Annotated in this window: 54 protein-coding genes and 2 pseudogenes (1 of these 56 running past the window's edge); 12 read left to right on the forward strand and 44 right to left on the reverse strand. The window is 35.0% G+C overall.

Annotated elements, in window-relative coordinates; all coding sequences use genetic code 11:
* Positions 1-139 precede the first annotated feature (139 nt).
* Entirely contained in the window at positions 140-394 is a 255-nt protein-coding gene (locus RGF10_RS23030) for a YciI family protein (RefSeq protein WP_318506059.1), read from the forward strand.
* Between the two features lie 83 nt (positions 395-477).
* On the opposite strand, the gene RGF10_RS23035 is transcribed toward RGF10_RS23030, so the two are convergent.
* The 6 genes and pseudogenes from RGF10_RS23035 to RGF10_RS23065 all read right to left on the reverse strand — a co-directional run bounded on the left by RGF10_RS23035 (position 478) and on the right by RGF10_RS23065 (position 5,369).
* Entirely contained in the window at positions 478-1,308 is an 831-nt protein-coding gene (locus RGF10_RS23035) for a C39 family peptidase (protein WP_318506061.1), read from the reverse strand.
* A 149-nt stretch (positions 1,309-1,457) separates the two neighbouring features.
* Positions 1,458-2,861 carry a sensor histidine kinase gene (locus tag RGF10_RS23040; protein ID WP_318506063.1) on the reverse strand — a complete coding sequence of 468 codons (1,404 nt, stop codon included), beginning with the start codon at positions 2,859-2,861 and terminating at the stop codon, positions 1,458-1,460.
* Positions 2,851-3,525, reverse strand: coding sequence for a response regulator transcription factor (locus RGF10_RS23045; protein ID WP_318506065.1), 675 nt, complete (start codon positions 3,523-3,525; stop codon positions 2,851-2,853). Before RGF10_RS23045 ends, RGF10_RS23040 begins: the two co-directional genes overlap by 11 nt.
* Positions 3,526-3,617: 92 nt before the next feature.
* A complete protein-coding gene (locus RGF10_RS23050) occupies positions 3,618-4,334 on the reverse strand; it encodes a M50 family metallopeptidase (RefSeq protein ID WP_318506067.1) in 717 nt (238 codons plus the stop codon).
* Positions 4,335-4,424: 90 nt separating this feature from the next.
* Positions 4,425-5,104, reverse strand: a pseudogene (locus RGF10_RS24005) (PspA/IM30 family protein).
* A complete protein-coding gene (locus RGF10_RS23065; RefSeq protein WP_318506071.1) occupies positions 5,097-5,369 on the reverse strand; it encodes a hypothetical protein in 273 nt (90 codons plus the stop codon). The pseudogene RGF10_RS24005 and the gene RGF10_RS23065 overlap by 8 nt, the downstream one beginning before the upstream one ends.
* A 325-nt stretch (positions 5,370-5,694) precedes the next feature.
* Here RGF10_RS23065 and RGF10_RS23070 point away from each other — a divergent pair, with 325 nt between their 5' ends.
* Positions 5,695-6,666, forward strand: coding sequence for an L-lactate dehydrogenase (locus tag RGF10_RS23070; protein ID WP_318506073.1), 972 nt, complete (start codon positions 5,695-5,697; stop codon positions 6,664-6,666).
* A 171-nt stretch (positions 6,667-6,837) separates the two neighbouring features.
* Here RGF10_RS23070 and RGF10_RS23075 read toward each other — a convergent pair whose 3' ends face one another.
* From RGF10_RS23075 to RGF10_RS23155, 18 genes are all read right to left on the reverse strand, one after another.
* Positions 6,838-7,548, reverse strand: a complete 711-nt coding sequence (locus RGF10_RS23075; protein WP_318506075.1) for a LutC/YkgG family protein — start codon at positions 7,546-7,548, stop codon at positions 6,838-6,840.
* Positions 7,548-8,975 carry a LutB/LldF family L-lactate oxidation iron-sulfur protein gene (locus RGF10_RS23080; RefSeq protein WP_318506076.1) on the reverse strand — a complete coding sequence of 476 codons (1,428 nt, stop codon included), beginning with the start codon at positions 8,973-8,975 and terminating at the stop codon, positions 7,548-7,550. The genes RGF10_RS23075 and RGF10_RS23080 overlap by 1 nt, the downstream gene beginning before the upstream one ends.
* A gap of 15 nt (positions 8,976-8,990) precedes the next feature.
* The gene (locus RGF10_RS23085) at positions 8,991-9,707 is read right to left on the reverse strand and encodes a (Fe-S)-binding protein (RefSeq protein WP_318506078.1); all 717 of its coding nucleotides are present in this window, start codon (positions 9,705-9,707) and stop codon (positions 8,991-8,993) included.
* 638 nt (positions 9,708-10,345) lie between these two features.
* Complete coding sequence (locus tag RGF10_RS23090; protein ID WP_318506080.1) at positions 10,346-11,407, reverse strand: GTP pyrophosphokinase; 1,062 nt, start codon at positions 11,405-11,407, stop codon at positions 10,346-10,348.
* Positions 11,379-11,462, reverse strand: coding sequence for a hypothetical protein (locus tag RGF10_RS24010; protein ID WP_412176763.1), 84 nt, complete (start codon positions 11,460-11,462; stop codon positions 11,379-11,381). Before RGF10_RS24010 ends, RGF10_RS23090 begins: the two co-directional genes overlap by 29 nt.
* Before the next feature lie 792 nt (positions 11,463-12,254).
* Positions 12,255-13,292, reverse strand: coding sequence for a PIN domain-containing protein (locus RGF10_RS23095; protein WP_318506082.1), 1,038 nt, complete (start codon positions 13,290-13,292; stop codon positions 12,255-12,257).
* A gap of 151 nt (positions 13,293-13,443) precedes the next feature.
* Positions 13,444-15,510: a UvrD-helicase domain-containing protein gene (locus RGF10_RS23100; RefSeq protein ID WP_318506084.1), complete on the reverse strand. Its 2,067-nt coding sequence runs from the start codon at positions 15,508-15,510 to the stop codon at positions 13,444-13,446.
* A gap of 2 nt (positions 15,511-15,512) precedes the next feature.
* Positions 15,513-17,573: an ATP-dependent nuclease gene (locus RGF10_RS23105; protein WP_318506086.1), complete on the reverse strand. Its 2,061-nt coding sequence runs from the start codon at positions 17,571-17,573 to the stop codon at positions 15,513-15,515.
* Between the two features lie 202 nt (positions 17,574-17,775).
* Positions 17,776-18,537, reverse strand: a complete 762-nt coding sequence (locus tag RGF10_RS23110; protein ID WP_318506088.1) for a Cthe_2314 family HEPN domain-containing protein — start codon at positions 18,535-18,537, stop codon at positions 17,776-17,778.
* A 170-nt stretch (positions 18,538-18,707) separates the two neighbouring features.
* Positions 18,708-22,046 carry a DEAD/DEAH box helicase family protein gene (locus tag RGF10_RS23115; RefSeq protein WP_318506090.1) on the reverse strand — a complete coding sequence of 1,113 codons (3,339 nt, stop codon included), beginning with the start codon at positions 22,044-22,046 and terminating at the stop codon, positions 18,708-18,710.
* Positions 22,047-22,063: 17 nt separating this feature from the next.
* On the reverse strand, positions 22,064-23,293 hold the full coding sequence (locus tag RGF10_RS23120; protein WP_318506092.1) for a restriction endonuclease subunit S: 1,230 nt from the start codon (positions 23,291-23,293) through the stop codon (positions 22,064-22,066).
* Entirely contained in the window at positions 23,290-24,747 is a 1,458-nt protein-coding gene (locus tag RGF10_RS23125) for a type I restriction-modification system subunit M (protein ID WP_318506093.1), read from the reverse strand. The genes RGF10_RS23120 and RGF10_RS23125 overlap by 4 nt, the downstream gene beginning before the upstream one ends.
* Before the next feature lie 346 nt (positions 24,748-25,093).
* On the reverse strand, positions 25,094-26,248 hold the full coding sequence (locus tag RGF10_RS23130) for a tyrosine-type recombinase/integrase (protein WP_318506095.1): 1,155 nt from the start codon (positions 26,246-26,248) through the stop codon (positions 25,094-25,096).
* Positions 26,249-26,631: 383 nt separating this feature from the next.
* Complete coding sequence (locus RGF10_RS23135) at positions 26,632-27,402, reverse strand: tyrosine-type recombinase/integrase (protein WP_318506096.1); 771 nt, start codon at positions 27,400-27,402, stop codon at positions 26,632-26,634.
* Positions 27,403-27,548: 146 nt separating this feature from the next.
* Positions 27,549-28,730 carry a tyrosine-type recombinase/integrase gene (locus tag RGF10_RS23140; protein ID WP_318506099.1) on the reverse strand — a complete coding sequence of 394 codons (1,182 nt, stop codon included), beginning with the start codon at positions 28,728-28,730 and terminating at the stop codon, positions 27,549-27,551.
* A 1-nt stretch (position 28,731) separates the two neighbouring features.
* Positions 28,732-29,388 carry a tyrosine-type recombinase/integrase gene (locus RGF10_RS23145; protein WP_318506100.1) on the reverse strand — a complete coding sequence of 219 codons (657 nt, stop codon included), beginning with the start codon at positions 29,386-29,388 and terminating at the stop codon, positions 28,732-28,734.
* A 211-nt stretch (positions 29,389-29,599) separates the two neighbouring features.
* Positions 29,600-30,073: a hypothetical protein gene (locus RGF10_RS23150; RefSeq protein ID WP_318506102.1), complete on the reverse strand. Its 474-nt coding sequence runs from the start codon at positions 30,071-30,073 to the stop codon at positions 29,600-29,602.
* A 31-nt stretch (positions 30,074-30,104) separates the two neighbouring features.
* Positions 30,105-30,416 carry a hypothetical protein gene (locus RGF10_RS23155; protein WP_318506104.1) on the reverse strand — a complete coding sequence of 104 codons (312 nt, stop codon included), beginning with the start codon at positions 30,414-30,416 and terminating at the stop codon, positions 30,105-30,107.
* Positions 30,417-30,999: 583 nt separating this feature from the next.
* Between RGF10_RS23155 and RGF10_RS23160 the strand changes: the two genes are divergently transcribed.
* Both RGF10_RS23160 and RGF10_RS23165 read left to right on the forward strand, forming a co-directional pair.
* On the forward strand, positions 31,000-31,236 hold the full coding sequence (locus RGF10_RS23160) for a helix-turn-helix domain-containing protein (RefSeq protein ID WP_318506106.1): 237 nt from the start codon (positions 31,000-31,002) through the stop codon (positions 31,234-31,236).
* A gap of 55 nt (positions 31,237-31,291) precedes the next feature.
* Positions 31,292-32,539: a site-specific integrase gene (locus RGF10_RS23165; protein WP_318506108.1), complete on the forward strand. Its 1,248-nt coding sequence runs from the start codon at positions 31,292-31,294 to the stop codon at positions 32,537-32,539.
* A gap of 59 nt (positions 32,540-32,598) precedes the next feature.
* Here the strand turns inward: RGF10_RS23165 and RGF10_RS24015 are convergent.
* A pseudogene (locus tag RGF10_RS24015) lies at positions 32,599-33,344 on the reverse strand (restriction endonuclease).
* 141 nt (positions 33,345-33,485) lie between these two features.
* Here RGF10_RS24015 and RGF10_RS23180 point away from each other — a divergent pair.
* The gene (locus RGF10_RS23180) at positions 33,486-34,526 is read left to right on the forward strand and encodes a site-2 protease family protein (protein ID WP_318506112.1); all 1,041 of its coding nucleotides are present in this window, start codon (positions 33,486-33,488) and stop codon (positions 34,524-34,526) included.
* 230 nt (positions 34,527-34,756) lie between these two features.
* On the opposite strand, the gene RGF10_RS23185 is transcribed toward RGF10_RS23180, so the two are convergent.
* On the reverse strand, positions 34,757-35,509 hold the full coding sequence (locus RGF10_RS23185) for a hypothetical protein (RefSeq protein ID WP_318506115.1): 753 nt from the start codon (positions 35,507-35,509) through the stop codon (positions 34,757-34,759).
* Positions 35,510-36,005: 496 nt separating this feature from the next.
* Between RGF10_RS23185 and RGF10_RS23190 the strand changes: the two genes are divergently transcribed.
* Together RGF10_RS23190 and RGF10_RS23195 are read left to right on the forward strand one after the other, a co-directional pair.
* Positions 36,006-36,563, forward strand: coding sequence for a hypothetical protein (locus RGF10_RS23190; RefSeq protein ID WP_318506116.1), 558 nt, complete (start codon positions 36,006-36,008; stop codon positions 36,561-36,563).
* A gap of 15 nt (positions 36,564-36,578) precedes the next feature.
* Entirely contained in the window at positions 36,579-37,922 is a 1,344-nt protein-coding gene (locus tag RGF10_RS23195) for a hypothetical protein (protein ID WP_318506118.1), read from the forward strand.
* Positions 37,923-38,459: 537 nt separating this feature from the next.
* On the opposite strand, the gene RGF10_RS23200 is transcribed toward RGF10_RS23195, so the two are convergent.
* From RGF10_RS23200 to RGF10_RS23230, 7 genes are all read right to left on the reverse strand, one after another.
* Entirely contained in the window at positions 38,460-38,894 is a 435-nt protein-coding gene (locus RGF10_RS23200; RefSeq protein ID WP_318506120.1) for a hypothetical protein, read from the reverse strand.
* A complete protein-coding gene (locus tag RGF10_RS23205; RefSeq protein ID WP_318506122.1) occupies positions 38,894-39,097 on the reverse strand; it encodes a helix-turn-helix transcriptional regulator in 204 nt (67 codons plus the stop codon). Before RGF10_RS23205 ends, RGF10_RS23200 begins: the two co-directional genes overlap by 1 nt.
* Positions 39,098-39,435: 338 nt before the next feature.
* On the reverse strand, positions 39,436-40,179 hold the full coding sequence (locus RGF10_RS23210; RefSeq protein ID WP_318506124.1) for an HIRAN domain-containing protein: 744 nt from the start codon (positions 40,177-40,179) through the stop codon (positions 39,436-39,438).
* A 4-nt stretch (positions 40,180-40,183) separates the two neighbouring features.
* A complete protein-coding gene (locus RGF10_RS23215) occupies positions 40,184-41,056 on the reverse strand; it encodes a HipA domain-containing protein (RefSeq protein ID WP_318506126.1) in 873 nt (290 codons plus the stop codon).
* A gap of 292 nt (positions 41,057-41,348) precedes the next feature.
* Positions 41,349-41,843, reverse strand: a complete 495-nt coding sequence (locus RGF10_RS23220; RefSeq protein ID WP_318506128.1) for a GNAT family N-acetyltransferase — start codon at positions 41,841-41,843, stop codon at positions 41,349-41,351.
* Between the two features lie 73 nt (positions 41,844-41,916).
* Positions 41,917-42,501, reverse strand: coding sequence for a flavodoxin family protein (locus tag RGF10_RS23225; RefSeq protein ID WP_318506130.1), 585 nt, complete (start codon positions 42,499-42,501; stop codon positions 41,917-41,919).
* 78 nt (positions 42,502-42,579) lie between these two features.
* The gene (locus tag RGF10_RS23230; RefSeq protein WP_318506132.1) at positions 42,580-43,389 is read right to left on the reverse strand and encodes a GNAT family N-acetyltransferase; all 810 of its coding nucleotides are present in this window, start codon (positions 43,387-43,389) and stop codon (positions 42,580-42,582) included.
* A 282-nt stretch (positions 43,390-43,671) separates the two neighbouring features.
* Between RGF10_RS23230 and RGF10_RS23235 the strand changes: the two genes are divergently transcribed.
* Positions 43,672-44,427, forward strand: a complete 756-nt coding sequence (locus RGF10_RS23235; RefSeq protein WP_318506134.1) for a class I SAM-dependent methyltransferase — start codon at positions 43,672-43,674, stop codon at positions 44,425-44,427.
* A 371-nt stretch (positions 44,428-44,798) separates the two neighbouring features.
* Here RGF10_RS23235 and RGF10_RS23240 read toward each other — a convergent pair whose 3' ends face one another.
* The 5 genes from RGF10_RS23240 to RGF10_RS23260 form a co-directional block, all read right to left on the reverse strand.
* The gene (locus RGF10_RS23240) at positions 44,799-45,221 is read right to left on the reverse strand and encodes a hypothetical protein (protein ID WP_318506136.1); all 423 of its coding nucleotides are present in this window, start codon (positions 45,219-45,221) and stop codon (positions 44,799-44,801) included.
* Positions 45,222-45,359: 138 nt separating this feature from the next.
* Positions 45,360-45,731: a DUF3888 domain-containing protein gene (locus RGF10_RS23245; RefSeq protein ID WP_412176660.1), complete on the reverse strand. Its 372-nt coding sequence runs from the start codon at positions 45,729-45,731 to the stop codon at positions 45,360-45,362.
* 160 nt (positions 45,732-45,891) lie between these two features.
* Entirely contained in the window at positions 45,892-46,362 is a 471-nt protein-coding gene (locus RGF10_RS23250) for an ASCH domain-containing protein (protein ID WP_318506140.1), read from the reverse strand.
* 185 nt (positions 46,363-46,547) lie between these two features.
* Positions 46,548-46,859, reverse strand: a complete 312-nt coding sequence (locus RGF10_RS23255) for a nucleotidyltransferase family protein (protein ID WP_318506142.1) — start codon at positions 46,857-46,859, stop codon at positions 46,548-46,550.
* 8 nt (positions 46,860-46,867) lie between these two features.
* The gene (locus RGF10_RS23260; RefSeq protein WP_318506144.1) at positions 46,868-47,011 is read right to left on the reverse strand and encodes a hypothetical protein; all 144 of its coding nucleotides are present in this window, start codon (positions 47,009-47,011) and stop codon (positions 46,868-46,870) included.
* 238 nt (positions 47,012-47,249) lie between these two features.
* Here RGF10_RS23260 and RGF10_RS23265 point away from each other — a divergent pair, with 238 nt between their 5' ends.
* Positions 47,250-48,461 carry a site-specific integrase gene (locus RGF10_RS23265; RefSeq protein WP_318506146.1) on the forward strand — a complete coding sequence of 404 codons (1,212 nt, stop codon included), beginning with the start codon at positions 47,250-47,252 and terminating at the stop codon, positions 48,459-48,461.
* An 82-nt stretch (positions 48,462-48,543) separates the two neighbouring features.
* On the opposite strand, the gene groL is transcribed toward RGF10_RS23265, so the two are convergent.
* Together groL and groES are read right to left on the reverse strand one after the other, a co-directional pair.
* Positions 48,544-50,172, reverse strand: coding sequence for a chaperonin GroEL (groL, locus tag RGF10_RS23270; protein WP_318506148.1), 1,629 nt, complete (start codon positions 50,170-50,172; stop codon positions 48,544-48,546).
* A gap of 72 nt (positions 50,173-50,244) precedes the next feature.
* Positions 50,245-50,532, reverse strand: coding sequence for a co-chaperone GroES (gene groES, locus RGF10_RS23275; RefSeq protein WP_318509677.1), 288 nt, complete (start codon positions 50,530-50,532; stop codon positions 50,245-50,247).
* Between the two features lie 323 nt (positions 50,533-50,855).
* On the opposite strand from groES, the gene RGF10_RS23280 reads away from it, so the two are divergent.
* Positions 50,856-51,587, forward strand: coding sequence for a CPBP family intramembrane glutamic endopeptidase (locus RGF10_RS23280; protein WP_318506150.1), 732 nt, complete (start codon positions 50,856-50,858; stop codon positions 51,585-51,587).
* Positions 51,584-51,793, forward strand: a complete 210-nt coding sequence (locus RGF10_RS23285) for a YdiK family protein (RefSeq protein WP_318506152.1) — start codon at positions 51,584-51,586, stop codon at positions 51,791-51,793. Before RGF10_RS23280 ends, RGF10_RS23285 begins: the two co-directional genes overlap by 4 nt.
* 19 nt (positions 51,794-51,812) lie before the next feature.
* On the opposite strand, the gene RGF10_RS23290 is transcribed toward RGF10_RS23285, so the two are convergent.
* Together RGF10_RS23290 and moaC are read right to left on the reverse strand one after the other, a co-directional pair.
* The gene (locus tag RGF10_RS23290; protein ID WP_318506154.1) at positions 51,813-52,481 is read right to left on the reverse strand and encodes a redox-sensing transcriptional repressor Rex; all 669 of its coding nucleotides are present in this window, start codon (positions 52,479-52,481) and stop codon (positions 51,813-51,815) included.
* A gap of 24 nt (positions 52,482-52,505) precedes the next feature.
* The gene (gene moaC, locus RGF10_RS23295; RefSeq protein WP_318506155.1) at positions 52,506-53,006 is read right to left on the reverse strand and encodes a cyclic pyranopterin monophosphate synthase MoaC; all 501 of its coding nucleotides are present in this window, start codon (positions 53,004-53,006) and stop codon (positions 52,506-52,508) included.
* A gap of 146 nt (positions 53,007-53,152) precedes the next feature.
* Between moaC and RGF10_RS23300 the strand changes: the two genes are divergently transcribed.
* Positions 53,153-55,084, forward strand: a complete 1,932-nt coding sequence (locus RGF10_RS23300; protein ID WP_318506157.1) for an ABC-F family ATP-binding cassette domain-containing protein — start codon at positions 53,153-53,155, stop codon at positions 55,082-55,084.
* 276 nt (positions 55,085-55,360) lie between these two features.
* On the opposite strand, the gene tsaD is transcribed toward RGF10_RS23300, so the two are convergent.
* Both tsaD and rimI read right to left on the reverse strand, forming a co-directional pair.
* Positions 55,361-56,416, reverse strand: coding sequence for a tRNA (adenosine(37)-N6)-threonylcarbamoyltransferase complex transferase subunit TsaD (gene tsaD / locus RGF10_RS23305; protein WP_318506158.1), 1,056 nt, complete (start codon positions 56,414-56,416; stop codon positions 55,361-55,363).
* A protein-coding gene (gene rimI / locus RGF10_RS23310; RefSeq protein WP_318506160.1) for a ribosomal protein S18-alanine N-acetyltransferase crosses the window boundary here: on the reverse strand, positions 56,413-56,625 show its 3' portion. The gene runs 237 nt beyond the window's last position; only the last 213 of its 450 coding nucleotides appear in the window; the start codon falls outside the window, past its right edge; its stop codon occupies positions 56,413-56,415. Before rimI ends, tsaD begins: the two co-directional genes overlap by 4 nt.

Raw genomic sequence — 56,625 nt, forward strand, 5'->3', positions numbered from 1 at the left:
TCAGTCTTCATTTTTACAGAAATAGTTTCCCTGATTATACCAATTCGAGTTCTCTCTATACTGTAATTTTCTCTAACACAAAATTCGAAATAATGGTAATATTATGTTATCCGATTATTTAATTTTGGAGGGGTAGGCTTTGAATAAGTACCTATTTATCACGACTAGAACAGAAAATTTTGATCCAGAGCAGATTCCTGCCCATTATGAGTATCTTAGCCGCTTAAAAAAAGAAAACAAATTAGAAATGTATGGACCATTTAGCGATGCTACTGGTGGGGCCTATATTATCCGGGCAGGATCTTATTCCGAAGCAAAGCGGATTGGCGAATTGGATCCTTTAATCAAAGCAGGTTGTTCCACGATTGTCGTTAAAGAATGGATGACGAAATAAAAAAGATGCTTCCCAAAACGGGAACATCTTTTTTATTTGATATTGCATAGACTATTTAACTTATCAAATTTACACCGAATTATTTATTTTTGATAGCTTACAGCTTGGCTTCCCATTTGAACCCAAGATGCTTCAAAACTATCTCTAGGAACGGAAGTATAGGATTGATCCGCTAGTGGATCGTTCAGATAAACATTCTGATCGTCATAGCCTACCACTAAAACACTGTGCTCTCGATACGTAATTTGAACCTCTCCAGATTGTGTATTCCATGTTGCAAACTCACTCTCAGGGAGTTGAGCAAATCTTGAATTCGTTATAACCCATACTGGTGAGCCTTCCTCTAACATATTGTATACAGATTCAATGCTTCCTCCAGATAAATCTACTATTCTACCAGGTAAATAGGTCTCTGCTAAATCTGCAATTGGACCATGGTAAACTCCATATCCCGAATTTTCAAAGGTGTAAATATCTCCGACGAAGCCTTCATTTGGATTTCCTCTTAAACCATTTTGATCACGGAAAGGAATAGTCTTAATTTCATTTGCAAGCGTCATTTTATCAACTGAGACACCCGCATACTGGAGCAGCATAGCCAGACTTGTCACTTCACATCCTCGTGCTAATTCAGGCAACTGCTGGATATGCGACACTCCATTTATCACGATTTTTCCATTCTGAACTTGGATTTCTGTCTCGGTTTGATTTGAATTCTGTATTTCATTTTCTTGAGATCCAGTTGAATTAGAATCAACCGTATCAGAAAGCTTTTGTTCTCCTTCAGTTACTTCTGTTATTTCATTACTATTTTCATTTGCATCTATAGTAGAGTCGGTTTTTTGGGCTTTTACATAACTAACGCTTATGAGAATTCCAACGACAAAGATTACGGAAAGAACTCTTAGTTTCAATTGTTTTACCCCTCTCTATTATTCTTCCATCTGTATATTTGGTAGCCTAATTATGACTGGGGTACCTTAAATGTTCCTTAAAAATGAGTCCATTACACATAAAAAGGCCACATCCATTTGGAATGTGGCCCTTCATTTCATCTATTCAGCTATTGTGCTGCGTTTGGCACCCTAACGTAAAAAGTGCTACCCTTTTCTAGCTCACTCGTTACTTTAATCGTTCCATTATGAGTTTCTACAATCCATTTCGCAATCGAAAGTCCTAACCCATGACCCCCGATTTGCCGGGTCTGGGCTTTATCCAATCGGTAAAATCGCTCAAAAATTCGATGGAAATCCTCTTTTTTGATGCCTATCCCCGTATCCTGAACTGCTATGCAAAGATCATGCCCCTCTTTTGTAAGGAAAAGCTTCACTTCGCCGCCGTTTGGCGTGTATTTAATGGCATTATCTAAAAAAATGTATAATAACTGCGATAATCTTTCTGGGTCACCAACGGTTTTTAGGAAGTTCGGTGCATATAAGCTGGTCGATATTTGCTTTTCTTTCGCAAGTGGGCTGACAGACTCCAATGCTTTTTCAGCAAGTGGTCTAAAATCAAAGGTTTCCTTTCTAAGCTCAATTGTATTTGAATCAGAACGGGCCAGTGTTAATAAATCACTGACTAAATTCGTCATCCGCTTTACTTCCTGCCTCATATTTGAAAGGAGTCTTCCTGTAAAATCTTCCTTCTTTGGTTCTATTGTCATTTCCATTGCATCAATGGAAGATAACATCACGGTTAGCGGTGTCCGTAATTCATGAGAAGCATCTGCGACAAATTCCCGTTGTCTTGTGAATGCACGGGTAATTGGCACCATTGCTTTTTTGGACATTTTCTGACTAATAAAAATGGCGAGCCCGAAAAACACAATTCCTAACACAACAAGGATCAGTAGAACCCAGTTAAAAAGTTGATAAGCAAAGGAAATATCCTTGCCGATATAAAGTTGACCAATAAATTTCCCATTAGAATAAATCGACTGACTGGCAATCAAGAGACGTATATCCTGCGCTGACTCAGGATGACGGAATTCCCCAGGTCTTCCTCTTCCCTTCGTATTCCCCTCAATGTGAAGTGTCTCATTAATCAATTCATTTCCGTTTACGATCCTTCTGTTAAGCAGGTTTAATAATGCTGGCCGTAAACGGCTGTCATCCTCATTACCCATGATGATTTCTCCGTCTGAATTCATCACGTAATAAAAAGCCTGATTCACACCTGCAAACACAATTTCTTGATTTTCTACACCTTTTAGATCTTTTTTTTCATTTTCCAATAAATAATTTTCAATAAAACTCGCTTCTTGTCCTACGAGGGATTGAAGCTCCCGTTCCGAGCTTTTCAAAATGGTAAGATAGAGTACTCCATAAACAATCACAATAAAAAGGATGAGGAAAAGAATTAGCAGACCGCTGTAAATTCGCGTTAAACGTCCTTGAGTGGTGCTAAACATATCTTTCCCTCGGGGTGTAATATAGCTTTGGATGAATGATAAAAAGCTAGTGTTCAAACTTATATCCCACCCCTCTAATGCTGTGAAGTAAATCTTGCTTTCCAACGCCTTTCAGCTTTTTCCTGATTAACTTTACAGTAGCATCTATGGCTTTAGGAGCAACATCTGAATCATAGCCCCAAATTCGGTCCAGTATGACCTCTCGCGGCATAACTTGTCCTTTATTTTGCACCAATAAATCCAACAACTGAAATTCCCTTGGACTAAGCTGAATTTCTTCACTTCCCAGACGAACAATATGGCTCATCCGGTTCAATATTAAATCTTGTATGTGAATTTCCTCCTCCAAAATGGGGGCATAGTTGCGGCGGGATAAGGCTCTTAATCGGGCCAGTAGCTCATCGATTTCAAATGGTTTGACTAAATAATCATCTGCTCCTGAATCCAGCCCTTCAATCCGGTCCTGCACGCTATCTTTGGCCGTTAGCATAAGAATTGCACCTGAATACCCTTGTTTACGCAAGCGACGGCAGACCTCTACGCCGGCTCCATTCGGCATCATCCAGTCAAGAATGAGTACATCATAATGAGAGTTAACACTGTAGTAAAAAGCATCTTCCCCGTCCTGTACCCACTCCACCTTGAATCCAGCCTTCTTTTTCAGCATATAGACAATTAGTTCCCCAAGATTGAGATCATCTTCGGCTAATAAGATATTCATGGTCATGAGCCCCTTTTACTTCAAGTGTTTTATATGTGCAGATGATATCCATTTACAAACACCTCCACCACTTGAATCGTACCAAATCAACCTTAATGTATCCTTAAAAAATTTATGACAATATAATATCCAGTATATAAAGACTGACCTAGAAGAACAATCCCAAGCATCATTGCCGGGATGAATTTAACTCTAGCAAAAAGACCGGATTCAGACCGATTTTTTCGTTCCAAAAAACTTTGTCTGCACACTCGAATTCCGTTCACGATGGATTGCAGAAGTAGGATAGCGGCCAGAAAAATACTGATATGCATAATTGCGATTGAATAGCCGAAATAAATCGGTAAAGCAAGCAACACAACAAAGGACAACGCCCACATGATACTCCAAAAATGGCGGACCCATAGGATTGCAGCTCCGGCGATTAGACCGATAAACAAATACACAATCATTTGATAGCTTTGATTCGATACTAAATAAAATAGCACAATTGCCGCAACCGACTCTCCCGTATATCCTACATAGGTAATAAGGGTATTTTTAAATCGGGAATTTTCTGCGATCGTCATGTTTCTTGAGCCTGTATGCTGCAGATTGATTCGGTTTGCCACGACCCCTTCCAAAATAACCCGGATTACTTCGCGTAGTAGAGTATTAAGATTAGAGAAATAAACTCTTACATAAGGGATTTTCGTTACAATCAATGCAATGAATAGATAAACTAGTATAGGCAATGCACGGTTTAGAATGTTCAAATTGTCCATAACACTTGCTATATTCACGTTGTCCATTATGCTTGTCATATTCATAATCAATCTCCTTTCTTTCTTATACAGAAAAAGAAGCACCTAATCTAAGCTGCCGGTGCTTCCTTTCCAGTATTCTTTCATTAACCTGCTTTATACTAGACTCTCTTTTTCACTCTTTAGCTTTTCAAGCTCCTTATTGACTTCCTCTTCATTCACATAGTTCCGGAAGGCAGTATCATGATTTGCTAATGGATTAGCAAATTGGTTACCAGCTTGTACCTCCGCTTCCATTAATAAAATTCGTTCTTCTGCCCGAGCAACCCCTCTTGTAATATTATCTGTTTGGAAGGAAACCGTAGCTGACTGAATCTGTTTAATTGACTGAGCAACATTGGCTCGCGATGCTAATAGAATTTTTTTGTGCTGTAATTCGTTATACGTTTCTTGCAGTTCAACTAATTTCTCTTTAAGGATTTGGGTTTGTCCTTGAATGGCATCAAATTGTTGCTGATAGAGGCTAAGCTGATTTTCATGAATTAACTTTTCTTGCACAGCCAATTTAGCAATTGTTTCTTCCCCTGGTCAAGAGCAAGCTTCGCTTGACGGGTTCTTTTATCGACTAAATTTTTTGTTTCCTGAATTAGCGCTGCTTGTTTATTTTCTACAAAAATCTGACGAGCAAGTGCTTTCTGACCTTTGGCCATTTCTTGCTCCATTTCTCTACTATATTCATTCAGCATTGCAATTGGATCTTCCACTCCATCTAGAAGTCCATTAATATCAGCCTTTGCGATTGTTTTTATTCTTTTAAAAATACCCATTTTATTCATTCTCCTTTTTAGTTGTTATATTTTTTTCCCATTGATCCAATAGGCTTGCATTTTGGTTCATGATTGGTCTAGTTGTACTCAAAATGGATGTATCGATAAACTGCTGCATAGATGAAGCCTTTGCTTTTCTTCTTAGCCATTTTACTAAGAGAACCAAAACAGCCATCCCGATCATGAGGAATAATAGGGATCCGATCCAGGAAAATCCGCCATGATGAGGTCCTGACATAACTTGGTGGGCTTCAAAGCCTCCTCGTCCTCCCATTTCTCCTCGACCCCCATGTCCATGTGGTCCGGCTGCTAGGGTAGTAACTCCCCAAACAGAAAGTAGATTCCCAAAACCATTGGCGTGATGATCGCACCCCAGAAAATCGTTTTCTTAGATTTAGAATTCATTCTTTTTTCCTCCTTTCGTTCTCGATGAATATAGATTAATAGAGGTTGGTGAAAACTTGGTGAAAGGAAGAAGCTTTTTGAAAAAATTAATAGAAACAATTAATAATATTTACTGCTCTAGGGATAAAGCGAAAATAACTAGTAATTCCTAATTATGTTAAAATAAAGATAACAATTGATTAGGGAGGTCAGTCATGAAAAGAAATAAGTTAGTTGTTGTAGGTGTAGGCCATGTTGGCTCTTATGTTCTTGCAGATGCCATGAAATTAGGGCTTTTCGCGGAAATTGTAGTCATTGATACCGATAAGGATGTTGCCTATGGCGAAGCTCTTGACCAAGAACATGCAACTGCTCTTACATATATGTCTAATACAACGGTTCGTGCGGGGGATTATTCCGAATGTGCGAATGCAGATGTAATTATCTGTGCGGCTGGTCCTAGCGTAATAAAAAGTGATGAAGATACGATGCCGGACAGGGTCCAATTAGCTGTTGTTAATTCAAAGGTCATTCGTGAAGTGATGACTGGAATTACGAAATATACGAAAGACGCCATCATTATTTTCATAACAAATCCGTTAGATACGATGGTGTACATAGCAGAAAATGAATTTGGTTATCCGAAGGGACGCATATTCGGAACCGGAACAATGCTTGATTCTGCACGTCTGCGAAAAATCATTGCTACTAATTATGACATCGACCCAAAAAGTGTAACAGGCTATATGATGGGCGAACACGGACATACCGCTTTCCCCGTATTAAGCCGCTTAAATGTACAAGGGTTTGGTGAGAAAGAATTAGACCAAGTTCTTCAAGGTAAAGAACCATTAAGTCGGGATGGTATTAAAAAACAAGTTGTACAAGCAGCATTTGATGTGTTGAATGGGAAAGGTTGGACAAATGCAGGTGTTGCCCAAGCTGCTGTTACACTAGCAAAGGCTGTTATGCTGGATGAGCGCAGTGTTTATCCAGTGTCGACAACATTACACGGACAATATGGATACGATGGGGATGTTGCTTTAAGTATTCCATGTGTCATCGGGAGAAATGGTGTAGAAAAACAATTAGAAATTGCTCTCGATGCCCAAGAACTTGAATGGCTTCATCAATCCGCGGAATATATTAAAGAAACGATGAAAGTGGCTAAGACAAGTAGCATTTGATCATCTACCACTCTAGTTTGATGGTTACAACTTTTATTTCTTTGTAGGCGAACAGGTTTTGTCCTGTTCGTCTGTTTTAATTAATTCTTCAAGCATAACGTGTATCACCATGTAACGAAAAAAGAGTTCCAAACCCCTTAATAAGGAAGCTGGAACTCATAATTTTATAATTTATAAATCAGAAACAATGAGATAAGTTAAACGAATAGGTCCATGTACACCCCATACTTTGTTTAACTCAATGTCAGAGGAACTACTTGAGCCACAAATAAAGTTAATGGCTGCAGGGTTTATTCCTTGTTTTGATAGTTCATGTAGTTTTTGCATTCCTTGTGTTAAACGAGGAACAATGGTACTTTGCGGCACAATACAAACATAATTTAAAGGCAGGAAGTTTGATGATCTTCCTCTTCCTAACTTATCAATGACCGTGTAAGAAGCTGTTTCAGCAATTGAAAGATCACTAATACACACGCCATAAGACGCATTCAAAGCCTTATCGATATTTTCACGGCCCTTTTCATCCGTCCAAACATAGGCGTCTTTTAGCGCATCTTCAAGACCCCATTGGGCAAAACGCTCATCGTTCCAAGCGATAATTGGTCCTGTTCCATGTTCAACTAGTTTCTCAGCAATCGTTTTTGCAAGATCTTTTTTCTCGATAATTAAGGAATCTATCTTACCGCCCGATCCAGCTTTGTTAACTTGAGCATTCTTATGGAATTCTTCCGCTAATTGAGCTTGAGTAAAGCCTTTATAAATTTCAAGTTGAGGTTTGCTTGATAATTCAGGATGGACAACTTCTTTCGGCATTGGGCGACCAAGTATGTTTGAAAGGTTAGAAATAAATGATTCTCTATTTAAAATTTGTCCTTGTACCATTATTTATCTCCTCCTTTACTTCTAGCTTCATACCAATCTCTGAAACGTGTTTTTTCCAATGCAGGCAAGTCACGTTTGTCTGTCCAACCTTTAAGAATACTAACACCCTTTTTAATTTTTCCATCTTCCATCAATGGTTTTGTCATGAATGGCGCAACACTTGTTCCTAGCTTGTACATCCAAGGACGGCTTAGAACCATACCTGCTCCAGACATACTCGCACCCCAGAACGCTGAAACCTTCTTTTCTTCAGCTAATACACGTTTGTGCTCATGAATTAATGAGTGCAACGGGATATTAGATGGACAAACTTCTGTACATTCCCCACAAAGTGAGCACATATATGGAAGTTCTTTGAAATCACCATAACCGGCAAGTAGTGGCGTTAACACAACACCAAGTGGTCCAGAATAGATTGCATTATAAGAGTGGCCACCAACTTGACGATATACAGGACAAGCATTTAAACAGGCAGCGCAGCGCATACATTGTAATACTTCTTTGAATTGAGACTGCAATACTTTCGAACGTCCATTATCAACGATTACCACATGAAATTCTTTTGCACCGTCCGCAGCGCCTTCTTCAGTAATCCCGTTTACAAATGTCGTATAACTTGTATTTTTTGCCCCTACTGCACTTCTAGCCAATAAGCTAATACAGATATCTGCATCTTCATAAGTGGCACAAATACGTTCCATCCCCATAACAGCTACCTGTAATTCAGGTGCAGATGTACAAAGGTCGATATTTCCTTCATTACTGATTAATGAAATCGCTCCAGATTCAGCAATAGCAAAGTTACATCCGTAAATTCCCATATCAGCCGTTACATACTCATTACGTAGTGAAGCACGAGCAAATGCCGCTAGGTCTTCCGGAATATCGTTGCCACTATATCCATTCTTGGCAAAAACATCACGAATTTGGGTTTTGTTTAAATGTAAAGATGGCACGACCATATGTGAAGGTGGATTCCAGTCATCTAATTGCAAAATGTATTCAGCTAAGTCCGTTTCTTTTACATCTACACCAGCATCCATCATTGCATGGTTCAGTCCAATTTCCTCTGTCACCATCGATTTAGCTTTTACAACTTTTTTAACACCTCTTTCAATTGCTAGATTCGTAACATACTGAGAGGCTTCCTTCGCATCCTTGGCAAAAAATACGTTACCTCCATTTTTGATAACGTTTTCAGAAAACTGATTTAAATAGAAATCTAAGTTTTCAAGAACGTGGGCACGAACTTCTCCTGATAGTTTTTGCCACTCAGCGAAATTACCATCTCCCAATTGTGATAGCACGTTCGTTCTATTTTTACTAATTAAATCTTGAGCTTTTACCATTGCCGCACGCATGAAATCATCGTTTAGATTCTTTTCAAGATTTTTCTCAAAAGTTTGCTCATTAATCTTAATTCCCATTTTGGCTCCCCCTCACTATTTAGAATTTAGCACTTCAGCAATATGCATTACTTTGATATTGGATCCAAGTCTACTTAAACGTCCACCAATATTCATTAGACAAGCGAAATCTGCGCCTATCAAATAATCAGGGTTCGCTTCCATGATATACCTTGCTTTTTCATCAGCAACTTCAGCTGAAATGTCCCCCATTTTAACAGAGAAGGTACCACCAAACCCGCAACATTTGTGCGAATTGTGGAAATCTACTAATTCTAGGCCTTCTACTTTCGAAAGAAGTTTTATAGGTTGTTCTTTTACTTTTAAAAATCTGGATGTATGGCAGTTGTGATGGTAAACAGCCTTTCCTGGAAGTTTCGCAGAAAAATCGTCTACATTAATCACTTCAATTAGGAATTGTGATAATTCGTATGTTTTTGCGGCAACTTTTTCCGCTCTTGCTTTCCATTCTTTATCATCAGCTAGAATATGTGGATATTCTTTTACAAAATAAACACAAGAACCTGATGGTGAAACAATCGCATCAGCATGTTCAAATGTTTCGATAAAGTGCTTGATTGTGTTTTTCGTTTTCTCTACGTATCCAGTGTTGTACGTAGGTTGACCGCAACATGTTTGTTGCTTAGGATAATCGATTTCATGCCCCAGACCCTCAAGTAATTCAACTGTTGCTTTACCGACATTCATTGCCATAAAATCGACAATACAGGTTGTAAATAATGTTACTTTCATTTAAAAATCTCCCCCTGATTTAGTAACTATCTCCGCTATTATACAAAAATAATAAATTTCCTGTATCAGAATTCTACAAAGTTCATAATATCTACCTTTCTATGCGATATATTTAAAAAATGATGCGATTAAGAATTAGAAAAACTAATGAAAGATCACTTTGTGCACTGATTTTTTAATAGTCAATATCGTTATTAAATAGAACAAAGAAGTCCTGAAACTATTTCAATAGTTTCAGGACTTCTTTGTATATGTAGTTGGTGGATGACACTTCTTGATTCTATTATCAAAACATAATGGGAGTATACTATTTTCCACCACAGGACGAGTACCGCAAGAAATGAAAAAAGAGGCTTCTCAAAAGTTCGCTGAACTCATGAGAAGCCTCCGTTAATTTCATCTATGTTAGCAAAATGTAAGTATTTCACTCTTACCTTACTCAAAAACAAAGGCTTTGAGGGGCTACATCATGCCGTCCTGAGTTTAGAGTGTGTAATATCGTTAACGAGAGGTGCAAAAATTGCGGTAAATCAATGTCTTGGATATTACTGGTTGTAACATCTTTAACGTCGATTTACTGTTTTATCGAATTGCGTTAGCAAAATGTTAGCGTGTTAGTTTGTTTATACAATTAAAGTTCATACAATTTTATTATAAAGATCAAATAACACTTTGGGTAATTTTGGGTTTTTTGAAAGTTTTCCAAAACTGAAATATTCTTGGACATACTGTAAATCTTCTTTTTCACAAGCTAATGCAAAACATAAATAAAAAATTGAAATTCCACTCGTGACCGATTCCCATCGTTTCTCATGCATTGACAACCACTTTTCTCCAAGAGTTTTAATAATTTCTTTTCTTGATTCTAAGGATTCCTTCAATTTTTCGATCGTATCAATTCCAAAGAAACTTAGTTGATTAATTCTTTTTGCAATATATCTCTCATCATATTCAACGGTAATTGCCTTAGTTATAATCATAAAATGTTGCTCGATTTCATAAACTATTTTATCTTCCTGCAGAAATTCCTTTAATGATATATTATCTATAAATAAATTTAAATTTTGGGATTTAATTTGTTCTTTAACTTCAATTGTATACTTTTTTATTTCTTCTTTTATTCTTATGAATTCGATATCTGCTAATTCCAATAAACCTGCTATCCTAGAGAACTTTCTTCTCATATCAACAGGAATTTCTATAGCACTCTTATATCCAATATCATGTTCAATTTCTGCCCACGCATGTTGCAAAATAGATCTTATTTGAATTTCAAAATTAATTTCATTAAACCTTGAATACTCAGGTAGGGATGCTCTTGGCTCTGTTAATTTAATAATATAATGGAGTGATGAGTACCCAAAAGAGTCGAAATTTTTATTCCTTTTATCACATGAGTTATTTTTGTCTACATGAAACTGAGATTTAACAATATTAGCAATTGTATCAACATCATCTTCAAAATATGTTATAACTCTTAGACCCAGAATATCAGTAATTTTATCTAAACCCGTATATTTATCTTCTTTACTATCAATTTTCTTAGATAAACTATTCCTGTCTTTTACCCTTGATTCAATACCATGAATAGTAATCCCGTTTTCCTTAATCAAGGAAAATATTAAATCTCTCAATTTTTTCTCGTATTCCAAGTATATTATTTTCTTTTGGTCATATTCTTTTAAAATTACTTCTTTCAAAACTCTTCCCCTCACCGAACTTAACCCTTTTCACTTTACCTTGGTGCGTAACAATCTTTGTCTCTCCGTGAACAGGTAGTTCGGTGAGTCTGGCCTTCCGTTACACACAACAACAGCAATATTTCCATTTTGCACCATTATATCAATCTCTAACTTCATTATGCTATGATTATTATCTATTTCTATTAACCTTATTGGAACTTCCCAAATGCTCCTTCAATTTATTTTTATAGATTATTCATTACCTCAACTCCTTAATCAAATAAAAAGGACACCAAATGCAGGTATAATACCGTTCATTCAGTATCCTACAGCGGGCTAGTAGAATTACTATTTAATTAATTCATTCTTAAATGGAACGTACAAAAAATTTTCATTTATCCAAATTTTAATAACATAAAAAAAACCACTCCCTTATTTTTTAGGAAGTGGTTTTTGCTATTGATATCAATTATTTACCATAAATTCTTCTCAAAACGGGGAGAAAACAGCTTTCTCAAATGTTTGGCTCAGGAGCCTTACATCATGCCGCCCGTGAGTTTTGAGTGTGTAATATCGTTAACGAGAGGGTCAAAAAGTGCGGTAAATCGACGTTTTGGATATTATTGACTGTAACATCTTTAACGGGGATTTACCGTTTTTTATGGGATTGCGTTAGCAAAATGTTAGCAATTTAAATCAGAAATCGTCACCATTGTTCACACACTCAACTTTCGTGGAGTGCTGACGGTAGTAATAATATAAAAAATGAGATGTAGTGGTGCATCTTTTTAATTTCTAAATAATCATATAATTAACGCAATCAATTCTATTTGCATATGAATGAACTTTCACCTATTTATTAATATTAGATATATGCCCTATCTAATTCAACGTAATCTATAAATTCTTTACCATCTAATAAATAGGCTATATTACTTTGTACTAGAATATTTGTACTGCTGCTCTCTGAAATCATACCGTCACCGAGGTCTCCTTTTTCATATGTTGGATCGACTGTTTCGATACTAAAGCTAGCGTCAATTTCAATATCAAAGGATATTAGCATTGCATTTTCTTCAATGTCTAGAGAAACTTCATTCAAAGTTATGGTATAGTCCTCAATATACCCATCAGTACCCCAACCACTAAAATATTCACCCTCAAATTCTGAATTCATAAGCATATCATCAACGGTATTTTGAAGGTAATCATTTCTTTCGAAAAATAGTTTTAATCCAGCCTCTAATAACTGTTTATCATACTCAAAATTATCATTAAAATAATCTCTTAAGTTGTCTTCTTCACTTTCTAAAAATGCCGATAATGAATTATAGTAGGATAAATCTGGTAAATCCGCTTCTAAATCCTCGTGGATACTGTTTTGATCTTTGTTAGCAAAATCCTTATAATTATTTGATATAAATACAATATTTTCTGGCTCATTATCATTACAATATTCAACAATACTTTCCCATATAATAGCGTCTTGAAAAGAAACTTTGTTTTCATCAAATGGCTTTATGTTATTAAAGTATTTGAATGAGATTTTTTCCGTAATATCATTTGACGTAGGGTATTCAATAATTTTTATGTCATTTTCTTCTATCATTTTATCCAAGAAATCTTTGTATTTTCCAGTTATTTTATCAGCTTTTAAATTTTCAAAATCAATTATCCCTGACGACCCTAGTTTTATCAAATCATTTTTTGTACTCTTTACCTTTTTAACAAGTGGTCTAATTTCATCCCTATATTTTTTTAATATTTCATTATAATTGAACTTCGTAATACAAAGATCTACTGGTTCATGTCGAGTATACTTAAGTAACTTCTTAATATCTGAAGATTTGAAAAAGAAATCATTAAAAATAATATTTGTGTCCAAAATTATTAAATAAGACATAAATAAACTCCTTTTTTGAGAATGCATCCTTCTCTATAGTTCGCCAAGAAATCCAATATTGTTCCTTTAAAAATTATTCACTTTTATTATTTCTCTTATGATCAAAGTTAAAATAGAAATTACAATCTTCAAGGGAACTATTTAATCAGGATTAAGAAACTAATACTGGTTCATTTACGTAAACAATTTCCCACCCGTTTTTATACATCTCATCTATATCGCTTTGCGTTAATCCTTCAGAATTCATTGCAAGACACAAGAGATGTGTAGGTCTACTCATTCCAACATACGCAACTTTTAGTGTCTCTTGTCCAGTTTTCTGGTTAGCTATTTTGTTATCATATTGTCCCTTTATAAAAGGGAGTATTTTCCTAAGATCATGGATTCTATTATAATAAGTTTCTAAGTAAAGAGTCGCCTTATGGGTTTCGCCTTTTACACCATGTACAGTATCAACCTTTACTTCTATTTCAGGATGATTGGGTGATATATATGTGTTCGATACCTTTGAATCCAACTTAATTGGTTGAATAGAGTTATCTTCAAAAAATTCTTTTGATGCTTTTGTTGTATTTATTCTTGGCCATATGAATTTTAAATTACATATTAAATAATTCTTAATTTCCGCATAAACTTTAGCGTTATATTGTTCTTGTTCATGATGGATTTTATATATCCATTCACCCATTTGCTTCTTTAACTGAAAATACTCTTTACTATAGTAATCTTTTAAATAAATCATAAATGAATTTTTAGTAAAATACCTTCCTACTTGCGCTTCTCTATCATTTTTTATTCCTTCTAAATATAGGAAGCGAAGAATAGCATTTATTATGGAATCATAATAAATCCTAACCCCATTTTCGTCTAATTCTTCTCTTGACCTCTTTTTAATATACGAGACCAAATTATTAAAGTAAGTTAATTTATTATTAGTTGCACCCCTATTATACCTTGGATAATAAGAGGCTAGACACGGTTTATTGATAATATCCCCTGTATCGTTTCCCCGCCATCCAATTGCCTTAAAATCATTTATTTTGTTGTTTCCCTCTTGAGTTTGTAGATTATACTCCTTGATTAACTCAACAAACTTTTCCAATACACTTGTAATATCTTGATTGTTAAATAAAATGATATGAGGTTTTAATGATTGTACTTCATTACTACCCATTATTTGATGATTTTGATCTACACTAATTGTCGTTAAAACTTTAGAAATACTTAATCCAAATCTTTGAGTTTGAGAGATTTCTAAACATGAACTCCCATTTGGGTTCCAAATTAAACTTTGATTAGAATTTCCACTTTCAAAGATTGCTTGATTTGGATCCCCAAATTTTTGAATAATTACTTGATTATCAAACAGGTTTTGAATTACAAAGTTTTGGTGGGGGTATGTATCTTGTGATTCATCAATAAACACATATTTAAACCTATTAGAAAACAATCCTCTTAATTGATCCCCAAATTTATTAATATATATTTCGGCTAAATAATAGGCATCGTCATAGCATAAGATTCCATCTTTCAATAGCTTTAGTTTTAGTGACTCAATCCACTTATAGATATCCATCTTTTCTTTAGCAGAAAAGTCTCCATGTTTTGGAATACTTTTTGAGGGGCGCTTTATAATTATCTCATTTCCATTTATTCCGTCAGTTATAATATTATTATCATTAATTTTACGTAGCCTAATATTTTTTAAAAGCTCACCTCTACTTTTCAAATAGTATCTAGAATTTGTTTGAGTTTCAGCATCGAAGCCTTTTAAACCATATATTAATTGCTTATTTAGCTGCTCTTCATAATATTTTTGATTGATAATGATAGATTTAGTTTTTCTTCTTAAAGCGTAATATGGAATAGCTAAATATTTGTCTACAAAAGATTGAAAAGTCCCAAAAAAGTTAGGATAAGAAAATAGAATATCAGCTTTTGAGCCTAATCTATATTTAATCTCATCAATTGCAACATTTGTATGAGTAAGGACGCAAATGCCCCTTCTATCTTTAAAAGGCATTTTCTGTGCTAAGATAAATAGCTTAGCAAGTAATACAGTGGTTTTACCGCTACCGGGAACAGCCTTAACATCACTAGTATTCATTGATTTAATTATTTCCCGCCTTGGATCATCAAAAAAGGACCCTTTTGGTAAAAAGATTTCTTCAGCTCTAATAATTTCTTTATCAGTTATAGAGGGTTCGAACATATACATTTTTATTTCCCTCCTTTCGTTACAAATTCTACAGCTTGGGCCAAATACTTAATGTTTGCGTCATTTTCTAACTCTGATCCACTAACTTTTTCTTTAACTAGCATCTGCGCTAAGTATTGAGCAGTTATTGCTTTAGAGATATATCCATCTAACAAATATTTATAAATATCATAAGCTATTTTTTCATCCGAATATTTGTAAAGTCCCCAATGTTTTTTAATATCATTTACCTCTTCATCAATTATATCCTTAAATATTTTCTCGTTTGCTACCACTCCTTTATTTACCTCTATTTTTGCAGCCAAGACCGCTTGTAATATGTAATCTTTCAAATTACTTAAAGCGAAATCATATTCCAAAGTCCAATTTGATGAAACAAACACTTTTACATTGTCTTTTGATAGTTCCTTATCCTTTTGTTGACGTTTTTTTATCTTTAATAAATCAATAAAATTAGTATCCAATTTTAGCTTGGAAAACCTTTCATGTTTATCTTTAAAGCCATTCGGTAATCTCCCTTTGGTGTTAACACTTCTTATTGCATCTAAAAAGCTAGTATTGCTTTCAAAAACTACATTCTTAATTTTGTGGAATTCTATATCTTGACTTAATTCTTTAAGTTGATCAATATTTGAATCAGTAATGCAGAAAATATCCGAAGAAAGGTTTTTATTAATATAGTATTCCATTGGTCGTACATCCAAATCTGTAATTATCGCAACTGGAATATTCATTTTCTTTCCGTCTTTTCTCATAAAAATTTTAGCATACCTTAAAAATGCTGTACTACCAACATTTACAATAGATATTCCATATTTATGTAAAGGCTTACCCAATATCATTGCGATTGTAGGAACTAAAAGATTCTCAGCGTCTCCTTCAACTAATATTACTCCCCTTGCAAAGAATAGATTTGCTTTCGTTGCATCTAAAAATCTTTCTAAGAAACTATAATCATCCTCAGCAAGTTGTGTATATTCGGGACCCATTGGATAGACTTGGTTATCTCTACAGATGATTAAGTTTTTTAGATTAATAGAAGATGCTAATGTAGTACTATGAGTTGTTAAAATAAATTGACCTTTCTTTTGGACATTTTGCAGAAAATCAATTAATCTTAGCTGTGCTTGTGGATGTAGATGTGCCTCTATTTCTTCAATTAATGCTAATTTCATGCCATCTATTGAATTATCTTGAAGCAGTAATAACTCTGTAGCAATAAATAATAGATTTAAAGTACCTAACCCAGAAGTATTATCATCAATTATTAAGCTTAATTTTCTTAGAACATCTGCAAGTTCTACATCAGATATGCTAAAAACAGCTTTGGATTGTTTGCCTTCTGGAAAAAACTCATTTAAAAATTGATTTAAGGCATCACTTATTTTACTACCTGTCGAAGTAATAACTTGTTGTTTATCTGAATCTTCTATAGTGATTGTTTCTTTTGAGAAATAATCATTGATTTGTTGATTTGCTTTTTTAATAAAATACACTAATGGGTGATTATCCTCTTTTATTTGGAATAATTCATGACTTTTAAGAATTTGCGCAAGCCTTGAACGATATCCAGGTGTCAATTCATGTTCAGCATCCCTTAACGGTTTCAAATATGTTGTCCTTAATAATTCCCTTGCTGCACCATCAAGTTGAATATCAGCTCCTTCTACTCCTGCTCTAATATCCAAAACGATCCCATTTTTAACAATTTTAGCTTTTAGTCTAATGTGCAATTCATAGTCATCATCTTTATTAAAATTAAGCCACTCAATAAAATTACCCGCCTCCGTGGGAGACAAGTCTGTAAAAGTACATTCAATTTTTAACTCATTAGTTCTCTTGCCACCTAAAGGCTTATAAAAATCTTTTTCAGTCATCCGTTGATAGTCATTACTTTGAGTTCCTAGTATGTATTTAATTGCATCAATTATTGCCGTCTTTCCCGAATCATTTTCTCCAACTAACAAATTAAGACCATTATTAAACGGAACTATTAATCCGGGTTCTTCATTAATAGTCCCATATTTTCTAAAATTCCATATTCTAAGTTCACTTAAATACAAAATTATCACCCTCAATTTGGAACATCCGGCTCAGTTCCATCCTTTTTATTAGAATTCTTCTAATTCGCTATAAAGGAGTCAAGACTACCTCTTACCATAAATCATGAGGAGAACTCTGAAAGGAAGTAGACTGGCCACTCTTTTGAATACTTAATGAAAGGCCTGTCACTACCCTTATCTTAGACAGAATCAACAGTATATATTAGTCATTAATATTTGTACTCTTGGCAGAATCCTCTACAACTGTTTCCTCTATTTTTTCTAATATTTCATTAATATATTCGGAAACAACCTTATAATCTTCAATAATTCTCTTTAATAAAAATGTAGGGTGCTGTTTAAAATTTATATCGAAATCGCTCATTGTTGCTATATTAGGAGAATTACGGTGTGTCATTTTATTTCGGCAATTATTTACAAACTGATGATTTCCTTTCCACTGACCATCAATATCTGTTTCATTCTCTTGAGTTAGGTAGCTATTTATTTCATTAGCTTTATCTTGATAGTTATTACTATGAGATGAACGAGGATTAAATATCTGTTTATAATAAACCTTATCCTGATTTATATTAATGTTATAATACATTCGATATAGTTGTCCCAACATATCCCATAAACTTGAAGTCCTAAACAAGGCATTTTCAATGTAATAATATGCCAGAGCCTCTTCTTCTGAACCGATATTTAAAATGCTAAAATTATTTTGTACATTTGAAGAATAGGCATAATTTATTGCCTTTTGAAATGACAATTTTATTTTATTATCTAAATCTCGTAGAGTATCATAAATTGTTTTATATTGCATTAATTCACTCAAAACTGTTGAATTATTTTGACCAGATACAATGCCGAAAAGGAATTTTTCATTTCCCACCATTAGCTTAAAACGATTTTTATTATATGAAACATTATTAATTATATCTATTAAGTACTTTACTTCCCTATTTTTATTTTCCACCATTTCAGCTTCCTTCCATATTTGATCAGAAAAGCATCAATCCTAAGCTCTTTAAGCTCATTACATATTCACATAATCAATATCCAATAGCATCCTATATCCTGCTTTCGCTCAAAGAAAAGGCATCTTGACGCTTTCAAGATGCCCACATTATTTTGAAGAAAAATATAAATCTATGCCCCTGTAATTAGTTCAGCATTTTTATTGATCTCATCGATAACTCCAATAATTCGCTTGGCATCGTCCATGTTATCCTTAAACAGTTCAACAATACTTCCAACCGACTTAAACGGATCTTGTTGTAAGACTTTCTTATCCATTACTCCGTTCTTCACGACATAATCCACAATTAGTTTTACAAACCTACTTTGATAAATATTAAGTTTCTCGTTGGATAGAAACTCCGAAAATGCTTCATTTGCTGCTTGTGGATCTAATCCTACAATCTGTCGTACAAGCTTTGTAACTGGAGTATCACCAAAGTCCTTTTTGTAATCTTCTTTAGTTCCTAATTCATTCCAAAGGATTGTTTCCAAGGTCCTTAAATCTTGTTCAGTCAGTTGCTTATTATTTCTAAGTTTATGGATTGCTAGTTGGTCACGGTGTTCTTGTAGGTAGTGATGTACCTTCTTCTTATAATTCTGTAGGTCATTCGAATGGAAAATTGGGCCGTTTTCTTTTACTTCCAGTACTTCATCTTTGAAGTTTGTGAAGTAAATTTTTTGCTTTTCTTTTTCAATGAACTTGATAAGGTCACGTAGTGCTTCGCGGACAGTCTCTAGTTCAAAGATGTCAGCACTTTCCCAGAACTCTTCAGTCATAACTTTATCAATTACAGGCTTTTGTGCAACTACTTGTGGTATTGTTCCTAATTTAGATAATGCTTCTGCTGTCGTAACAACGCCGCGTATAGGTTTAGTAGCATTTTTTGTTTGTAATTTAGCTAGTTCAATCGTATACATTACTAAATCAAACCGTTTTGCAAATTCGTCATCATTAAATGGCACGATGATTGGTGAAACATGCTCTTTAATTTCATTTACATTCATTACAGATAATGAATTCCAATTTGCCTTATTTTTATATTTATGCACATGTTGTATATGTTGACGAACACGGAAGTTTTCATCATCCAACGCATTTAAATCTGCAAACACATCATTAATTAGCTCATTACGATGTGTAATATAATCCTCTGCTTGATATTCCATACCCTGAAGTTCTTTAATAATTTCAACCTTCGAATTAAATAACTTTTCCGTTAGACTTTCAGTAGCTTTTCCTTCCATTCCTTTTGGGTTTTCTCTAAAGAATTCAAAGTTCCCGCAATAATCAAAAATTAAGAAATGTGTTTTATCCTGTCCTATACCAAACAAATCCGGACACAATCTAGTTCCACGACCAATCATTTGCCAAAACTTTGACTTAGATCGTACTTTTTTGAAAAAGACTAGATTCACAGCTTCTGGTATATCAATACCTGTATCTAACATATCAACAGATACAGCAATTTGTGGCATCTTCTCTTTTGTAGAAAAGTCTTCGATTAATGTTTGGTAGTAGTTAATGCTATAATCGATTACCTTTGCAAATTCACCACCATACTCAGGGAAAAGGATATCAAATCGCTCAACTATTTTAAGTGCATGTTGATGATTTTTGGCGAAAATAATCGTTTTACCGAGCTTATCTCCACCCTCTACGTGTATACCTTTTTCCATTAAATTCTTGAGAACGGTATCAATTGTGTCTGCATTAAATAACCATTCATTTAATGCGCCACTATCTATATCTTCTCCGACTTCATCATCAAATGTCTCTTCGTATATTTCTTTTTCTTCATCTGATAAATCGTCATACCGAATACCTTCTTCCAGGAACTTCATTTTTGTTTCAATTGTCTTGTAATCAACAAGATATCCGTCTTCTACAGCCTTCTCCAACTCATAAGCATAAGTTGGTGCACCACTCTCTAAGTTAAATACTTCATAAGTATTTTTATCAATTTCGTCTTTTGGTGTAGCAGTAAGTCCCAGCAGAATACCATCGAAATAGTTGAAAATCGAGCGATATTTTTTGTATATACTACGGTGCGATTCATCAATAATAATTAAATCAAAGTGACCAATCGTGAATAGTTTTTTTCCATCTTTCCGTTTCGTATCATCGATTGCATTCATCATCGTCGGATAAGTGGAAAAGACCATCCGACTTTCTTCAGGATTATCTTTGTTATCCAACAGATTACATAACGATAAGCTTGGTAGAAGGTTATTAAAATTTTTCTTTGCTTGCAGTAGAAGAGTTTTTCGATCCGCTAGAAACAAAATATTCTTAATCCAATTATGACGAGAAAGAACATCAACAATCGAGATAGCAACCCTTGTTTTCCCACTACCAGTTGCCATAACTAATAACATCTTCCGTTGGTTATTTTCTAGAGCATCACATACTGCTAGAATAGAATCTTTTTGATAATAGCGGTTCGTAATATCGTCGTTTATTTCGATATTTTCAAATTTACGTTTCATCGTGAGACGGTCGATAACTAGTTTTAGATCCGCTTTGTTATAAAATCCAGATACTTTTCTTGGTGGGTAGGGTTGATGCCAAATATAAGTTTCAAAACCGTTTGTATAAAAAATAACAGGACGTTGACCATGCATTTGTTCAATACCGTCTGCATATAGTTTCGCTTGTTGTTTACCAGCATTAGGGTCTTTTGATGTACGTTTTGCTTCGATAACAGCAAGAGGCTTTCCATTATCCCCGAAGAGTACATAGTCAACAAAACCAACGCCCTGATTATTAGGCATTCCAGTCACTTCATACTCTCTAACAACATCTTTACCAAATTCCCATCCAGCCAGTTTTAAATCAAGGTCAATATACTTCTGTCTCGTATCAAATTCGTTTAATTCATCAACTTGGAAATCATATTGGTCTGTATTTGATTCACGTTTCGCTGTATTTGCTTTACGCAGTTCTTCGTTTTCCTTCATCATTTCTTCTAAACGGCGGTCTTTTGAACTTAATTGTTCGTATAAATCTTGTAATTCTTTCGGTCGAACTCGTTTTTCTTCACCATGTTGCAGCAATGACTCGTCAAATTCTTTTGCAGTATATTCATCCGAATAACAGTAATCAATCCAAGCTACAAACTGATGGAGGTTATGTAAAGAAAGAATCGCTTCATCGCGACTTATATTTGAATTAGAATGGACGGAAATATTCCCCAGCTTGACAATATACTTTAACAAAGGGAGTAAGTCTTCATCAATTACAGCGAGAAAACTAGGATCATGAATTAAACTTGATAAGTTATCTTGATATGGAACTTTTAATTCACCATCAGAACTGTAAAGCCATTTTACAGCAAGCTCTAGAGCGCGACGTGCCAAAATCGCACACGTCGCTGGACTCACAATAAGAGCCTTTTCTGCTTCTAAGCAGGCATTGGTAAAAGTTTTATATTGAGTTTTTTCTTTAAGAAATCCAAAATTTGTCGTCAAGATTATCCCTCCTTTATTTAGGAATTCGGAAGTTTTTCTTGGGTGAATAATTCTCCTTTGAAGGAACGTTGCATGAGTGTATTAAAAGTTTCTTCTAATAATTTTAGACTTATTTCCATTTTTTGTTTTTCACTTTCTATTTGTATTACTATTTCAGCAAATTGGTTTTGTATTTCAAATGGCGGCAAATAAACTTTAGCATTTTTAAAATTACTAATTGGCATCTGGGGCTGAGCCGTACCAGAAATCAATGGTTTATATACTAACGGATTTCGAAAATAATGAGTAAAATATATTGGATTTATTTTCCTCTTTCCTCTTAAAATAACCATACCCGAATTAATTCGAACGTTATTGTATGGTATGTTTTCATCGTAGAATGCTACGTTACCTACCGTTCCCCTTGTAGTAATAACTAAATCATTTCTTTGGAGTTTACCTTTTCTAAGAGCTTCATCTTTGTCTTTTGATATAAACGCCTTTTTATTAAACGAGAATCCCTTTTTAGTCACATTACCTGTATTTAAAAATAAACAATACCCCTCCTCAAAAAAATCACTTTGTTTTGGATAATTTTTACCTCGATCACCGTCTATTATTTCATAAAGGTCGTTCAATTTAACAACATCCCATTTTTTAGGATTTTTAACTACATCTCCAAACATCTCAAAAAACACACTTTGCGTTAATTGGTCTAGTGTTCCAATTTGAGCTTTTCTTTTTTCGATAAGTTTTTGGACCTTAGATAAAACTAATACTATATTATTTTGTTCATTAATTGGTAATATAGGCACTCTAAGCTCCCCAAGAATCGTAGCATTAACTCCAGCCTGTGCAGCACCTTTTTTACTTTTCTCTACTTGCGCCCAATACATAGGTGTTTGAAAATAGAAATATAAATAACTTGAGGTTACTAAATTCTGAATAGGTCTTACTCTGATTAAGTATGAGGCAAATATTGCAGGGAATGGAACATCCTCTATAAGGTAACTTTTCCCTGTTGTCGCCCCAGTTCTAGCAAATACAATATCATTATTTTTTAAGAAGAATTTCCCAACTTCTTCCTTGCTACTTACCCCTTCTGCATAAGGAACCTTTCCCCAATTTACTAAATTATCTTGAATATCTGTAATCCTTAATAATCTATATGGTTCTGAACTATCATGACTAGCAGAAGTAGTATAACCATATTGAATACTTTCTGTAACCTCTTTCAATTTCTTAAATGAGGGTTTGGCTGTATTCATCCAATCAACCCCTTTAGCTCCTTAATCCCACGGATTATTTCTTCCTCTAAATTTTGTATATTTGAAAGTAGTACACTTGCACTTTCATATTCCACTTCTTTATATTCGGTTTCTTTATACTTATTAATCGACAAGTCATAGTCATTTTCACGTAACTCATTAACTGTTACAAAGAAGGATTGTTCGGTACGTTTTCTTTCTTTTTCAGCTTGTAAATCATTGAACCTGGCAATGATATCAGGAATATCATTTTGTTCAATGGGACTGCGTTTATCATCAAGAGAATAGCCCTCTGCTTTCATATCGTAGAACCATACATTATCTGTACCACCAGCTCCTGTTTTTGTGAAAATCATGATTGCTGCAGATACTCCAGCATAAGGTTTAAATACACCGCTTGGCATGGAAATAATCGCTTCTAGTTTGTGAGTTTCAATTATCTCTTTTCGGATTTGTTTATGTGCTTTTGAGCTTCCAAATAAAACACCATCTGGAACAATCACAGCTGCACGTCCACCAGCTTTTAAAATACGAATGAAGAGTGCTAGGAAAAGTAATTCTGTTTTCTTTGTTTTTGTTAATTTTAATAACTCGTTTGAAACCCCTTCTTCATCAAGTGAACCTTTAAATGGAGGATTCGCAAGGACAAGTGTGTATTGATCTTTATCTTTATTCACTTCTGCAAGGGAATCACGGTAATCGATATTTGGATTGTCAATCCCATGAAGCATCATGTTCATTGCACCAATACGTAACATCGTTCTGTCCATGTCATTTCCATAAAACATCGTATTGTTAAAATGTTCCTTTAAGCCTTGCACTAAGAACAAATCACTATGGTTTTTACGTAAATACTCAGCAGCAGATACAAGGAAACCTGCTGATCCCATTGCCGGATCAATAATAACATCTTCCGGGGTTGGTTTCATTAGTTCCACCATCAAATCGATAATATGGCGTGGAGTACGGAACTGTCCATTTGTACCTGATGTTGCTACTTTTGATAGCAGGTACTCATATAAGTCACCTTTTGTATCTCTATCTTTCATCGGGATGTTATCAATACCATCAACAATCTTAGAAAGCATATTGGCAGTAGGAATCATGAACATTGCATCATTCATATATTTGGAGTATGCTGAATCCTCTTTGCCATGTAAATTCTTAATAAATGGAAATACTTCTTTGGATACAACTTCATACATTTCCTCAGCAGAACCAAGTTGTTTAAAACGACTCCAGCGTAAATGCTGCTTATCTTTTGGAAATAAGCCTTGATGTTCCATTCCAAGAAACTCAGCTTCCTGCTCCTTTGTTGTTTCTGTTTCATCTAGTCCTTTTATAAATAATAGATATGTAAATTGTTCTATCACTGTTAATGGGTTCGTAATTCCGCCTGTCCAAAACGTTTCCCATATTTTATCTACTTTATTTTTAATTTCACCTGTAATCAATTAATATTCCTCCTTAAAAACAATAACTCTTAATTCAATTATATAGATATTTACAACCTTAATGAAATGATATTATTAACAACCTATTTCCATTTTCCTATTAATCAAAACAACGCCTACAATTTCTTTTTGATTACCCTTTTAGCATTATTTTTTTATCAGGACAGGTCAATATTAAATCTACGTAGCTTCCCTTGACAACTTATCAGTTAATAGCCGATTATTTTATACCTCAAATTCAGCAACCGGAATACTACTACAAAGAATAAATCTAACGATTGCAAATAAGGAGACGCATTGCGTCTCCTATTGTTAAGGATTAAACACCAATAATCTTGATCACAGCCTAATCGTTATCTTTCTCATTATTTCCAAAGGGATGAATTATGATTTTAGGGTCCAGATATTGAGGTCCTAAAAAGTTAATAATCGTTTCAATACTCTTATAACCCAATTGATACATTACTACAACAGGTGAAACACCGGCTTTAATAAGCAAGGCAGCATGTGTTTTCCTTAAATCATGAAAGGAAATTCTACGAATATTCGCTTTACCAACTAACCGATTAAATCTAGCACGAACGGTTGATGGCTTTTGGATTCCACCATCTTTATTTGGAAAAACAAGGTCAAGTTCACTGTGATATCTATCACCAAGTTCCTCCTTCCTCAACTTTTGTTCATCTTTGTGTTTTTGCAGCAAAGGTAATAAATACTCCGCCATATTTACCTTTCGATACCCACTTCTCATTTTGACAATGTTGTGGTTGCCATAACCACCGGAATCAACAATTTTATCAACATTTGTCGTTTGTTGTTCAAAATCAATATCTCTCCAAGTAAGTGCCAATATTTCTGGTAGTCTTAGTCCAGTAGATAGTGCAAATTCATACATCTTTCCTTCACCTTCTTCGTTTGCTATTTCTAGCAACCCTTTTATCTCTGAATCACTTAAAATAATTGGATTACGATACGGAGCCTTTATTTTCTTCATAGAACTCATAGGGTGTTTATCAAGATACCCTTTTTTAACAGCTGAACGAAACAAGGTGGTTAAAAAGTTCTGAATACCCTTGATTGTGCCTTCTGAATAACCTTCCCGCATTTTCTCAGTATATAGTCCAATTATTTCTTTCTCAGTGATTTCATGAAGGTGCATATCTCCAAAGTACGGAGCAATATGCCTATCTAATAATACTTGTCTTACTTTAAAAGTCTGTGCTGTAACCACTTGAGAATGCTCATTATAAAACCACTCTTTGGCAAATTGCTTGAAAGAAATTTGAGTAGATTCTTCCTCATCCTTTTGATCCATTGTCATTTGATTTCGTACATCTTCTTTAACACTTCCTAGTTCTTCAAGAAATACATCAGCTTCTTGACGAGAGTTAAACATTTTTTGCTTAATTTGGAGCCTACCAGTTCGAGGGTCTTTTCTCTCATCAAAGATCACTGCATATCTTTCTTGCTTTCCAGTTTTGATTATTACTTTTTTAGTCATTACCCTAACCTCCGAATTCAAGTATGTAGGTGAGCTACCAGTCATTACCCATACTTGCTTGTTTTTTTGTATTACCTATCTTTTAGGTCTAGTACCGTTTAACTTGTAAACTTGTGATTAATTCTAACTCCTTAAAAATTTATTTATTTTACATGAATCACTCCTTTCAAATCTTATGCAAGCGCAATTTAGCAAATAAAAAAGGGCAGACGGATAGTGAAATCACTAATCCATCGCCCTGGTTCTTCCAGCCGCAATGCATTTACATAAGGCTACATATTGAATTATTTTAATTATATTAAAGGTTTTACTACCATTTCAATTACAAGCGATAAAAGTTTTTATATCCATTATAGTACCATTAACCCTCGGCGATGATTTAACTAATCCAGATACCCATTTAATTCAACATGAATGGGTAAGTAACCGAGCGTTGTTTTTAATTTCTTATGTCGAAGTTGTCTTTGAATCGACTTATAATCGTTTCCCTCTTTATACAATAGATAGGCCATTGTTGCTCTTAGATCATGGTTGGTTACTTTTCGTGTTATTTTTGCCTTCTTTCTAAGTTTATCCAACAATTTATTAAGATCCGCCGGAGTAAAAGGCTTGTTTTTCATAAAAAACAACTCCTTATCTTTTTCCTTTGTCCAAGCTTTAAAATAGGGATGATTCATATACTCCCTAAGCTTCTTTTGGAGGGCATCTGTCATTCGAACCGTACCAATTTTGGTTTTACGCCCATTATCAATGACAATGACTTTGTGTTCGAAATCTACTTGCGAAACAGTAAGCATACATAATTCCTTTGCTCTTAATCCACAAGTGGTTTGCAACAAAAGGATCAAATAGTATTGTTGAAAAAATGGATCCAAATCGTAAGCTGCCTTTAGCAGTTTTAAACACTCTTCATCACTTAACGCTCTGTTTCGAAACGATTCGTAGTAGAATGGATTTTTAAAATGTCTCAGTGGATTATATTCCATCAAGTCATAATCCACCAATAAGTCCATAAAGCTTTTTACGACGGTAAAACCAAGTTTCGCTTGTGATTTGGTTTTATTATCGTGAAGATACTCAATAAATCCATCCATAAAATCGAGGTCAATCGGGGCATACTTATCATGAATCTTGCTGTAATAAAACTTGTCCAAGTCAAGCTCCCCCTCCCATCCCACTAATCCTAAATAGTCGTCAAAAACTTTCAAAAGGCTAATATACATTTGAACCGATTTGGGCTTTAAGGTATTTAGTTCCGTCCACTTCTGAAAGTAAATAGACGAAAAGAGAATTCCTTCCACTAGACATCAACTCCCAAGTGTTTTAATTGATCAGTTTCAAGCTGTGCAAATGGATGTTTATCTATTGCTTTTTGGTACTGCTCATCAAATAAATTTAAATAAACTTCTGTAGATCCAATAGATTTGTGTCCCAATAGTTCCTTAACAATATAAATATTCATCCCGCTTTCTAGGGCATAGATCGCAAACGAGTGACGGAACGAATGGGTCGAATAGTTTACTTTCACCTCTTCTCCACGATCACTGTCCCATACTTTATCTTGAATCACTTTGTCCTCAATAGCCGTATCAATCAACCCCCTTACCATTTTTTGAATGGCCCGATTGGACAGGGCGTTTTTTCCATTGTCATCCGAAAAAACGTAACGGCGATTGTAGTCCGTCTCACATAACACATTCTTTAAGTGTGGGTAAGTAAAATTGATATAGTATTTCATTACCTTGATGGCCCCTTTTGTCATGAACCGTTTCACTTTTGCTCGTTCTTTCCGTCCTTTCGCTTTGACTTTTATCCAACCTTTTTCAAGATTCACATCACCAATTTGAAAATGTAACTCATCCACTCGAATCCCTGTTCCCACGAGCGTCCAAAGAATCGTATAGTTTCGAAGGGCACACCGTGTTAAGCGGGACAAATTAAGTAAATAATCAATTTGTTCTGCCGTAAAGGCTCGTGGGGGCTGTGGGTCTGGGTCATCCAGGTGAAGTGCCCTTTTATTTAATTGATTGATTTTTTTCTCGCTTAGGAGATCCCTTGCTACTGAATCAATAAAGGTCCTTAAAAAAGCCGCCTTTTTTCTTCGAGTTGACTCCGCTATATCTGGCTGTTGTATATAATCCTCTAACTTTTCAGAGGTTAATACCTCTTTTAACAAGACATCCGTTGATATATCCTCATCGATATTTACCCTAAAATACTTACAAAAACTTCTCGTTTCACTTTTATAGGATGACTGTGAGGAAGGGGAAACACTTTGGTAGGTTGAAAATTCATCCTCTAAAAAGTGCTGTGCTGCCTCCAACAATGTTATCTCTTTATTTTTAGGGTTCTTTTTTTCCGTTAAAAGAAGCCCTATGGAGCCAAGTTCTTTTTCCACCAGAACCTGCCCGTATTTTTTCAAAAGCGTTTGAACTTCATCCTGGATGGTGAATTGAGGATGGTCCTCTTTTTCTAGTGCCACATTAATTCACCTCCCACGGAAACGAAATCTGCTTTACTTTATCTCCAACTTCCCCTTCCATTCGATGGATATAGAGGGAAGTCGTGGCTAGGTTGTCGTGTCGAGCCAAACGTTTAAGCACTTTAGGCGTTACGTCTTTCTCAGTTAAACGCGTGATATAAACGTGGCGCAACTGGTGGGGACCACTCGCCTCTTTCCAGTCTGCAATCAAGGTGAATATTCGGTACTTTAAAGACAATATGGCTCTTAGTTGTTGATTCTTCATTCCAAACACTAACCCATTTCCTTGTTTTTCCACTTCTTGCAAGAGATCCATAAGCGGTGAAGGAAGCGGTAAGGAGTGTCCCTTTCCTCCCTTTGCTGTAAACTTTACGTCCTTAAGGCTCCAATTGATGTTTTCCCATTGTAATTTTGCCAGTTCACATGAGCGAAATCCAAGATAGAGCATAAACCCGAATGCGAGTTTATCTAGTAGTGGCGTGTCGGAATATTGTTCGATCGCGGTAAAGAATTTTTCTATTTCCGTATCCGTTGGCATATAACGAGATTGATAATCATCCCCCTCGATATTCCGTATGCCTCTTGTAATATCGTTTTTAATAAACCTCATATGATAGAGGGTTCTAAAGAAGGTTTTGATATTTTTAAAATGTTTCATAGAACCATTTTCTGCAACCGGCCGCTTTGGACCCCCTTGATGAGATAGTTTTTATATGTCTTTAAATGTTCTTGTGTAAACAAGGTAAAGGGAACTTTGTCGATTGGATAAGAACTAAAGTCATTTAAAACATTGCAGGACCATCGTAAATAACGATGCAGTTCATATCGAAACTTATCTAACCAGGTCTGGTTTCGTTCCCTGCCGCTTTTTATAAGTAAGAAAGGATTGTACGTTCAGGTGGTAGTACCACCTCTTTTCGTTCTTTGGGTGTATACGTTAAAGACGATTCTATAAAGGGATTCATTTGTTTGTAAAACAAAGCAAAGTTTTGGTAATAAAACTGGCTCGTGATTACCTCCTCATATAATTCCTGATTTAAAAAGTCTTCTCGTACAAGATCGAATGGTTTTTTTCGTGTTGCCTTACTGACTAATGACTCGAATTCGGTAAATCGTAAAATGAGCAGGAACACTAATTTATAATTGAGCGGTTTCGTCCGCTTTACTAAAAACTGTTGAATCGGTTTGGCCTCTAGTTTACTGATCATATTGTCAATGAACCACTGCTTTAACCCTTCCTCTCCTAAAGGAATCACGTTCTCTTGATGAGAGGTTTTAAATAAGCTTTCCATAATGGAGATCAACTCTTCCTTTGTAAATTTATCTCCATTATGAGCTAGCATATTTGATTTTATACCCAGTTCCTGCGAACTTTTATTCAGATAACTTCCTGGACCATGCACTTTTGTTCTCTATTCCAGTTCCAAAAATATACCTACTAAACAGCTCTTCAACACTGCTAATTCCATCAAATTCAGTAATTGTCTCTATTTCTTCTTGGCTTGATTGCACCTCTTCTTTATCAAAACCATTCAATTCAAGAATTTCATTTTGAGAAGAGCCATTAACTTTTTCAGAACAAATCAAATCTTTTTGTGAAAACAGTTCATCTATGCTGTTCATTTGATCAAATTCTTCGGAATGAGAATCAAATAAGGATAACTGAATAGAATCTTGATTTTGCATAAGAAATCCCCTTTCTTGATTTTTTTCAATTAAAAACGAAAATCATTTTTTCTGCTTGTATAGAACAAAAAAAGCACCGCCCTTATATCTATAGAAGACACACGTAATGTGTATTTCTACAGATATAGAGACAGTGCTTCTGCTCTAGATCTATTAAAAAGAAAAAATAGATTTATTCGATTTTTAAGCGATTTAATTTTTCAAACTTAAGTAATTAATTGCTAATAACTTAACAATACAACAACACATATTTTTTTGTCAAACACGAAAGGAACTAATACGTTAGACTTGTTGTTAAAAAATGAGGTTAACTAAAATTCTTATCTTTTCTAGTTTTTTACGATCGTGTATTTGTGCTTGACAATTCAACATAAATCAATATATATTTTGTAACATAATCAAAATTTAATAAAAAATACAATCATAGTTGGGTAAACCCCACAGATTGGACAGGAAGGACCTGCCAATCCAAGACTAAAAGATTATTTGTAAAAAACTTATAATCTTTATTCTATGGATGCAGTCTGTCTTCTTTCCATATCTGTGGGGTTTTTCTTTTTTAATTTAACTGGAGGTAACGATTATGAAAAATTCAAAAAAACACACTACTTGGGAATCACTCCCTGACTTTTTGACAGCACAACAGATTTCCGAGTTCCTAGGAATCTCGAGAAGAAGGGTTTATGAGCTATTTCAACTTCATGTGAATCATGGTGGAATTCCTGTTTTGCAAATTGGAACATCCAAAAGAGTGGAAAAAAATGACTTGAAACAATGGGTTATAGAGTCAAAGAAGAAGAACCAACACATGATTAACTAATAACGCAAATCTTGAGATCTATAGATAAAAGTAAACAATTTTGGAGGGTTTTAACATGAAAGGTCATTATAAGAAGAGAGGTTGCACTTGTCCTATTGATAACTGTACCTGTGGAAAGACTTGGAGTTTCGTGATTGATGTCGGGCGTAATCCTAAAAACGGAAGAAGGAAACAGGCAACAGGGGCAGGTTTTAAAACTAGAGAAGAAGCTGAGCTAGCTGCTGCATCTCTACTTAACGAAATAAACCAAGGTTCTTATATTAAAGAATCGAATATTTTATTTAAGGATTTTGCTCAAAAATGGCTCTTAACATACAGTGAAAGAACTGGGTGCAAACCTAGCACAATTCGTCTTAGACAATATAGTATTAATAAGCTTTTGCCTTACTTTTCTCCTCTCAAACTGAAAATGATCTCTGATGAATTGTATCAAGCAGTTTTAGATGATTTAAAGGAACAAGGACTCTCTCAAAGTACCTTGGAAGGTATCCATGTGACATGTAAGATGATTTTCAAAATGGCCCTAAGTAAAAGAATGCTAAAATTTAATCCAATCGAATTCGCATATATTCCACGAGATAAAAAAGTTATTATAGAATCCGAAGAAGATGAAGAAACAGTTGAAGAGGAACTTCCAAAATACTTTGAAAAAGAGGAACTCGCACAATTCCTAGAAATCGTCTATGAAAAAGGGCTTTATATGGATGAACCTATCTTTATTACGTTAGCTTATACAGGGATGCGTGTAGGTGAGTTGGTGGTACTGAAGTGGAAAGATATTGATTTTGATCGACGCACAATTAGTATTACTAAAACGTACAACAACGAAAAAAACAACACGAAAAACTATATGTTAGTTACTCCTAAAACAATTTCATCAAAACGTAAAATTGTTGTAGATGAATCTGTGATTGAAGTACTTCGAAAACACAAATTACAACAAGAGAAATTAATTAAACAATTTAGCAAATCATATCATGACAAAGGTTATATTTTCGCAAACTTTAACCGTCATCCCGGCTATCCAATTCTAACAAAACTTGTTAGAACTAGAATGACCAGGCTATTAAAATTTTTAGAATTTCAGTCAAAAAAATATAATCCACACTCTCTTCGTCACACACATACTTCCCTACTTGCCGAAGCTGAAGTGGATATTGAAGAGATTATGGAACGATTAGGCCATAGTGATGAAAAAACAACAAGAAAAATATATCTTCATGTGACAAATGTAATGAAAAGAGAAGCTTCTGAAAAATTCGGAAAATTAATGCGAGGGGTTATTAAGAAACCAAGAGAGTAAAATGTAATTTTTGCTCTCTTTCTTTTCTCATACATAATGATTGTTTAATACTTCATAATTTATAGTAAACCTTCTTCAGTCTTGGTATTAAAATTTCGATCATCATTGCTAACACCAGTAAAACTATTTGAGATTGCCATTTGTAAAAGACTCAATAAACTATTACCATTTATTAATTCAATATGTTTATCATTTGAATATTCAATAGCGGTTTTGGTGAATTCACCAGTGGTGACAAAGAAACCTTTTTTCGCTTTCATATCAATGATTGCACTATGGAATTTTTGAATTTCAGGGCGAGTAACTTTTTGTGAATTGTATCTCTTACATTCAACAAGTAGTGTGTCAGATCCTTTTTTCAATATGATGTCCTTTCCCCATCACCGGTTTTAGAAGTGAGAATTGCTTTATATCCCATCAATCCGTATAACTCTTTTACAAATTTTTCAAATTCAAAAGGATCCATCTTTTTTATTTCATCCAGCTGATTTTGCGCTTTTATTTTTTCAATTTGCTTCAATCGATTAAGTTCTTCCATTTTTTCGACATGAACTTTTTCCCGTTCTAACTCTTGCTTTTCTCTTACCCTTGATAAGTGATATAAGAAAAATAAAAAAGCGCAAAAAAGAATTGTATACCCCCACTCCACGGTATTTAATCCACCAAAAAAGGATAGAAACCTCATAATTGCCTGATTTAACGATACTATTAATCCAACCAAAATTACCGAAAGAGCAGCTACGAAAATTAATATTCCTTCAATTCTAAATCCCCTTTTTATCCTATAGCCTCTTTTTCTTCCCATTTAATAACCGCCACCTAACTATAAAACTTATACCTTATAAGGATGCCCTAAATAACGCTTATACTAACAAATTTTTCCTAATAGTTCATAAGCACCTTAGCTTGGACATATATTTAATATTGTTAAATTGGAGGTGATTAAATGTACTTTATGATGGTTGCTGTGGTTTCACTAGCTTCAATCGGGATAACAATTTATTCTGGAATATTAATGACAAAAATAGTAATAGGAAAAAGTAACAAAGACAATGACGTAGAAAAATTAATAATACTTGCTCTTTATGGGATGGTTTTAGGAGCTTTAGCAAGTTACCTCATTAACTCTCCACCCATATCATTCGTGGAATTCATGCTTATTTTAAAACTAATATTCACGCTTTTTTTAGTCGTCACTCTCCATGAAATGGGGCACTACCTTGCTGCGCGATTATTTAATGTTTCAGTTTCTACCTTTTCTGTTGGAGTCGGTCCTACGTTATTAAGATTTAAATTTTCAGATACGAATTTTCAGTTTAATGCTATCCCAATAATGGGGTATGTTAAACCTGATTCATCGAATGAACAAAACCTTTCTCTTTTTAAAAGCTGTGTGTTTTATTTGGCTGGAATATTTATTAATATTGTCTGTTTTTTTATTGGTCTAACAGTCTTCTTTATTCAACAAGGTCAATCTGTCTATGATTCCTTTGTTATTGTATATAGTAAGTTTGTTTATCTAATTCCGAAGTTTTACTCAGTCATTGCCAGTCTCAAATTTTCAGATATTATCACCCCTGAGCATGATTTAGAAAATAGTATCGGATTATATATCTCAATGGCAAATATTTCTCAAGAATTTTGGTTGGGTTTTGCCTTATTGAGTATAATATTAGCTTGTTTAAATATGATTCCTATTCCAGTATTAGATGGTGGTCGTGTTGTATTAGCTATACTTGGATCCCTGTTCTCTCTTATTGGAATACCTAAAAAATTCATTAACGCAAGTTTCACTTGGTTATTTATCCTTGGAGTAATAATTTTGTATAGCCCTATGATTATTAACAACCTTTGGGCTTCTAGTATCGAAGTTGGGATGACATTTCCTGAATATATGTTATGGATGGGTATCATTCTAACTGCTATTATTAATATTCAAATCTACTTAGAAAATAGAAGGAATAATAACACAACCCCTGTTGAATAAACAGGGGTTGAACCTTTCAGATCACACCTGGAGAGTTTGAGAGTTCAATAAGTTCTTTGCAGTTTACTGAAAAGTATGTACATTAAATTAAAGCGCCCTTACATACAAAAAAACGCAAATCCATCCTATGGAAATGCGCCCTTACATACAAAAAACGCAGATCCATGCTATGGAAATGCGCCCGATAGTTCAATAAAAAAGCTAATCCCACGAAAGAATTTTTATTAAATTCAATATCCTATAACATCAGTATTAACTTCATTGATAACATCATTGGATATTGTGTTTATAGGTAACAAATAGACTTTATTTAAACGAGGATTAAATATTCCTAAATTCTCAATTTGTTTGAATTCGGAATGAATTGAATGTATCCCCATTAAATAGTATACGAGTAACTGTAGTGTATGCTTGTTAGTTGGCGCTGATTTTAAAACTTTAAAATCCCATAATGTATTTTCTGTTAAAAAATCGCCATCACCAGTATTTATAGTTGATGTATAGCCCCCTTCAAAATTAAAACCATTCTTTACAATAGGTCCATAGAGTTTGAAAAAATTCAATCCTCTATTCACCATAATTCTTATATTCGAAATAGTTTCTTTATCAGGTTTAATAAATTCTACTGGCTTATACCACGCTACTCCTACTCGGAAAGCTACATCAAACCCCACCATTTTACATGCACTTTCAATTGAAATATCATCTAACCCCTGTATTTTGAGTAATAGATCATTCGCTAATTTAGTCTCTTTAGCATTAATTGCTCCCCTCATTGAAATTCCAAATGCTTTTTTAATTGGTTCTCCATTTAAAAATCTTGTTAAATAATCTACTGCTATTCCTACCAAACTACTTTGAATATTTTCATTTTCGTTTAAAATAACAGAATCTAATAAATCTGTAACAACAAAATCTTTTGGTTTTATATAGCCTCCTCTCGGTTGTTTAACTGTAGGAATTCTCTTAGTAACTGATACCATAAAAATACCCTCTTTTGTTTTTATTTACTATCCTGCCTGTTGGTTTAAGTATGTTTTTCCATAATCTTCATACTAATATTAACATAAATATCCAGTATTTTTTGAATGTTTTATTCTATTAAATGGCCCTCTGTGTGGAAGATCAGGATATTACCATAATTTGATTGCTATATTTTAACTATAATACGGTCACCGTAACGCATCTAAATGAGTTTTTTTCATAAGAGTAAATTCTTTTTAGGGGAAAGGCAAAATTATAAAATAATCGGGCGCTTTAATGTAACAAGATCAGACTTTTAATACATCAGAATAAACGGTAATGAACTGGACCTCAATTTTTGTTACTATCTGATAATTGTAGGTGCAGTTTTTGCTATTAATAAATTACTTGATTATTTTTTGCAGGGAGAGTCACTCACAATTAATTTATAATTGTTTTATTAATTATTCCAAAAAAGTAAAAAGTCGGATATGCTTAATGAGGGAGTGGATAAATATGGGTACAAAATACTATAAAAATAATAATGACTTAAGAGAAGTAGATGAAGTGTTAGCCATTGCTGAAAAAGCAATTATGACAAAAGGTATCGTTATAAATGACCCTAGCAGTGCACCTAAAATTATTGCTGCATCCCTGACGGCAGTCGCTGGGAGTGGAGCAGCAATTGCTGGTTTAGCTGGGACTTCTGCAATTGGTACAGGAATTGCAAGTGGAGCGATAGGTGCTACAGGTTTAGTGGGGGGTGTGGCATTAGCTCCAATTGCTCTTCCACTGGCATTAATTACCGGTGTCGGTTATTTACTTTTCAAAAATAAAAAAGAGAGAGAACTGCGTGAACGTCTGCAAATTAGATTGAAAAAAGCAGTGGAGATGCAAAATAAATTGATTCGACAATACCAGAACTTGTTACAGTCTTTACAAATAGAGGCAGAAAAAGAAGTGAATTATTATAAACAAATAGTTAAAGAACAAGCGAAGAAAATTGAAGAGTTGGCAGCCATTAATACAGCACTACAAGATGTTATTTCAAAAATGTCTGCACAATTATCATGACTAGGTGAATTATAAATGGATCAGGAATCTCAAAAACTACTAAACGCTTTAAAATATAATGAACATCTAACAAAACTTGGGATAGAAAAAGCAAAGCAGTTCAAAGAGAAATTACAACAACGAGAAGAGATTGATACAAACATAAACGAAGCTGATGAAGCTATAAAAAGTTCACTAAAATTGCTGGAACAGCTCCAAGTAAAAGTTGATCTTCCACAGCAACAAAAAGTATATGAAACTCCGTTTAAATTACATATTAAACCAAATGTTAGTGAATATAAATCCTTCGAAACAATCGTGGAGGAAGCTCACGCTGCCGGTTTTGAGAATACAGCCATTGAAGACTTACTTACAGCACAAGAAGTTGCCGAAGCAGATGCGGAATATCTGGCGATTAAGAAAGCCTTCAGTGAGAAAACGAAATTAACAAAAGGTGACATTGCTTTTTTATTATTAACAGTTGCTTTACAGGTAGCCAGACAATTTATTTTCTCAAACGAAAAATTCCGGTTAAAGGCAACAGAAGCTGATAATGCGTTAAAAAAACCGCTTAAAAAGGTTACTCCAAATACGTGGCACGATATCTTGTTTGGACCAGTACCATATGATGCAGTTGTAAAAGTAAATGCTGATAGTGATAGTACAGGTCTTAGTGGGTACACACACCGATATCGGACATTAGGGCATGACCCTGTATTAGGATGGATATTTGGACCTATAAATATTTTAACCTCAACCTTAACAAAAACAAACTTCATTACAACCTATCAGGTTGTTAACCGTAAAATTGGTGATTTTTATGAGTTTGGGACAGTTGGTGCATTTAATGATGCAGTCTTAAAAGCACAAGAAGATAAACTTAATTTACCAGCTGCCGTAGTGAAACAAGCCATACATTTTGGAACCGACTATTTTACCAAACAAGGTTTACCCTTACCATTCGTAAGTTCATTAGATAATGATTTAGCGCAAAAACTTGTGCAACAATTTAACATCGATACTTATAGTGTAACAAGGGGAGCAACATTATCGGTTTTCATCAATTCTATCGTTGGCTTAATTCATTCATTATTCTATAACCCTAAGAAACACGGGAGTCGAGAATTATATGAAGTCCGAACGCGAAAAATTTTATTAATCGCAAATATAATAGCTTCTACCAGTAATGTGATTTATGTGGCACTATCAAAAGACTTAAAAAAATTAGACCTTGGTGGAATTCTTGTTACCATAGGCCGAATTATTTCTGATTTATCCTTTATTGCAAAAATAGAACAAGAATTTATCGTCAATCGATTTGATGAATCCTTCCAAAAAGAATTAGACTTTTTAGATTCTAGTATTGCAAAATGGATTTAAATTAAATATAAGAATGATTTGTTCCTGTTTTCTCCAAAATGATTCTTGACTAAGATTTATCGACATGTAACTTCTTATCTTTAACTAAAAAGGGAGTGATACCTAGTCCTTAATGACTTTTTATAACTCCTTTTTTACAATTAAGTTCCCATTATCAGATGCATATTTTGATCGGCTTTTTGAAGCTTTTAGTACCACATTAAAAAGGTTTCCGAACCAGGAAATCCTAATTCGCCACAATATCTTTCCTATTAAGATTCACAAAAAACCTCATTTACTTATGATAAGTTCACACTCTTAATACTAAACTACATCCTAAACAATCTGGCCCAAACATGAAATAGGCGCGATCATCTTTTTGATAATCGCGCCCGATTGCTGAATATTTGCATATCGCAATTTAATATTATTACTACATTTTCCATTATTAGTTATTTTTTGTTGCAAATCTTTAAAAGCAGAAATCTTCGTTAAACCCACATTACATAAAAAATCTTTCTAAGCTTTGCTCTAGTTGATGTATTATGTCAAAACGGATTACTCCTCATCAAGATTATCCTCATATTGTTTTTTTCTAAGGAAATAGGCAACAGTAAATGTCAATAAGAAGCAGAAAAACAATACTCCCCCTAAAATTAGAGCATCTTTAGTCGTTCCTTCCGGAGCAAGGAAAGTAACCCCACCAAATATTCCACCTATTAATAACGAAAGGAAAAAATATTTATAAAAAGAACCTGGTTTTTTATTATGATAAGATTGATAAACATCTATCGTAATTCGCATATTCAAATATGAAAATACCACAAAAGTCCCTATAAAGACTGTCCATAATGGATTATTTGTTACTTGCATGATTCCATTGCATATTCCATCGTATATTAGAATTCCAACAATACACAAAGTTTGGAAAACAAATGCGATACGAATATTTCTTAGATTTTGAATAGCTAAACGCTCGTCCTTAAAATTCACTATTTCTCCTCCTTATCAACCCAAAATAATTCATCTAATGATTGTTTAAGTACATAACAAATTTCCAGGCATAAATTTAATGTTGGATTGTATTTTCCTTTTTCAATTAAACTGATGGTTTGACGAGTAACACCAGTTTTCCCGGCTAACTCTTGTTGTGTTAAGTTCATTTGTATACGGGCAATTTTTACATTATTTTTCACCTGTTCGATCACCCTCCCTACAGCAATGTAATATATATATTACTTATTCAATATATATATTACATCGCATTTGCATAAAATGGAATTATTTTTAAAATTTTATTAATTCAGCCATTTCTTTAAAATTTAATTTTCTTTTTTAAGGGGGCAGGATTAATGCTCCACAAACTGGCAAAAAATAAAAATAGCGCTAATCCTTACTAGAGGATAGCGCCCGATTGCTGAAGATAAGTACTATACAGTTGCACAGTCACCCTGTATTGATGCAAAAAATCCCGACTGTTAATCAGCCGGGATTTTATCATTTACCAAGAAATTTTTATTAGATTAATGAATTATTATTGCATTACTGGAACCAATTCATCCGCTGTAGTCCCCTGTAATGAAGGTATTTCGCATTCAAAGTCCACTTTTAACCACCAATGTGGTGTGGATTTTTCGTTTATATAGGAAACTCGAACTAACGGTTCTGCTTCCCTTTCTAGTAAAGAAAAGATAGCTTTACTGTAGAAAGCAGGAACATACCCTAAGTGAAGAATTCCTCCCAGAGTAAATATACCCACTGCATTGGGATCTGCCGGATTAGTAGGTTCTTGAACTAATTTTAATGGACTATTGATCGTGAGCCTCCTATGCCATCCTTCTGGTAAATTTCGATGACGCATTCCGTGAACAAAAAAACTGGAATGTAATTTACCATCTTCCTCAAGTCGCAATGGTTGCTCAAAAGAATACGTATCGCTAGCTAAACGACCTCGAGTTTGTTGAAGCAAGTCCATTTTTGAAGAGTTTTCATCTAATCCCAAATCAACTAGAATCGCTTTAAAATCCGCACGATCAATCGAGGGCAGTCGACGATCAAACGCTGGGAAAAGGTGCTTAGAACGATAAACCTTATCTGGAATCGGGAACGCTGGATGCAACATATAGTCATTGTCTAAAGCATCCTTTAACTTTCGTTGCCCTGTATCCGAATAAGAAAATTCATAATGACCGTCGAAGTAAGAAAGGGTACCTATATGGTAAAATAAACGGCTTTTTTTATTCTGCCATACAACAAGTAGCGTATGAACTTTACTCATTTATTTATTCCTCCTTTCCAATCCATTCTAAAATTTTCTTCCTACGATAAGGTATTATATTCAATAACCATTCTTTCTTTGCTTTACTTAAAACATCTAAGGAATTAATAAATTTAGAATACCTTATTATGTCAAATTCAGCTAGCTTTTTAGCGCTTTCTTCAAACTCTATAGGAAAATGCTCACTAATATAGTTTATTGTGTCTTTAGCTTTAACACTTTTATTTTCAAATAAACCTGCTTTAACCCTAGTATTCTTAGTGTATTTGTTCATTTCCTGCTCGCTCGCTGCTTTAAACTTAAGCTGATCTTCATCAAAACGAAAACCTAAAGAGGCTCCGTTATCGTATATTGGAGAAAATTTCGCTCCAATGGAGGGTAAAAATAATAACTGCCAATTATAAGAGTGCCTATCTTGATTGCCGATAAGAATATCAAACAATTGCATATCTATAAATTCTGATTTCATAAATTCCCAATACGGAAATTTCTGAATCATTTGAAATCCCTGATGAATGAGCTCTAAATTCTTCCATTCAGATTCTTGTACCTCTTTATACTCTTCAACCAACTCGGTTAATAAAGCGCCGCCTTCTTCAGCCATTAATGCATCGTATTCCTCAACAAAATTTCGAAGTAGACAACCTCTTTTTCCTTTTCTAATCACCATTTCAACTTTCATCATTTCGAGTCCAAGAATTTTTCCAATTTCAGCAGCAATCAACTCGGTGATATCTTCCCACGAAATGCCTACTTCAAATGGTCTGGGGTATTTTATTAAGTATTTTAAGCCTTCTGGAGACCTTAGTTCCTCTTTCTCCAAGGTGCTTTTACCACCATAACCAATGTGTTCCCAATCAGTGATATCTCTTAGCACTGCTGATCGTCCTTATCTAATTTTAAATTAATATAAATTCTACTATATTTAGGACAATAATCCAATTAATATTGCTTATGGAATGTGCTAGCATTATTTCCTTTCGTAGCAATATCTTCCTATTACGCAATATTAGAGTTACTCCACAATCTGGCCCTAAAAGAAATTGAGTGCAGATCCTTTACAGGAAATGCGCCCTATTATGGAATATAGTTATTAATGGAATCCCTTATTACAAATAAAAAAATGATCTTTCACGATTAAAGAATCCACATCTGTTAGCAAGATATTTTTATAACAATTTAGACATATAGTACTCATCTACAAATTCACCATCAATAATAAGCGAATGTCTTTTTGTTCCTTCAATATCAAATCCCATTTTTTTATATAACTGCAATCCAGCTTCATTACGAGTTACTACGGATAATTCTAATCGATGTACACTGTGTTCCCTAGCCCAAACTTCTAAGTGTTTAAATAGTTTAGTCCCTACCCCAAGCCCTCTATATTCACTTAAAATACCAATAACAAGATATACTGAATGTCTGTTTCTTTTTGCAATGCCACCCATAGCAAATAGATATCCGATTAATACACCATTTTCTTCAGCTACAAAAATAGTTGAATTACCTTCTTTTTTCATAACTTCTATTCTTTTTAATTGTTGTTCAGGACTAATGTTTCTTTCACCTGATTCAAAAAGCATATATTGGGACTTACTCTCAATCTTTTTAATTAAATTTACCAATCTTTCAGCATCATCTGGTTTTATCTCTCTAATCACATTGTGCCCCCCATATATCCATATTATAATATCCTATTTAACAACTTGCCCTTCAACTAAAGTGTCTAATTCTTCACCTATATATATCATTTGCCTTTTTTAACAACCTTCCTACATAAGCATTAAGCTTCTGTTGTATAAGTGCATGTTCTATTAAATCTCCATTTATTGGTTTCATATCATAATCCCTAGACGAAAACAGGACTGTTTCTGGGAAAAAATTAAGCCCCGCAAAAGTATATAATGCTTCGTGAGTTGACATATCCGCACCTGATGTAATGTTTCCTATAAATATAAAATTTAATTTCCTAAGATATTCTTTTTCATAGTCAAATTCCTTGCTAATAATTGCTTGTGACCTTTCCGAAAGCATAAAGTACGTTGAAGGAAGATGTCCGCAGTATGTTGGAAGAGAGAATAGAAGTAAATCCGCTTCAAAGCATTTTGTTAATAATCTTGGGATGTCATCTTGAATTGGACACACTGAACCTTTACAACACTCTATATTACAATTCCCGCAAGGATTAATATTTAAATCATGGATATTAATTATTTCTATCTCATATGAATTATCTTTAAATTTCTTCATACAGTAATCTAGCATCCTAAATGAATTCCCATCATTCCTTGCACTAAAAACTAAACCGAGTACTTTCATACTTCCTCCAAAACATATGAAATTTGTCATTAATTTAATCTTACTTGACCTTGAACTATCTGCACTATAGTCACAATATTAATTACAATAAGAAAGAGTACTAGACAAGGTAAAATTGACCATGTAAAGGTCCGCAGTTATTCCATACCCCAAGCCTTCATACACCCGGACAGCGGGCAGATTATCTGCCAATACACCTAGGTAGACATCTGGTGAAAGTTTTTTACCGAGGTGTGTCAATTCACTTGTCAGCTGCTTAGCTAATCCCCTTCCTCTGCAATCTAACCTGGTAACAATGTTCCCCAGCTCCACAAGCTTAGAGTCATAAAAATGATAGCCACCGACAGAAACAAAATCTTCCCCTTCCTTAACTCCAAGAAAAGGACAATATTCTAACTCGCTCTTAGTAAAAAACCTCATTCCACCCTTATGTAGAAAATCTATTACCTTGGAAAATTCATTTTCCCTAACCTTTTCCGTTATGTGTGAATCAAGGAGTTTCGATTCATCCTGATGCTTCATTGTTAAAAATCGTTGAGGGCTTCCTGTGATAAGCCCAAAGGATTGAAAAAGTTCAAGATCCTTTGAACTGAGAATCGTGCCACAAGCAGCTTTTTCATCAAGATTGAGAGTTTCTCTTGTAAACGCAACGAGATCTGAAAAAAAGATATTCTTTTCTTCAAGTCGGAAGAAGGAAAAGGCGGGGAAGGAAAATTCGCTAAAATAAGCTAATATGGCAGTAAGATTTTCTTCAACGAATTGGCAAATAAATAGAGCTTTTTCTTTTCGTTGAGTTAAATAACTATAAAAAAGTAAATTTTGGTCTGGATTAATGTGGGACAATACTTCGATGATTGTATCGTGAGTAAGTAATCGATGTGAGATCATTCTGGTCACCTCTTAATCAATATATTTCCATTTTAAAGGAATTGATAGGTTTAACTTATCAATATTTCAAATGATTTGTTAAACTTCTTATCCAACTATCTGCCTAAAAATGAAAAAGCGCTAATCCTTGCTACTGGAATGCGCCCTTTTCTGGTATAACTTGACTTGCGTTTTTAGCGTGAGTTGATTCCTAGTGGGAATCAACTGTTGTTAAATTAATTATTAGATTAATCTCCATCTGATATGATAATCTGAATGTATCAACATTCGGGGATGGTATAAATGACCAATTGGAATGCAACACTTTATGATAACAAGTACAAGTTTGTTTCAAATTTTGGTGAAAGTCTTGTTTCCTTCTTAAATCCACAAAAGGGAGAACATATTTTAGATGTTGGTTGCGGTACAGGAGATTTAGCTCATGATATTTCAAAAAGTGGTGCTACCGTTACAGGCATTGATGCTGCGCAGTCTATGATTGAAGCTGCTAAAGAAAAGTACCCTGATATCCACTTTTGCGTTCAAGATGGCGAGCAGTTTTCTTTTGACCCTCAATTTCATGCAGTGTTCTCAAATGCTGCCATTCACTGGATGAAAAATCAGCAAAAGGTTGCTCAAAATTGTTATGATGTCCTTCTTCCTGGTGGTCGTTTCGTGGCTGAATTAGGTGGAGCTAATAATATCCAATCTATTGTGGATGCCATAAAGGAAGCATCCGATCGTCTATCAATTCTGTATGATGCTACTTTATTTCCATGGGTATTTCCAACAAAAGAGGAAATGACAGAGCATCTTATCAATGTTGGTTTTAATGTAATAACAATCGAGCATTATGAACGACCAACGCCTTTAGTTGGAGAAGATGGTATTCGTAATTGGCTTGAAATGTTCAGTAACAATATGTTCAAAATTCTTAAAAATGATGAAAAAGAAGCAATTTATAGTGAATGTGAACGTATTTTACGTCCTCAACTTTATAAAGAAAATGGTTGGGTTGCAGATTATTGGCGCATCCGTTTCATTGCCAAAAAGCCTTAATACAAAGCAGCTTTGATACTCCCATATATCTAAGCTGCTTTTCAATTTTTATAGATAGTGACACATGCTTGTATAAATCGGTCAAATAAAGGATGTACGTATTTAGTATAAACGAATGTGGTAGAAAGAATATCATCATCTATTTGAGGAATTTGCGCCAAAAAATTCCCCTTTTTCTACTTCTGTTCGGACACGCTTTTGGGGAAGAATGCAATACCCATCCCCCTGTTTAATTTTCGTCGTCTGGAGCTTTTGCAGGTCTAATAAAAACAAAAAAATGGACTGCTAAAATAGCAGTCTATAGTTGTTTAATATTCGCGCCCTTTTATGGAATAACCATAATAATAATATCGTTCATTCATTTCTACTTCTTAGTTCCATAATTTTAAATTTAATAACTTTAAGAAGTGGGCTGCGTCGCCTTCAAATGTGAGGAAATGGGGTCTGTTTTCATCATCAAAAACCATTAAATAAGGATTTTCATGACCAGAAAATATGATGGTTACTTCATCTACAAGATCATTGAACCATTGGTTTTTCACCATAACAGGAGGTTCTATAGGGATTCTTACCATAAATCCTTTATTAGGGATAGGGTTGTATTTAACATATACACCTGTTATTCCTTTAAAAAATTTTTTAACTTCTAGTTGTGAATCAGTATTTGATTGAACATTCATAATAACTATGCCTTTACTTATATCAAAAATTTCTATTTGTCGGTTAGTTTGAGCAATAGTTATTGTAGAAATTAATTGAAAAATAATTATGCTTCCTAATACCTTTTTAATCACTTGAACCACCTCAAATGTATTATCCCCCAAAATGCTCCCATGATGAGAACTATTGTTTGATCGAATACGCGCCTGAGAACGGAAGTTCAAATACTGTTGAAGGCAGCTCGCACTTATTGAACTTTTGCACTCTGTTAGTTATCTAGAACAATGCTTTTTAAGCTGTTCTGGTGATAAATTCCCTGTATGTTTAACATTCGTAACAGTTATCCCATCAGGTATATCGGTAAGTGTAATATGAAACAAATCATAAGGAGGCTCGTGAGCTTTTTCAAACGTTACTACTTCAATGTTTAATTCATGGCGACGATTTCCTTCAAGTCTTCTTATATCAGTAATTCGTTCACACATAAACAATGTGTCAGTGACTTCTAAAATGTATGGAAGATACCTTACAACTAATGCTTCTTCCAAAAGTTCCTCTCTTGTGAGTTCATCTTGAGCATAGACTTTAGTTATTGTTAAAAACAATAGTGTACTACTTAGTATTAGAATTAAAGATCTTCTCATCGAATATCACCATCCACTATTTTCTTAATGGAATAGCTTTCCCAAGATCAAAACCCATTATTAAACTCTACCGTACCGTTATCTCAAAAAGCCTTGTTACATTATTTGGCTCAAACATGAAATAGGCGCGATTATCTTTTTGATTATCGCGCCAAATTACTTAGGAATGGATCTTTAACCCCTTTTTTACATCAATCACTTCAAAACGTTCACAAACAAGGAGCATATCTTCCGAAAATTCATGTCCGATTGCTTTTAACTCATTTCTAAAGAATTTTTCATGAGCTTCCCACCAATATTGGTAAGTCCTATCTCCTTCACCTTCTGCAACAGCAAACTCTTCAGTAACTTGATTCATTGGAGTTAGCTCAACCTCCACCGTCTTAATGATTGCTACAGGTTTATCGTCGCTATTTAAAATAATGCTGTAATCATTTATTGTTGGGATGGGTTCATTCTCGTGTTCATAAAATATAAATCCGGAGCATGTTGCAGTTTTAATACCCTTTATTACTAACTGCGCGAGGAAATCAGGATCAGCCCCAAATTGCCATGCACTAACTGACTTAGGTTGATCTTGATTCTGACCATTCCAATATTCATTCCAGTACGCCTGAGCAGCCTGATTCATAATTTATACCTCCATCATAGCTTTCATTTATAACATAACTTAACCCAAAAGCTTATACAATTAAATGGCCCGATTGTCTAATAAAGCTAAATCATTTACTTTTAGCTAACTTGGGGGCTTTTTCAGTAAATTTTCAAAACCTTAATCCTAATATTTCACAAAAGAACGGGGAAATCATTTGTCAATTATTCGTTATCATCCCATAGGTAGACAATCTCTTTGAGAATTTGCTCTTTAATTTGTGGACTTATCATTGCTTCAGTTGCCAAATCAACCCTTACGCCTAGATTATCTTCTAAATAATATTTTATTGACAAAAATTCTAAACCGAGCGCCTTCTCAGATTCAATTAGAACATCTACATCACTTTTAGCATTTTGTGCATTACGAGCATATGAGCCAAATATGCCTAGTTTTTTTATTCCGTATTTGTCTTGTAAAAAATTTTTTGTTGCCATTATTTGTTTTTCTAAAGCGTGTTTTGATATACCTTCCACAAACAAATTCACTCCTCTTCTACCCACATTTTCAATTCCAGATCTTCTTTTACGATTTGTTCAATTAAATTATATAGCTCCTTGTCTTTTATGTTCGCTTTTAACCGTTCTTGTATCTCTTTTACTTCTTTTTTGAACTCTTTATTACACACTTTCAGCACTCCTCTATAATTAAGATAATTTACAAACATAATTGAATTCACAACTGATTGTTTTACTTTTTGGGATTTTTTCTAAAAAACCCACTGTTCACCTTCTACAAGGCTCAATAAATATAATTATTATCATAATTAAAAATTTTGAAATTGTCTTAAAAAGAATTTTTGATATTATCTTTGGAAATAATGTTCTTTCAGTAACAAAATATACGTTTGAAAGTGAGGATGTAAAATGAAGGGACATTTTTACAAAAGAGGCTGTACGTGCAAAAGGAAAAAATGCACTTGTGGTTCGAAGTGGGCTTTCACCGTTGATATTGGATTAGATCCAGTTACCGGCAAAAGAAAGCAAAAGGTAAAAAGCGGCTTTAAAACTAAGCAGGAAGCTGAAGAAGCTGCTGCCACTCTAATTCACGAATTAAACCAAGGATCCTATTTAGAGGAAACAGAAAAAACGTTTAGTGACTTTGCAATTGAGTGGCTTCCTATCTACAGTGATTCTAAAGATGTAAAGCCCGGAACGATTCGAGTACGCCTTCATGAAATCGGAAAGTTATTGCCCTACTTTGCCAAATTAAAGTTAAAAGATATTACAAGAAAGATGTATCAAGACGCTTTAAACGATTTAAAGGATAGAGGCTATTCTGATAGTACCAGAGAAGGGATAAATCGAACAGGAAGAATGATTTTTCGAAAAGCTTTGGAACTAGAGCTAATTAAAAAGGACCCGACTGAATTCACTTATGTGAAAAAGGATAAGAAAACGATTGAACAGTTGGAAGAAGAGGAAGTTCCAAAGTACCTTGAAAAAGAAGAGCTTGCCTTACTTTTAGAAACAGCCAAAGCCAATGGATTAGAGCATGATTACTTAGTTTTTTTGATATTAGCCTATACGGGAATTAGAGTTGGAGAATTAGTTGCTCTTAAGTGGAAGGATATAGACTTTAAAAATTACACCATTAGCATTACCAAAACGTATTACAATCCCAAAAATAATGCCTTGGAATATCAGCTAGTCACACCGAAGACGAGAAAATCACGTCGAAAAATTATTGTGGATGAAGAGGTGATTAACGCTTTAAAGGAACATAAAACGGTTCAAGATGAAGTCATTAAGCGGTTAGGAGCTGCTTACCATAACAAAGACTTTATCTTTGCTAAAATGGAACGGCAATATGGTTATCCCATTGTGATTAAAAACATACGAGATCGAATGAAACGACTACTTGCAATCGCTGGTCTAAATGAAGATTTAACACCGCATAGTTTAAGACACACTCATACGTCACTTCTTGCTGAAGCTGGAGTCTCACTCGAACAAATCATGGACCGCCTTGGCCATTCCGATGATCAAATCACGAAAAATGTGTATCTCCACGTAACCCAAGAAATGAAAAAAGAAGCTTCCCAAAAGTTCGCTGAACTCATGAGAAGCCTCCGTTAATTTCCTCTATGTTAGCAAAATGTTAGCAAACCACTCTCACCTTACTTAAAAACCCAGTCATACCAAGGGTTTGAGGGGCAGATTACATCATGCCGCCCATTCCACCCATGCCGCCCATATCAGGCATTGCAGGGCCAGCTGGTTCTGGCTTGTCAGCCACTACAGCTTCTGTAGTTAAGAACATGGCCGCTACAGATGCTGCGTTTTGAAGTGCAGAACGAGTAACTTTAGTTGGGTCAACGATACCAGCTTGGATCATGTTTACCCACTCGTTTGTTGCAGCGTTGAAACCGATGCCGATTTCTTCGTGCTTTAAGCGCTCAACTACAACAGATCCTTCAAGACCTGCGTTTGCAGCGATAGTGCGGACAGGCTCTTCGATCGCACGTAATACGATGTTCACACCTGTTGCTTCGTCGCCTTCAGCTTGGATAGCAGCCACTTTGTTATATACATTTAGAAGGGCAACTCCACCACCAGATACGATTCCTTCTTCTACTGCAGCGCGAGTAGAGTTTAGGGCATCCTCGATGCGAAGCTTGCGCTCTTTTAATTCAGTTTCAGTTGCAGCACCGACTTTAACTACTGCTACACCACCAGCTAATTTAGCTAGGCGCTCTTGTAATTTTTCACGGTCGAATTCAGAAGTTGTTTCTTCGAATTGAGCACGGATTTGATTTACACGAGCTGCGATTGCTGCAGATTCACCAGCACCTTCAACGATTGTTGTGTTTTCTTTTGTTACAACAATTTTAGAAGCACGACCTAGTGATGTAATCGTTGTAGATTTAAGGTCACGGCCAAGCTCTTCAGTGATGACTTCACCGCCAGTTAAAATCGCGATGTCTTCTAGCATTGCTTTACGACGATCGCCGAAGCCAGGAGCTTTAACAGCTACAGCATTGAATGTACCGCGAAGTTTATTCAATACTAATGTTGATAGGGCTTCCCCTTCAACATCTTCAGCAATTAGCAATAATGGCTTACCTTGTTGTACCACTTGCTCAAGTACTGGTAAGATTTCTTGAATGCTAGAGATCTTTTTGTCTGTGATTAAGATATATGGATTTTCTAAAACAGCTTCCATTTTTTCTGTGTTTGTTACCATGTAAGCTGAAGCGTAGCCACGGTCGAATTGCATACCTTCTACTACGTCTAATTCAGTTGTGAAGCCTTTAGATTCTTCGATTGTGATAACACCGTCGTTACCAACGCGTTCCATTGCTTCTGCGATTAATTTCCCTACTTCTTCATCAGCAGATGAAATCGCTGCTACTTGTGCAATCGATTCTTTGCCTTCAATTGGCTTAGAGATTGCTTTAAGCTCTGTAATAGCAGTTGCAACGGCCTTTTCCATTCCTTTACGGATACCCATTGGGTTTGCACCAGCTGTTACGTTTTTAAGACCTTCACGAATCATTGCTTGCGCAAGAACGGTTGCAGTTGTCGTACCGTCACCAGCAACATCGTTTGTTTTGCTTGCAACTTCAGCAACAAGCTTAGCACCCATGTTTTCAAATGCATCTTCTAATTCGATTTCTTTTGCGATTGTTACACCATCGTTCGTAATAAGTGGTGAACCAAATTTCTTCTCAAGAACGACGTTCCGTCCTTTAGGTCCAAGCGTTACTTTTACAGCATCTGCAAGTGTATCCACCCCGCGAAGCATCGCGCGACGAGCATCTTCACTGAATTTAATTTCTTTTGCCATGTAAAATAACCTCCTCTAAAATTTCATATTCGTTCTATTTGACTTGATCTTCGGATCGAGTTTTGTGTTGGATTATTCGCCTACTACAGCTAAAATATCGCTTTCACGTAAAATTAAATATTCTGCACCTTGGAATTTCACTTCAGTACCAGAGTATTTTGAGAAGATAATGCGATCGCCTACAGCAACTTCTACTGCTACTCGCTCGCCACTATCAAGTACACGACCTGTACCGACAGCAATTACTTTTCCTTCTTGCGGCTTTTCTTTAGCAGTGTCCGGTAGTACGATCCCGCTTGCAGTTTTTTCTTCTGATTCAACAAGCTCAATAACAATACGATCACCAATTGGCTTTAACAAGTAAAACAACCTCCTCAAATAATATGTAAATTATCGATTATTAGCACTCCTCTCATCCGAGTGCTAACACAATTATTATAATAAATAATTGCTCTATTTTTTGCAAGAGTCATGATTAAAAATTTTCACTTTCTTTACAAACCATACTCAACCTTAATAAGTATGCTGCACATTTCCTTTTATATCCTATTTACTCAAAGATAATTCCATATTATTGAAATTACCTAAGACAAATTAGCAAATTAGCTTATTCATTTGTAACGTTCGCTTATTATTTGTACAATGGGATTTAGCCTAGCTTTTTAAAAAGGAGTCCATTTATTTTGAAAAAGGAATATTGGTTTATCTTAATTGCCTATCTCACCATGCAGTTATCGAGTTTTATTGGAATTCCGTTAACCACTTTCATTGGAACCAGATTTGGTCAATCGGTGGACGAAATGAGAACCTTGTCCGTTCCAATCTGGCTCGTTGCCAGCTTCACCATTACTCTAGTCATTATTCTGTGGATTCTCCGTAAAGAGTCAACAACCACAGCTTATCGTGAAAAAGCAAATCCATTCAGCTCGGTAATTTGGGCGATTACAGGTGTTTTTTTAGCATTATTCGCACAAGGAATTGCAGCCCAAATTGAAGCGATGATGGGGATTAAGACAGGCTCTGATAATACCCAACAAATTATTAATATTATCGAAAGCTTCCCTATTGTCATTTTTGTTAGCTCGATTGTCGGACCAATTTTAGAAGAAATCGTGTTTCGAAAAATCATCTTTGGCGCACTCTATCAACGGATGAACTTCTTTCTATCGGCCTTGATCAGTTCGATTATTTTTTCTTTAGCACATATGGAACTTGAACATACATTGCTTTATTCTGCCATGGGCTTTACCTTTGCCTATCTCTATGTCAAGACGAAACGGATTATAGTTCCGATTTTTGCCCATGTTGCGATGAATTCACTTGTCGTTGTTATACAAACCGTCTTTAAAGAAGATATCGATCGAATCATCGAACAATCAGAAAAAATTCAAAGCTTTATCGGAGGATTATTATGAGACTCTCACCTTTGTTTTCCGCTTTTTTCCACATCATCCTTGCTTGTATATTTACGTACTTTGCTATCGATAACGTAAATCAATTCGGATGGGATATTTTTAGCTTCATCCTTGTTCTCCTAGCAACCTTTGATTTTGGTTCAGGCTTAAGGTTGATTGCCCTTCACTTTAAACTTAGGAAAATAATCAAAAAAAATGAGCCATAATTAAGTGGCTCATTTTTCATTATTCTTCATCTACTTCAATATCTTCAATTTTTGGATAATGCTTTAAGAAATATACAAGTGATTGCAGCTCAACCGCTAAATCAATATGATGAACCCGAATAGTAGACGGGACATTAAGTCGAGCTGGTGTAAAGTTTAATATTCCTTTAATCCTCACACTAGTCAGTCTGTCCGTAATTGGTTGCGCCACTGGCGCTGGGATGGTTAAAATCGCCACATGAATCTCTTCTTGCTCAATAATCTTCTCTAACTCATCCATATGGTAAACAGGAACATTCCCTATCTTTGTTCCCACTTTTCCCTCGTCCACATCAAAGGCAATTTCAATCTTTGTATTATTATTTTTTAAAAAATTATAATTTAAAAACGCCGTACCTAAATTCCCAACTCCAATGAGCGCTACCTTTGTCAGTTCATCCTGATCTAACGTTTTCCGGAAAAAGGATAGCAAATAGTTTACATTATAGCCATAGCCCTTCTTCCCTAATGCACCAAAATATGAAAAATCTCGACGAATTGTCGCAGAATCTACTTTTACCGCTTCACTTAGCTCTGCAGATGAAACCCGTTGTTTACCAGATGTATGCAAATTTTTCAAAAAGCGATAATAAAGTGGTAACCGTTTTGCAGTCGCTTGTGGAATTTTTGTTGTATGATCGTTCGACATTTCATCACTCCTCTCTCATTAAGCTTATTTCAATCGCTCTTCTCTAATAAAATCTCCATTTTTGCCGCCAGTTTTCTCAACTAAATACGTTTTTCCAATAACCATGCCTTTATCAATTGCCTTACACATATCATAAACCGTTAACGCACAAACCGATGCAGCTGTTAACGCTTCCATTTCAACACCTGTATTCCCTTTCGTTTTAACCTTTGCGGAAATATGCAATGTATATTCATTGTCTTCCTTTTCTTCTTCCCAGCCAAAGGAAACATCCACTCCATTTAATGGGATTGGATGGCACATCGGAATGATTTCCCACGTTTTTTTGCATGCCATTACTGCCGCAACCTGAGCAACAGCTAGAACATCACCTTTTTTCATTTCATTATTTGTGATTTTTTCATATATATCATTGCTAACTGTTATACTTGAGCAAGCCTCTGCGGTCCTTATTGTTTCTGGTTTGCTGCTCACATCGACCATTTTCGCACGGCCTTCTTCATTAAAATGAGTAAATTCTCCCATTCATTTAACACCTCACTAAAAGAATCATACACTATTTTTTCCAACATGTGTGAATGAACTTGTATCTTTCTTCACAAGCTTCGAGTTATTGATGATATCCTTATAATACGATACACTAACTCTATCGTAATAGAGGTGAATATAAAATGATATTATTACAAGTTAATCAATTGAATAAATACTACGGTGCAGACCTTATTTTATCGAATATTAAACTAGAAGTACAATCACGCGATCGAATCGCTTTAGTTGGTAGAAACGGTGCAGGAAAATCGACCTTGCTTAAAATCATTGCTGGCCATATGTCCCATGACTCTGGTGACATTATGAAGCCCAAGGACGTTACCATTGGCTATTTGGCACAAAATACAGGCCTCGAATCGGAGCTGTCGATTTGGGAAGAGATGCTGACGGTATTTGCAACATTACAAAGTTTAGAGAAAAAACTGCGGCAGTATGAATTACAGATGGCGGATCCAGAAGTATTTAATGTTTCATCCGTCTACGAAAGAGTTTTGAAAGAATATGACACCCTACAGGTTCAATTTAAAGATATGGGTGGCTATCAATACGAAGCCGATATTCGTTCTGTGCTTCACGGCTTGAATTTTCACACGTTTGACTATTCAACCAAAATCTCTAGTTTAAGTGGCGGTCAAAAAACTCGCCTTGCTCTCGGCAAATTGCTATTAACAAAACCTGATATTCTTATTTTGGACGAACCGACCAACCATCTTGATATCGATACATTATCGTGGCTTGAGCAATATTTGCAAAATTACGAAGGCGCCATTTTGATTGTATCCCATGACCGTTATTTTTTAGATAAGGTCGTTAATCAAGTATACGAAATGTCCCGACAGCAAATTTCAAAATTCGTCGGCAATTATAGCTCTTATTTGGACCAAAAAGCTGCAAATTACGAGCGTGAAATGAAAATGTATGAAAAGCAACAAGATGAAATTGCTAAATTAGAGGATTTTGTTGCCCGAAATCTAGCACGTGCATCTACCACTAAGCGAGCTCAAAGTCGTCGCAAACAATTAGATCGGATGCAAGTCATGTCAAGACCACTAGGCAACGAAAAATCTGCAACGTTTTCCTTTGATATTGAAAAACAAAGTGGAAATGAAGTCCTTAATGTTTACTCCATAGCAGTGGGCTATGGTGATGAAAAAGTGAGTGAGAATATCTCACTGCGTATGACTCGTGGAGAAAGTATTGCCCTTGTTGGACCAAATGGCATCGGTAAATCAACCTTGCTTAAAACCATTGTTGACAAACTTAAACCGCTTGCGGGTCATTTTCAATTCGGTACGAATGTGACAATTGGCTATTATGATCAGGAACAAGCCGAATTAACATCGAACAAACGTGTTTTAAATGAACTATGGGATGAATATCCTTTAAAAAGTGAAAAAGAGGTCCGTACGGTTTTAGGGAATTTCTTATTCTCTGGTGATGATGTTCTTAAAATCGTCTCAACCTTAAGCGGTGGAGAAAAGGCCAGGTTAGCGCTTGCCAAATTAATGATGCAAAAAGCCAATTTATTAATTTTGGACGAGCCTACCAACCATTTAGACTTAGATAGTAAAGAAGTTTTGGAAAATGCATTAATTGATTACCCTGGTACGATTTTATTTGTTTCCCATGATCGTTATTTTATTAATCGGATTGTTACAAAAGTACTGGAACTAAGCAAAAATGGCGCAGTCGAGTATTTAGGTGATTATGACTATTACGTCGAAAAGAAACTTGAACAAGAAGAGCTTAAAGCTCTTGAGGCTTCATCCTCTGCTGAGAAGACTACTGGAATCACAGCAGATGCTCCATCTAAAAATAGTTATCAACAAGATAAGGAAGCAAAAAAGCTTGAAAGACAACGAAAGCGCAGAATTGAGGAAATTGAAAAGAGAATTGAGGCTCTAGAAGCTCAAATTTCAACGAATGAACAACTCCTCTGTGATCCTGAGGTTTATCAAAATCATGAAAAAGTGCTTGAGTTAAACACACAGAATGAAGAATCCCGTTCTGAACTTGAAAATCTTCTTGAGGAATGGGCAGAATTGGCAGAGTAATAAACATCGTTGTAACTACAGGTAGGTGACCTCTTTGAATTAGTCACCTACCTGTAGTCTTTTTATTTTTCGACATTATTCACACCCTTTTAAAGGGTTATAAATAAATTATTAACATTTTTATTCACATTATAAATATTATTTTTGCAACATCCACAGGAGTTTTCCACATTATCCACATCTTATATCCGTTTTATCCACAATATCCACATATAAAGAATGTTTTATCCACAAAAAAACTCCCCTTTCTTAAAAAAGGAGAGTTCTACGATTTTTTTACATGTGGATAGTTTTTGTCGAACATTCAAATAATTTCTTTATTCTATATCTAAACCTGGGATTAGCGTTTAATGAATAATCAGCACGCTTTCCTTTTTCAAATAAAACACTTCCAACTGCAGCAATCATGGCGGCGTTATCCGTACATAAATTTAATGGCGGAATAACTAACTCCATGTCAGGGATTGATTGAAATGCATCCGTTAACGCTGCTCTTAGCCCTTTATTCGCTGCAACCCCACCAGCAAGCAAAACCTGCTTTACTTCAAATTGCTTAGCAGCCTTTAGAGCCTTCGTTACCAAAACGTCTATAACACTTTGTTGGAAACTAGCTGCAAGGTCTTCAGGGATAATCTCTACACCGCGCTGCTCTGCATTATGAACTGTATTAATGACCGCAGATTTTAAGCCACTGAAACTAAAATCATATGATCCCTCTTCCAGCCATGCCCGCGGTAAATCGATCGTCGGCTTCCCTTCTGCTGCCAATCGATCAATGTGTGGACCACCTGGATAAGGAAGGTTTAATGTCCGAGCCACCTTATCATAGGCTTCTCCTGCTGCATCATCTCTTGTTTCTCCAATAACTTTAAACTCACCATGCTCCTGCATTAAGACAAGCTCTGTATGCCCTCCTGACACAACAAGAGACAATAGCGGAAATTTCATTTCGGTAACGAGACGATTCGCATAGATGTGACCAGCAATATGATGAACACCTATCAATGGGATATTATGAGCAAAAGCAAGTGCTTTAGCAGCATTAACTCCAATTAAAAGGGCTCCGACTAAGCCAGGGCCTTCGGTTACAGCGATCGCATCTAGATCACGAAAAGAAATTCCAGCCTGATTCATTGCTTCTTCTAAAACAATGGTGATTTGTTCAACATGGTGTCTTGAAGCAATTTCAGGTACGACACCACCAAATCTTTTATGACTTTCTATCTGGGAAGCAACAATATTTGCAACTATTTCACGGCCATTTTTTATGATTGCCACGGCTGTTTCATCACAGCTTGTCTCAATTCCCATAATTAATTGATCTTTACTCATAGATTCACCCACATCACTAAAGCATCTTCTTGATTATCTGTATAATATCCCTTGCGAATTGCCCCATCTTTAAACCCAAGCTTACGGTATAAGCCCTGTGCAATATTGTTGCTTACACGAACCTCTAATGTCATTTTCTCTGCACCTAATTTTTTTGTCACTTCGATAACCTTTGTTAACAATGCTTCTCCTAGCTTTTTACCCCGGTA

It is taken from the genome of Bacillus sp. T3, assembly GCF_033449965.1.
In the GTDB taxonomy this organism is placed as follows: Bacteria; Bacillota; Bacilli; order Bacillales; family Cytobacillaceae; genus Bacillus_BU.

Bases quoted from the DNA above. Each gene is read 5' to 3' on its own strand.
- RGF10_RS23045 (WP_318506065.1), bottom strand. From the start codon at position 3,525: ATGAATATCTTATTAGCCGAAGATGATCTCAATCTTGGGGAACTAATT.
- RGF10_RS23050 (WP_318506067.1), bottom strand. From the start codon at position 4,334: ATGAATATGACAAGCATAATGGACAACGTGAATATAGCAAGTGTTATG.
- RGF10_RS23065 (WP_318506071.1), bottom strand. From the start codon at position 5,369: ATGGGAGGACGAGGAGGCTTTGAAGCCCACCAAGTTATGTCAGGACCT.
- RGF10_RS23070 (WP_318506073.1), top strand. From the start codon at position 5,695: ATGAAAAGAAATAAGTTAGTTGTTGTAGGTGTAGGCCATGTTGGCTCT.
- RGF10_RS23075 (WP_318506075.1), bottom strand. From the start codon at position 7,548: ATGGTACAAGGACAAATTTTAAATAGAGAATCATTTATTTCTAACCTT.
- RGF10_RS23080 (WP_318506076.1), bottom strand. From the start codon at position 8,975: ATGGGAATTAAGATTAATGAGCAAACTTTTGAGAAAAATCTTGAAAAG.
- RGF10_RS23085 (WP_318506078.1), bottom strand. From the start codon at position 9,707: ATGAAAGTAACATTATTTACAACCTGTATTGTCGATTTTATGGCAATG.
- RGF10_RS23095 (WP_318506082.1), bottom strand. From the start codon at position 13,292: ATGTCTTATTTAATAATTTTGGACACAAATATTATTTTTAATGATTTC.
- RGF10_RS23100 (WP_318506084.1), bottom strand. From the start codon at position 15,510: ATGTATATGTTCGAACCCTCTATAACTGATAAAGAAATTATTAGAGCT.
- RGF10_RS23110 (WP_318506088.1), bottom strand. From the start codon at position 18,537: ATGGTGGAAAATAAAAATAGGGAAGTAAAGTACTTAATAGATATAATT.
- RGF10_RS23120 (WP_318506092.1), bottom strand. From the start codon at position 23,293: ATGAATACAGCCAAACCCTCATTTAAGAAATTGAAAGAGGTTACAGAA.
- RGF10_RS23130 (WP_318506095.1), bottom strand. From the start codon at position 26,248: ATGACTAAAAAAGTAATAATCAAAACTGGAAAGCAAGAAAGATATGCA.
- RGF10_RS23145 (WP_318506100.1), bottom strand. From the start codon at position 29,388: ATGAAACATTTTAAAAATATCAAAACCTTCTTTAGAACCCTCTATCAT.
- RGF10_RS23150 (WP_318506102.1), bottom strand. From the start codon at position 30,073: ATGCTAGCTCATAATGGAGATAAATTTACAAAGGAAGAGTTGATCTCC.
- RGF10_RS23155 (WP_318506104.1), bottom strand. From the start codon at position 30,416: ATGCAAAATCAAGATTCTATTCAGTTATCCTTATTTGATTCTCATTCC.
- RGF10_RS23160 (WP_318506106.1), top strand. From the start codon at position 31,000: ATGAAAAATTCAAAAAAACACACTACTTGGGAATCACTCCCTGACTTT.
- RGF10_RS23165 (WP_318506108.1), top strand. From the start codon at position 31,292: ATGAAAGGTCATTATAAGAAGAGAGGTTGCACTTGTCCTATTGATAAC.
- RGF10_RS23180 (WP_318506112.1), top strand. From the start codon at position 33,486: ATGTACTTTATGATGGTTGCTGTGGTTTCACTAGCTTCAATCGGGATA.
- RGF10_RS23185 (WP_318506115.1), bottom strand. From the start codon at position 35,509: ATGGTATCAGTTACTAAGAGAATTCCTACAGTTAAACAACCGAGAGGA.
- RGF10_RS23190 (WP_318506116.1), top strand. From the start codon at position 36,006: ATGGGTACAAAATACTATAAAAATAATAATGACTTAAGAGAAGTAGAT.
- RGF10_RS23195 (WP_318506118.1), top strand. From the start codon at position 36,579: ATGGATCAGGAATCTCAAAAACTACTAAACGCTTTAAAATATAATGAA.
- RGF10_RS23210 (WP_318506124.1), bottom strand. From the start codon at position 40,179: ATGAGTAAAGTTCATACGCTACTTGTTGTATGGCAGAATAAAAAAAGC.
- RGF10_RS23225 (WP_318506130.1), bottom strand. From the start codon at position 42,501: ATGAAAGTACTCGGTTTAGTTTTTAGTGCAAGGAATGATGGGAATTCA.
- RGF10_RS23230 (WP_318506132.1), bottom strand. From the start codon at position 43,389: ATGATCTCACATCGATTACTTACTCACGATACAATCATCGAAGTATTG.
- RGF10_RS23235 (WP_318506134.1), top strand. From the start codon at position 43,672: ATGACCAATTGGAATGCAACACTTTATGATAACAAGTACAAGTTTGTT.
- RGF10_RS23245 (WP_412176660.1), bottom strand. From the start codon at position 45,731: ATGAGAAGATCTTTAATTCTAATACTAAGTAGTACACTATTGTTTTTA.
- RGF10_RS23250 (WP_318506140.1), bottom strand. From the start codon at position 46,362: ATGAATCAGGCTGCTCAGGCGTACTGGAATGAATATTGGAATGGTCAG.
- RGF10_RS23265 (WP_318506146.1), top strand. From the start codon at position 47,250: ATGAAGGGACATTTTTACAAAAGAGGCTGTACGTGCAAAAGGAAAAAA.
- groL (WP_318506148.1), bottom strand. From the start codon at position 50,172: ATGGCAAAAGAAATTAAATTCAGTGAAGATGCTCGTCGCGCGATGCTT.
- RGF10_RS23285 (WP_318506152.1), top strand. From the start codon at position 51,584: ATGAGACTCTCACCTTTGTTTTCCGCTTTTTTCCACATCATCCTTGCT.
- RGF10_RS23290 (WP_318506154.1), bottom strand. From the start codon at position 52,481: ATGTCGAACGATCATACAACAAAAATTCCACAAGCGACTGCAAAACGG.
- moaC (WP_318506155.1), bottom strand. From the start codon at position 53,006: ATGGGAGAATTTACTCATTTTAATGAAGAAGGCCGTGCGAAAATGGTC.
- RGF10_RS23300 (WP_318506157.1), top strand. From the start codon at position 53,153: ATGATATTATTACAAGTTAATCAATTGAATAAATACTACGGTGCAGAC.
- tsaD (WP_318506158.1), bottom strand. From the start codon at position 56,416: ATGAGTAAAGATCAATTAATTATGGGAATTGAGACAAGCTGTGATGAA.